Annotated in this window: 49 protein-coding genes, 1 tRNA gene and 1 pseudogene (1 of these 51 cut by a window edge); 21 read left to right on the top strand and 30 right to left on the bottom strand. The window is 59.1% G+C overall.

Features of this window, described 5'->3' with window-relative positions; translation table 11 throughout:
* From ACQZ40_RS23155 to ACQZ40_RS23140, 4 genes are all read right to left on the bottom strand, one after another.
* Positions 1-823: the start of an amidohydrolase family protein gene (locus ACQZ40_RS23155; RefSeq protein WP_448748733.1), read on the bottom strand. Its footprint begins 1,160 nt before the window's first position; only the first 823 of its 1,983 coding nucleotides appear in the window; the start codon lies at positions 821-823; its stop codon lies off the left edge, out of view.
* On the bottom strand, positions 823-1,113 hold the full coding sequence (locus ACQZ40_RS23150; RefSeq protein WP_065657451.1) for a XapX domain-containing protein: 291 nt from the start codon (positions 1,111-1,113) through the stop codon (positions 823-825). The genes ACQZ40_RS23155 and ACQZ40_RS23150 overlap by 1 nt, the downstream gene beginning before the upstream one ends.
* A gap of 71 nt (positions 1,114-1,184) precedes the next feature.
* On the bottom strand, positions 1,185-1,877 hold the full coding sequence (locus tag ACQZ40_RS23145) for a hydrolase (RefSeq protein WP_078053714.1): 693 nt from the start codon (positions 1,875-1,877) through the stop codon (positions 1,185-1,187).
* A 143-nt stretch (positions 1,878-2,020) separates the two neighbouring features.
* Positions 2,021-2,953 (bottom strand): VOC family protein, encoded by a 933-nt coding sequence (locus tag ACQZ40_RS23140; RefSeq protein ID WP_080857624.1) that lies wholly within the window; start codon positions 2,951-2,953, stop codon positions 2,021-2,023.
* Between the two features lie 119 nt (positions 2,954-3,072).
* On the opposite strand from ACQZ40_RS23140, the gene ACQZ40_RS23135 reads away from it, so the two are divergent.
* Positions 3,073-3,972, top strand: a complete 900-nt coding sequence (locus ACQZ40_RS23135; RefSeq protein WP_125146127.1) for a LysR family transcriptional regulator — start codon at positions 3,073-3,075, stop codon at positions 3,970-3,972.
* Positions 3,973-4,074: 102 nt separating this feature from the next.
* Here the strand turns inward: ACQZ40_RS23135 and ACQZ40_RS23130 are convergent, their stop codons facing one another.
* From ACQZ40_RS23130 to ACQZ40_RS23120, 3 genes are read right to left on the bottom strand one after another with little or no spacing between them, the layout of a single operon-like run.
* Positions 4,075-5,154 (bottom strand): alpha/beta hydrolase, encoded by a 1,080-nt coding sequence (locus ACQZ40_RS23130; RefSeq protein ID WP_448748732.1) that lies wholly within the window; start codon positions 5,152-5,154, stop codon positions 4,075-4,077.
* 23 nt (positions 5,155-5,177) lie between these two features.
* Positions 5,178-5,642 (bottom strand): cyclophilin-like fold protein, encoded by a 465-nt coding sequence (locus tag ACQZ40_RS23125; protein WP_448748731.1) that lies wholly within the window; start codon positions 5,640-5,642, stop codon positions 5,178-5,180.
* The gene (locus ACQZ40_RS23120) at positions 5,639-6,826 is read right to left on the bottom strand and encodes an MFS transporter (protein ID WP_448748730.1); all 1,188 of its coding nucleotides are present in this window, start codon (positions 6,824-6,826) and stop codon (positions 5,639-5,641) included. Before ACQZ40_RS23120 ends, ACQZ40_RS23125 begins: the two co-directional genes overlap by 4 nt.
* A 126-nt stretch (positions 6,827-6,952) precedes the next feature.
* Between ACQZ40_RS23120 and ACQZ40_RS23115 the strand changes: the two genes are divergently transcribed.
* From ACQZ40_RS23115 to ACQZ40_RS23095, 5 genes are all read left to right on the top strand, one after another.
* The gene (locus tag ACQZ40_RS23115; RefSeq protein WP_433823367.1) at positions 6,953-7,846 is read left to right on the top strand and encodes a LysR family transcriptional regulator; all 894 of its coding nucleotides are present in this window, start codon (positions 6,953-6,955) and stop codon (positions 7,844-7,846) included.
* Between the two features lie 757 nt (positions 7,847-8,603).
* A complete protein-coding gene (locus ACQZ40_RS23110) occupies positions 8,604-11,573 on the top strand; it encodes a beta strand repeat-containing protein (RefSeq protein WP_448748729.1) in 2,970 nt (989 codons plus the stop codon).
* 384 nt (positions 11,574-11,957) lie between these two features.
* Complete coding sequence (locus tag ACQZ40_RS23105; protein ID WP_081308043.1) at positions 11,958-14,003, top strand: O-linked N-acetylglucosamine transferase, SPINDLY family protein; 2,046 nt, start codon at positions 11,958-11,960, stop codon at positions 14,001-14,003.
* A gap of 100 nt (positions 14,004-14,103) precedes the next feature.
* Entirely contained in the window at positions 14,104-15,261 is a 1,158-nt protein-coding gene (gene glf / locus ACQZ40_RS23100; RefSeq protein WP_065657459.1) for a UDP-galactopyranose mutase, read from the top strand.
* Between the two features lie 155 nt (positions 15,262-15,416).
* A complete protein-coding gene (locus ACQZ40_RS23095; RefSeq protein WP_448748728.1) occupies positions 15,417-20,603 on the top strand; it encodes a beta strand repeat-containing protein in 5,187 nt (1,728 codons plus the stop codon).
* Between the two features lie 100 nt (positions 20,604-20,703).
* Here ACQZ40_RS23095 and ACQZ40_RS23090 read toward each other — a convergent pair whose 3' ends face one another.
* The 9 genes from ACQZ40_RS23090 to ACQZ40_RS23050 form a co-directional block, all read right to left on the bottom strand.
* A complete protein-coding gene (locus ACQZ40_RS23090) occupies positions 20,704-22,131 on the bottom strand; it encodes an FAD/NAD(P)-binding protein (protein ID WP_448748727.1) in 1,428 nt (475 codons plus the stop codon).
* A gap of 183 nt (positions 22,132-22,314) precedes the next feature.
* Positions 22,315-23,418, bottom strand: coding sequence for a dimethylsulfone monooxygenase SfnG (gene sfnG, locus ACQZ40_RS23085; RefSeq protein WP_174040145.1), 1,104 nt, complete (start codon positions 23,416-23,418; stop codon positions 22,315-22,317).
* Positions 23,419-23,436: 18 nt separating this feature from the next.
* Positions 23,437-24,027: an FMN reductase gene (gene msuE / locus ACQZ40_RS23080; protein WP_174040144.1), complete on the bottom strand. Its 591-nt coding sequence runs from the start codon at positions 24,025-24,027 to the stop codon at positions 23,437-23,439.
* Positions 24,028-24,321: 294 nt separating this feature from the next.
* Positions 24,322-26,265 (bottom strand): methyl-accepting chemotaxis protein, encoded by a 1,944-nt coding sequence (locus tag ACQZ40_RS23075; RefSeq protein WP_174040143.1) that lies wholly within the window; start codon positions 26,263-26,265, stop codon positions 24,322-24,324.
* A gap of 90 nt (positions 26,266-26,355) precedes the next feature.
* Entirely contained in the window at positions 26,356-26,790 is a 435-nt protein-coding gene (locus tag ACQZ40_RS23070; protein WP_236781202.1) for a hypothetical protein, read from the bottom strand.
* A gap of 201 nt (positions 26,791-26,991) precedes the next feature.
* Positions 26,992-27,768, bottom strand: coding sequence for an ABC transporter permease (locus tag ACQZ40_RS23065; RefSeq protein WP_003523941.1), 777 nt, complete (start codon positions 27,766-27,768; stop codon positions 26,992-26,994).
* Positions 27,755-28,522: an ABC transporter ATP-binding protein gene (locus tag ACQZ40_RS23060; RefSeq protein ID WP_003510194.1), complete on the bottom strand. Its 768-nt coding sequence runs from the start codon at positions 28,520-28,522 to the stop codon at positions 27,755-27,757. Before ACQZ40_RS23060 ends, ACQZ40_RS23065 begins: the two co-directional genes overlap by 14 nt.
* A 63-nt stretch (positions 28,523-28,585) precedes the next feature.
* Entirely contained in the window at positions 28,586-29,587 is a 1,002-nt protein-coding gene (locus tag ACQZ40_RS23055) for an ABC transporter substrate-binding protein (protein ID WP_003523942.1), read from the bottom strand.
* A 48-nt stretch (positions 29,588-29,635) separates the two neighbouring features.
* Entirely contained in the window at positions 29,636-30,718 is a 1,083-nt protein-coding gene (locus ACQZ40_RS23050; protein WP_448748739.1) for a 4-oxalomesaconate tautomerase, read from the bottom strand.
* Positions 30,719-30,823: 105 nt separating this feature from the next.
* Here ACQZ40_RS23050 and ACQZ40_RS23045 point away from each other — a divergent pair, with 105 nt between their 5' ends.
* Positions 30,824-31,720 (top strand): LysR family transcriptional regulator, encoded by an 897-nt coding sequence (locus tag ACQZ40_RS23045; protein ID WP_174037182.1) that lies wholly within the window; start codon positions 30,824-30,826, stop codon positions 31,718-31,720.
* Positions 31,721-31,835: 115 nt separating this feature from the next.
* On the opposite strand, the gene ACQZ40_RS23040 is transcribed toward ACQZ40_RS23045, so the two are convergent.
* The gene (locus tag ACQZ40_RS23040; RefSeq protein ID WP_448748726.1) at positions 31,836-32,381 is read right to left on the bottom strand and encodes a MarR family winged helix-turn-helix transcriptional regulator; all 546 of its coding nucleotides are present in this window, start codon (positions 32,379-32,381) and stop codon (positions 31,836-31,838) included.
* Positions 32,382-32,529: 148 nt separating this feature from the next.
* Between ACQZ40_RS23040 and ACQZ40_RS23035 the strand changes: the two genes are divergently transcribed.
* The 3 genes from ACQZ40_RS23035 to ACQZ40_RS23025 are packed head-to-tail and all read left to right on the top strand — an operon-like array spanning position 32,530 to position 34,692.
* A complete protein-coding gene (locus ACQZ40_RS23035) occupies positions 32,530-32,865 on the top strand; it encodes a cupin domain-containing protein (protein ID WP_003523945.1) in 336 nt (111 codons plus the stop codon).
* 27 nt (positions 32,866-32,892) lie between these two features.
* Positions 32,893-33,297, top strand: coding sequence for a VOC family protein (locus ACQZ40_RS23030; RefSeq protein WP_174037179.1), 405 nt, complete (start codon positions 32,893-32,895; stop codon positions 33,295-33,297).
* Between the two features lie 36 nt (positions 33,298-33,333).
* A complete protein-coding gene (locus tag ACQZ40_RS23025) occupies positions 33,334-34,692 on the top strand; it encodes a peptidase S41 (RefSeq protein ID WP_448748725.1) in 1,359 nt (452 codons plus the stop codon).
* Between the two features lie 67 nt (positions 34,693-34,759).
* Here ACQZ40_RS23025 and ACQZ40_RS23020 read toward each other — a convergent pair whose 3' ends face one another.
* Positions 34,760-35,602 carry a LysR family transcriptional regulator gene (locus tag ACQZ40_RS23020; protein WP_448748724.1) on the bottom strand — a complete coding sequence of 281 codons (843 nt, stop codon included), beginning with the start codon at positions 35,600-35,602 and terminating at the stop codon, positions 34,760-34,762.
* A gap of 89 nt (positions 35,603-35,691) precedes the next feature.
* Between ACQZ40_RS23020 and ACQZ40_RS23015 the strand changes: the two genes are divergently transcribed.
* The gene (locus ACQZ40_RS23015) at positions 35,692-36,093 is read left to right on the top strand and encodes a tautomerase family protein (protein ID WP_065657473.1); all 402 of its coding nucleotides are present in this window, start codon (positions 35,692-35,694) and stop codon (positions 36,091-36,093) included.
* A gap of 68 nt (positions 36,094-36,161) precedes the next feature.
* On the opposite strand, the gene ACQZ40_RS23010 is transcribed toward ACQZ40_RS23015, so the two are convergent.
* Positions 36,162-36,935, bottom strand: coding sequence for an SDR family NAD(P)-dependent oxidoreductase (locus ACQZ40_RS23010; RefSeq protein ID WP_174037176.1), 774 nt, complete (start codon positions 36,933-36,935; stop codon positions 36,162-36,164).
* Positions 36,936-37,022: 87 nt separating this feature from the next.
* Between ACQZ40_RS23010 and ACQZ40_RS23005 the strand changes: the two genes are divergently transcribed.
* Positions 37,023-37,652 carry a TetR/AcrR family transcriptional regulator gene (locus ACQZ40_RS23005; RefSeq protein ID WP_448748723.1) on the top strand — a complete coding sequence of 210 codons (630 nt, stop codon included), beginning with the start codon at positions 37,023-37,025 and terminating at the stop codon, positions 37,650-37,652.
* Positions 37,653-37,791: 139 nt separating this feature from the next.
* Here the strand turns inward: ACQZ40_RS23005 and ACQZ40_RS23000 are convergent, their stop codons facing one another.
* From ACQZ40_RS23000 to ACQZ40_RS22985, 4 genes are all read right to left on the bottom strand, one after another.
* Positions 37,792-38,394, bottom strand: coding sequence for a transporter substrate-binding domain-containing protein (locus ACQZ40_RS23000; protein ID WP_448748722.1), 603 nt, complete (start codon positions 38,392-38,394; stop codon positions 37,792-37,794).
* Between the two features lie 75 nt (positions 38,395-38,469).
* A complete protein-coding gene (hpaI, locus tag ACQZ40_RS22995) occupies positions 38,470-39,240 on the bottom strand; it encodes a 4-hydroxy-2-oxoheptanedioate aldolase (RefSeq protein WP_448748721.1) in 771 nt (256 codons plus the stop codon).
* Positions 39,241-39,248: 8 nt separating this feature from the next.
* Entirely contained in the window at positions 39,249-40,031 is a 783-nt protein-coding gene (gene hpaH / locus ACQZ40_RS22990; RefSeq protein ID WP_174037173.1) for a 2-oxo-hept-4-ene-1,7-dioate hydratase, read from the bottom strand.
* Between the two features lie 22 nt (positions 40,032-40,053).
* Entirely contained in the window at positions 40,054-40,947 is an 894-nt protein-coding gene (locus tag ACQZ40_RS22985) for an intradiol ring-cleavage dioxygenase (RefSeq protein ID WP_448748720.1), read from the bottom strand.
* Positions 40,948-41,196: 249 nt separating this feature from the next.
* Between ACQZ40_RS22985 and ACQZ40_RS22980 the strand changes: the two genes are divergently transcribed.
* The 3 genes and pseudogenes from ACQZ40_RS22980 to ACQZ40_RS22970 form a co-directional block, all read left to right on the top strand.
* Positions 41,197-41,928: a GntR family transcriptional regulator gene (locus ACQZ40_RS22980; RefSeq protein ID WP_448748719.1), complete on the top strand. Its 732-nt coding sequence runs from the start codon at positions 41,197-41,199 to the stop codon at positions 41,926-41,928.
* A complete protein-coding gene (locus tag ACQZ40_RS22975) occupies positions 41,925-42,740 on the top strand; it encodes a sugar phosphate isomerase/epimerase family protein (RefSeq protein WP_065657481.1) in 816 nt (271 codons plus the stop codon). Before ACQZ40_RS22980 ends, ACQZ40_RS22975 begins: the two co-directional genes overlap by 4 nt.
* 269 nt (positions 42,741-43,009) lie before the next feature.
* A pseudogene (locus tag ACQZ40_RS22970) lies at positions 43,010-43,291 on the top strand (hypothetical protein); the annotation flags it as partial.
* Positions 43,292-44,018: 727 nt separating this feature from the next.
* Here ACQZ40_RS22970 and ACQZ40_RS22965 read toward each other — a convergent pair.
* Entirely contained in the window at positions 44,019-44,486 is a 468-nt protein-coding gene (locus ACQZ40_RS22965) for a hypothetical protein (RefSeq protein WP_448748718.1), read from the bottom strand.
* 93 nt (positions 44,487-44,579) lie between these two features.
* On the opposite strand from ACQZ40_RS22965, the gene ACQZ40_RS22960 reads away from it, so the two are divergent.
* Positions 44,580-45,020, top strand: a complete 441-nt coding sequence (locus ACQZ40_RS22960) for an Rrf2 family transcriptional regulator (RefSeq protein ID WP_065657484.1) — start codon at positions 44,580-44,582, stop codon at positions 45,018-45,020.
* A gap of 25 nt (positions 45,021-45,045) precedes the next feature.
* On the opposite strand, the gene ACQZ40_RS22955 is transcribed toward ACQZ40_RS22960, so the two are convergent.
* The 5 genes from ACQZ40_RS22955 to ACQZ40_RS22935 form a co-directional block, all read right to left on the bottom strand.
* A complete protein-coding gene (locus ACQZ40_RS22955; RefSeq protein WP_065657485.1) occupies positions 45,046-45,561 on the bottom strand; it encodes an Rrf2 family transcriptional regulator in 516 nt (171 codons plus the stop codon).
* Positions 45,562-45,650: 89 nt separating this feature from the next.
* Positions 45,651-46,463: an oxidoreductase gene (locus ACQZ40_RS22950; RefSeq protein ID WP_065656234.1), complete on the bottom strand. Its 813-nt coding sequence runs from the start codon at positions 46,461-46,463 to the stop codon at positions 45,651-45,653.
* 231 nt (positions 46,464-46,694) lie between these two features.
* Complete coding sequence (locus ACQZ40_RS22945) at positions 46,695-47,282, bottom strand: glutathione S-transferase family protein (RefSeq protein WP_448748717.1); 588 nt, start codon at positions 47,280-47,282, stop codon at positions 46,695-46,697.
* Positions 47,283-47,425: 143 nt separating this feature from the next.
* Positions 47,426-50,539, bottom strand: a complete 3,114-nt coding sequence (locus tag ACQZ40_RS22940; RefSeq protein ID WP_448748716.1) for an efflux RND transporter permease subunit — start codon at positions 50,537-50,539, stop codon at positions 47,426-47,428.
* Complete coding sequence (locus tag ACQZ40_RS22935) at positions 50,539-51,648, bottom strand: efflux RND transporter periplasmic adaptor subunit (RefSeq protein ID WP_065656231.1); 1,110 nt, start codon at positions 51,646-51,648, stop codon at positions 50,539-50,541. The genes ACQZ40_RS22940 and ACQZ40_RS22935 overlap by 1 nt, the downstream gene beginning before the upstream one ends.
* A gap of 98 nt (positions 51,649-51,746) precedes the next feature.
* Here ACQZ40_RS22935 and ACQZ40_RS22930 point away from each other — a divergent pair, with 98 nt between their 5' ends.
* From ACQZ40_RS22930 to ACQZ40_RS22910, 5 genes are all read left to right on the top strand, one after another.
* Positions 51,747-52,334, top strand: a complete 588-nt coding sequence (locus ACQZ40_RS22930) for a TetR/AcrR family transcriptional regulator (protein ID WP_302735570.1) — start codon at positions 51,747-51,749, stop codon at positions 52,332-52,334.
* Between the two features lie 156 nt (positions 52,335-52,490).
* Positions 52,491-53,786 (top strand): beta-ketoacyl-ACP synthase II, encoded by a 1,296-nt coding sequence (gene fabF / locus ACQZ40_RS22925; RefSeq protein WP_448748715.1) that lies wholly within the window; start codon positions 52,491-52,493, stop codon positions 53,784-53,786.
* A gap of 51 nt (positions 53,787-53,837) precedes the next feature.
* The gene (gene ftsZ / locus ACQZ40_RS22920) at positions 53,838-54,845 is read left to right on the top strand and encodes a cell division protein FtsZ (RefSeq protein WP_448748714.1); all 1,008 of its coding nucleotides are present in this window, start codon (positions 53,838-53,840) and stop codon (positions 54,843-54,845) included.
* A 65-nt stretch (positions 54,846-54,910) separates the two neighbouring features.
* Positions 54,911-55,099: a hypothetical protein gene (locus ACQZ40_RS22915; protein ID WP_448748713.1), complete on the top strand. Its 189-nt coding sequence runs from the start codon at positions 54,911-54,913 to the stop codon at positions 55,097-55,099.
* Positions 55,100-55,410: 311 nt separating this feature from the next.
* Entirely contained in the window at positions 55,411-56,802 is a 1,392-nt protein-coding gene (locus ACQZ40_RS22910) for an MATE family efflux transporter (protein ID WP_448748712.1), read from the top strand.
* Positions 56,803-56,966: 164 nt separating this feature from the next.
* Here ACQZ40_RS22910 and ACQZ40_RS22905 read toward each other — a convergent pair.
* Positions 56,967-57,043, bottom strand: a tRNA-Met gene (locus tag ACQZ40_RS22905).
* Between the last annotated feature and the right edge of the window lie 21 nt (positions 57,044-57,064).

Raw genomic sequence — 57,064 nt, 5'->3', positions numbered from 1 at the left:
CAGGATAATTCTGGAAGCCGCCGCCGGCATCGATCACGCCCGTCACGCCCAGCCGGTTCAGCTCACGCATGAAGTGGCGGGTGGAATTGACCTGATAGTCGAGCGGCAGCTTCGGCCCCTTGGCAAGCGTCGAATAGAGGATGCCGGCATTCGGCTTGGCGAGCAGCAGGCCGGTCGGATTGCCGTTGGCGTCGCGGGTGATCTCGCCGCCGGGCGGGTTCGGCGTATCCCTAGTGTAACCGACGGCGCGAAGTGCCGCACCGTTCAGCAGCGCCCGGTCGTAAAGATGCAGCAGGAAGACCGGCGTATCCGGCGCCACCGCATTGATCTCCTCGATGGTCGGCAGGCGCTTTTCAACGAATTGATGCTCGGTGAAACCGCCCACGACCCGCACCCATTGCGGGGCCGGCGTGATCGCCACCTGCCGCTTCAGCATGTCCATGGCATCGGCAAGCGAGCGCACGCCGTCCCAGCGCAGTTCCATGTTGAAGTTCAGGCCACCGCGCACGACGTGGGTGTGGTTGTCGATCAGGCCGGGCAGAACCCGCTTGCCCTTCAGGTCGACGATCTTCGTATCCGACCCGGCAAGGGCCATGACCTCGGCATCGCTTCCGACTTCCAGGAACAGGCCATCCTTGATGGCGACTGCCGTTGCATTGGGATTGCCGCGATCAAGCGTCGTGACGCGGCCGTTGTGAAGGATCGTATCTGGATGCATGGAAGAACCTCCGGTCTTGATGGGATCAGCGGCCTTAGCCGGTGAAAACAGATTCGGAAAGGCAAGGCTCGAGGCCGCGCCAAGAAAGGTGCGTCGTGTCGGCATCAGCTTCTCTCCCGGTTGATCGGCTGTTTAACTTCGGCGAGACCCGTGGTTTCAGCGCCACCCTTCGGCATATGGCCGAACATGTGCGGCTTGATCTGGTTGATCCACGAAACGACGGCCGGTTCCTTGCCGGCAATCGTCTTTGCGAAAGGGATTATCTGCTCTCCGACCAATATGCCGAGCAGACCGACGAGAGCGATCACGGGCGGTGCGGGAGAGCGCACATTGAGCAGGCTGTAAACGATACCGACCAGCAGGCCGGCGCCAAGGGACAGAAGATAGACTTTCATGGGAACCTCCTGATGGGTGAAAGCCGCACCGGGCTGGATGACGATCCTGCCGGCGCGGCGTGGTTGAAAGCTTATTTCTTGGCCGGGTTGGGGCCGATGCGCTTGCCGTGCTTGACGCGTTCTTCACCGCCATGGACATGGGTGACGGCATAATCGATGCCCATGCCGTAGGCGCCGGAATGTTCCTTCACCAGCGAGGTGACGGCGTCATAGGTTTCCTTGCGCGCCCAGTCGCGCTGCCATTCGAGCAGCACCTGCTGCCAGGTGACGGGAATGATGCCGGCCTGCACCATGCGGTCCATGGCATATTTATGCGCATCGAGAGAGGTGCCGCCGGAGGCGTCCGCCACCATGTAGATCTCGTAATCTGCGACATCGTGGAGTGCGGAGAGCGCAAAGGTGGTGTTGCACACTTCCGTCCACAGGCCGGAGACGACGATCTTCTTGCGGCCACCGGCGGCGTTCTTCGCCAGCGCATCGCGGACATTCTGGTCATCCCAGGAATTCATCGAAGTGCGTTCGAGAATGTCGTTTTCAGGGAAGACCGCAAGCAGTTCCGGAAAGGTGTTGCCGGAGAAGCTTTCCGTTTCGACCGTGGTGATGGTCGTCGGAATGTTGAAAATCTTTGCCGCCTTGGCGAGGCCGACGACATTGTTCTTCAGGGTCTGCCGGTCGATGGACTGCACACCGAAAGCCATCTGCGGCTGCTGGTCGATGAAGATGAGCTGGCTGTTGGCGGGGGTAAGGACTTCGAGCTTGGACATTTTCAGTTCTCCGTTTAGGTGGTGGTTGCCGATCTGCGGCGGTGGAAATTGAGAAGGCTTCGCCGGCCGGCTGCCCGGCAGGGGCAGCCGTCTTGAAAAGCGAGGGTCTGTCTTGGTCAGTGGGTGCGGATCAGAGACCCGCTTTATGCCGCAAGCGGAGCGAGGTTCGCCTCGATCTGGTTGCGGAAAGGCTCGTAGCGGCTCGGCAGCTTGAGCGCTTCGCCCAGATGCGCGGTATCCTCGTCACGGTCGAAACCGGGCTCATTGGTGGCGACCTCGAACAGGATGCCGCCCGGCGTGCGGAAATAGATCGCCCAGAAATAATCGCGGTCGATGACCGGCGTGACCTGATAGCCCGTATCCATCAGCGCCTTGCGCACTTCCAGCTGCTTCTCGCGGTTTTCGACTGCGAAGGCGATATGGTGGACCGAGCCCGCTCCCGAACGGGCAAAGGGTGTCTTGGGCAGGGCCACAAGATCGATCGTATCTGCCCCGTTGCCGCCGGGAATGACGAAACGCGTCACATTGCCTTCAACGTCAGTCCGCTCATAACCCATGAAACGCAGCAGTTCTTCGGTTGCGGCAGTGTCATGCAAATTGAACCGTGCGCCGGTGAAACCGCGTATGGCGTTGTCTTCGGAAATTCCCTCGGCCAGCCAGGCAGCACGGGCGTCGTCGCCTGTTTCGATCAGAGCAAGACCATCGCCATCGGGGCCGGTGAAGCGCAGGCGATTAGCGCCGAAGACCGTGTCGGCCTGAACGCCGGCAGCGCCTTTGGCAAGGAGACGCTCTTTCCAGAAACCCAGCGAACCCTTCGGGATGGAAAACTGCGTCTCGCCCACTTCGCCGACGCCGGGACGGCCGGCCATCATGTTGGCGAAGGGAAAATAGGTCATGACCGTGCCGGGCGTTCCCTTTTCGTCGCCGTAATAAAGGTGATAGACGCTGGGTTCGTCGAAGTTGACGGTTTTCTTCACCCGGCGCAGGCCGAGCGTATCGGTGAAGAAACTGTTGTTCTGCCGCGCGTCCGACGCCATGGAGGTGACGTGGTGCAGGCCCTTGATATCCTTGATCATCGTCGGCGCCTTTCATCTTTGGTGTGTCCGTTTCGATGGACAAAGATGTAACCCGCTTGATTGCATCGTGGAATTGCAATATTTTTCTCGAATGAATTGCGATTTTTGAAATAATGGCGATGAACGATCATAAAGCTCTCAAAACCTTTCTGATGGCGGCCGAAAAGCGGAACTTCGCGCAGGTCGCCCGCGAACTGGGCATGACGGCAGCCGCCGTCACCCGTGCTATTGCCGCGCTTGAAGACGATCTCGGTGTGCAATTATTCGTCCGCACCACCCGGCAGGTTTCCTTGACGACGGACGGGGCGATCTTCGCCGCACAGATCCAGCCCGCGGTCGAGGCGCTGGAGAATGCCCGGCGCGATGTCCGCAACGCCCACAAGGCCGATGAGGGGCGTCTGAGGATCAGCGCGCCGACATGGCTCGGCAAAACCGTGCTGCCGCCGATCCTGTCCGGCTTCCGGGAACTCTATCCGAAAATGTGCTTCGAGATTTCGCTCTCGGACGGCCTGATCAATATCGTGGATGACGACTACGATCTGGCGATCCGCATTTCGTCGGCCCCATCGGACAAATTCACCATCTGGCGCAAGATCAGGGCCGTGCCGAGAATATTGGTGGCGGCCCCAGGCAGCCGGTTTACGCAGATGGAACATCCGGGCGAGCTGACCCCTGACGATTGCCTTGCCTATAGCGGTGAAAGCCGGCGGGAAAACTGGGTCCTGTCGGACGGCGGATCGAGCATCACCATATCGGCCGGCCGGGCATTTAGCGCCAATAGCGGCGAGGTTCTGGCCGATATGGCAGCGGAAGGCGCCGGTGTGGCCCTGCTGCCGGGATTTAATATCGCCGAACATATCCATAGCGGCCGGCTCGTTCATGTGCTGCCCGGCTGGGTGCCACCCGAACTCTGGCTGACGCTTTATTATCCGCCCTATCAGGCGCTGCCACCCCGTATTGCGACTTTCTCGAAATTTTTTGAAGAGCAGTTGCCGGCACATATGGTGATGCTGGACTAGAGCCGGCAGCACTGACAGTGCCGACGCGCACGAGCGCGCCGCCTGAGGCGAAAAATAATGTGACGGCAGCCACGGCTGCCGTCACATCTTTATGATCGCCTTCTACGCCAGATGCTGATTGAAGAAAGCGGCGATCCGGTCGAACGGGATCTTGTCGGCGCGGTCATAAAGGTCCGTGTGGTTGGCGTCCGGAATGATCACCAGCTCCTTCGGTTCGGCAGCCGCGGCGAAAGCGGTCTCGCTGAAATAGAGGGAATGCGCCTTTTCCCCATGGATGAACATCACCGGCCGCGGCGATATTTCGGCGATATAAGTCAAGATTGGCATGTTCATGAATGACAGCGGTGTCGTCTGCGTCCAGGCATTGCCGGAGTTGACGGCGCGCGCATGGTAACCGCGCGGTGTCCGGTAATAGTCGTGATAATCAATCAGGAACTGCGCTTCGCCACCCTTGAGATCGTTATAAGGGGGTTGATAGGCGGGGCTTCCCTTTTCCGCATCCTGCCAGCGCTGCCGGCTCATCTGCTCCAGCGCCTGCGTGCGTTGTTCGAGGGTAACGCTGTCGTTGTAGCCTTTGGACATCACCCGCGTCATGTCATACATGGTGCTGGCCACGACTGCCTTCACGCGCTTGTCCACCGCCACGGCATTCAGCGCCATGCCGCCCCAGCCGCAGATGCCGATGACACCGATGCGCTCGCGATCCACGTAGGATTGCAGCTCGATATAGTCGACCGCGGCACTGAAATCCTCTGTATTGATATCCGGCGACGCGACGTTCCGGGGCTCACCACCGCTTTCTCCGGTATAGGACGGATCGAACGCCAGCGCGGCAAATCCGCGCTCCGCCATGGTCTGTGCATAAAGGCCGGACGACTGTTCCTTCACGGCACCAAAGGGGCCGCTGACGACAAGAGCAGCCAAAGGCGCAGCTCCGCGGTTCTTTGGCAGGTAAAGATCGCCTACGAGAGTAATGCCGTATCGGTTCCTGAACGAGACCTTCTGGTGGTCGACATTGTCGCTCTTCGCGAAGACCTTGTCCCACGAAGAGGTTTGGGCGAAGGCCTGCGTCGCACCCGCCACCTGCACCATGCCCATTGCGGCGGCGACGATGCCCGTTGCCTTCATCAGGTTGCGCCTGCCGGTATTGCAGGTTTCACTCGTTTCGATTGGCTTGCTCATGCTGGGAACTCCTAGGGTTCGGTTCATTGGACGCGTTCAATACACAGCGGAAATTCCCCAGGGATATGAAGCGCTTCGTAGCCTTGATCGAAGCGTCCCAGCCGAATGAGGCCGGGATGCCTGTAGTCGGCATAGAACATCGCGAGATTGCCCCAGGGCATGTAATAACAAAGGTCGTAACGCCGCTCGTTGTCGAACGGACCATGGCCTTCGACTGTCAACTTTCGAGGGAGGTAGGCGATCTTCTCATTGGAGCCGAAGTCGGCGATCTTGAGATCGAGCGGAAGCATGGATGCAAAATCGCGCGCCGACGGATTGTCGTAGAGCGTCGCGATCATTGTGTTTTCTCCGAAAGTCAGCTTGATCTTCAAATCGGTCTTCTCCTGATTGTCGGCGCCGCTTTTGCTGAGGGCTCGCCCGGGCAGGATGAACGCGGCGGCCATCGCCAGCAGGATGCGTCGGGCAGGAACCATCGGGCGCACCTTCATGACGGCTTCCGCGCCAGCCGCCAGGCGACAAAAGACGCGAGCGAGGAGCAGCAGAGCAGCAATGCGCTCAATGTGAAGGCGGACCACCAACCGAAACTGTCGAATAAAATTCCACCGACCGAGGCCCCCGCCGTGATCGCCAGTTGAATGACGGCAACCTGAAGCCCGCCGCCGGCCTCGGCATCGTCGGGCAGAATGCGGCTCAGCCAGGTGCCCCAGCCAACCGGTGCGGCGGTTCCAAGAAAACCCCAGCCGACAAGGGCGGCGATGACTGGACGTTCCTCTTCGCCAAAGACGACCATGGAGAGCGCGATACCGGCCATCATCATCGGAATGACCACAAGAATGCTGAAGAGACGGCGTTGCAGCAGTCGACCGATGACCCATGTTCCGACCGCCCCGGCCAGTCCCATGATCAGCAGCAACAGTGACAGCACCGTGATTTCGACCCGCGTGACCTGTTCGAGAAAGGGCCGCAGATAGGTGAAAAGTGCGAACTGGCCCATGAATAACAGCAGGATCGCGATCATGCCCGCTGCGACGGCTGGACGTCCAAGCAGCCTGAAGACATTCGTGGATGCGCGGTCGCGCCGCGGCGGGAGTTCCGGCAGGACGATCCATTGCCATAGGAGTGCAAGCAGGCCGATCGGCACGACAAGGAAGAAAGCGCCGCGCCAGCCGATATAGGCGCCCAGCAGGCTGCCGAGCGGGGCGGAAACCGTTGCCGCGACCGCATTGCCGGCATTCAGCAGGGCAAGCGCCTTCGGCACCTGGGCATGGGAGACAAGACGCATCACGATGGCGGTGGACATCGACCAGAAGCCGCCGATCGAAATGCCGAGCAAGGCGCGGCCAAGCATCAAAACCGGGAAAGACGGTGCAAGGGTGACCACGATTCCGGACAACATCAGCAGCGCCGTCAGGCCGAGCACGACAAGGCGCCGGTCGAGCCGCCGGGTCAGGCCGGCAATGAACAGGCTGGTGATGACCGCAAAGATGCCGGAGACGGAGATCGCCTGCCCCGTATTGCCTTCCGAAACACCGAGATCGGCGGCGATCGGCGTCAGCAGGCTGACGGGCATGAATTCCGAAGCGATCAATACGAAGGCGCAGAGCGTCATGCAAAGCACGGCGCTCCATGCCGCGCGCCTGCTGCCCATCTCTTCGTCATAAGTGAGTGTCATTCGCCCAGATCCCACTAAAATCCCGGTTTCTTTCAATGGCGGCAAGATATTGCCGGGCGACTTTGCGGACAATCCGTGCTAATTCGCATGGACTTATCGAAATTCAATATTAATTGGCGAGGTTTGATGCAGCGAGAGGACATGAAGGATCTCCTCTGGTTCATGGAGGTTGCTAAGGAGCGGAGCTTCACAAAGGCTGCGGCGACGCTTGGAACATCGCAGTCGACATTGAGCTACACAATCAAGCAGCTGGAAGCCCGGCTGGGCGTGCGCCTCCTGACGCGGACGACACGCAGCGTGGCCACCACGGAAGCCGGCGAGCGCCTGTTTTTGTCTATCGCTCCGCGATTTCAGGGGATCGAGACGGATTTGGCGGACCTCGTCGCCTTTCGTGAAAAACCCTCAGGCACCGTGCGCCTCACCTTGTCCGATCACGCCCTGCAAACCACCGTCTGGCCGAAGCTGAGCCGCGTACTCACCAACTATCCTGACATCCATGTCGAACTCTATAGCGACAATGGCATGCGCAATATTGTCGAGGAACGCTTCGATGCCGGCGTGCGATTGGGCGAGAGCGTCGACAGGGACATGATTGCCGTCAGGATCGGTCCGGACTGGCGGCTCCGGGCCGTGGCGTCACCGGACTACTTCGCCAGACACGGCATCCCTGCCACACCCCAGGATCTGGTCGGCCATGTCTGCATCAATACACGTCAGGCCACCTGGGGTGGATTTTACACCTGGGAGTTTGAAAAGGACGGGCGAGAACTGCGGGTCAGAGTTGACGGGCAACTCAGCTTCAACTCATCGATTTCCCAGATCGACGCGGCGATGAAAGGCTACGGGATCGCATATATTCCCGAAGACCTTGTCGAGGAGCACATCGCCGAAGGGAGATTGCAGGCGGTTCTGGACAATTGGAGCGCACCCTTCACCGGCTATCACCTCTATTACGCCAGCAGGCGCCAGATGTCTCCGGCGATGAAGGTAATCATCGACGCCTTGCGCCATCATGCCTGATACCGGGGATTGAAGTCTTGCCAAGGGCAGCTGGTCGCCAAATCAGCCCGTCATTGGTGGCGGGTCGTTGCGCCTTGGACACCAGTTTTCCCCATCGGCACATCGCCGAATCATCGCACGACCCGTGCCCGCCCGGCCGAAGCATTGCCGTGGCCCGGAAACCGGAAATAACAGCTTCCGCTTTAAAAAAACCAACTACACGGCACCCGAAATAAAGGCGACAAAGCAAAGCATTGGCCGATTCTGGCAGCCGTTACATAGGTGGGTCAGCGCCCGGCAAGAATCGCAGGACAGTTTTAGATGAAAATAACGGTCAAATCCTTGCGCTCTCGCCCCTCCAAACAGATACTACTTATCCGTGAGCCATCACGTCTGATTGCCCGCAGTGGAAGCTGATCGAATCGATAGTTGGCTTCGTGATTTTATACTCTACAAGACTCTAAGATACGAAAACATCAAGAATAAAATGCGACGCCTCCAAATATTAACTAGGCTTTAAATGTTGGCCTGATATGACACGCTCGTCGCGAAAATCTTAAGCGGCAGAAATTATTGAGCGGCATTCGCACAAGCTAGCGTGGAAAATCCGGGCCCCCTATCTCCGGCTCGAATTGCATGAAGCGTTTCCAGCGCAGGTTCACATGAGCCATGTTCTCCACAATTTCGCTTTATTTGCGGATGTCGGACCGCTGTCATAACGGGCAGTGTCTGGCAGCAGATAGGCGTGACCATCCGCCATTCGGTAAAGGACACGTTCATGACTTCGATCCTCTCCTCATTGTCTGCTGTGCAGATTTCCAAGCTTTCGACGTCCACCATTGCCAGCCTGACGTCGGAAGACGTGAATGCTCTTGATAGCACCAAAATCAAGGCTCTTTCGTCATCTCAGATCGCGTCTTTGAGCACGGATAACCTTGCTCTTTTCAGCTCTGAGGACCTGCGCGCCATTTCCGTGACGGCAGTCAAGGGTCTGACCCTCACCCAGATGGCGAAACTGAGCTCCGCTCAGGTCAGCAGCCTATCGTCCTCTCAGGTTACCGCCCTTTATGCCAGCCAGATTGACGCCCTTTCGACCGACCAGATCAAGGCACTCAACTCGTCTCAGGTCGCAGGCCTCAGCTCCGCTCAGGTTGCAACACTGAGCAGCGACGAACTGGCCCTCTTCTCCACCGACGAAATCAAGGCGATCAGCGCCACTGCCATCGCTGGTCTTTCCACAGCAGCCATCGCCGCCCTCAGCACCGACAATGCAGCCGCGCTGACAAAGACGCAGATCGCCGCCTTGTCTTCCACGCAGTTCAATGCGCTCAGCTCCGGCAGCCTTGCAACCTTCTCGGCAGACGAAGTCAAGGCGATCAGCACCAAGATCCTTGCCGGTCTCGATGTGACCAAGCTCAGCACCGGCAATATCGCCGCGCTCAGCAAGGCACAGGTTTCGGCCCTCTCCACGGCCCAGTTTGCGGCCATGTCGACTGATCAGATCAAGGCGCTGACCTCCGAGCAGGTCTCTGGCCTCAGCTCCGCTCAGGTCGCGACGCTCAGCAGCGACGAACTGGCTCTCTTCTCGACAGACGAGATCAAGGCGATCGCCGCCAACGCCGTTGCCGGCCTTTCGTCCGCAGCCCTCGCTGCCCTTACGACCGACAATGCATCTGCCCTGACGAAGACCCAGATTGCCGGCCTTTCGTCCACGCAGCTCAACGCATTGACCTCCGCAAACCTTGCCACCTTTACGGCAGACGAGATCAAGGCGATCACCACCAAGGCGCTCTCCGGTCTCGATGTGACCAAGCTCAGCACCGACAACATCGCCGCGCTGACCAAGGCTCAGGTAACGTCGCTTTCCTCGACGCAGTTCGCCGCCATGTCGACTGATCAGATCAAGGCGCTGACCTCCGAGCAGGTCTCTGGCCTCAGCTCCGCCCAGGTCGGCACACTGAGCAGCGACGAACTGGCCCTCTTCTCCACGGCAGAGATCGGCGCCTTGAGCGCCAATGCGGTCGCTGGCCTTTCCACGGCGGCTCTGGCTGCCCTTACGACCGACAATGCCACGGCCCTGACGAAGACGCAGATCGCCGGCCTCTCGTCCACGCAGCTCAACGCCCTGACCTCGGCTAGCCTCGCCACCTTCACGGCGGACGAAGTCAAGGCAATCACAACCAAGGCGCTCGCTGGCCTTGATGTCTCCAAGCTCAGCACCGGCAATATCGCCGCACTCAGCAAGGCACAGGTTTCGGCCCTCTCGACGGCACAGTTTACCGCCATGTCGACCGACCAGATCAAGGCCCTCACCTCCGATCAGGTGTCCGGCCTCAGTTCCGCTCAGGTCGCGACGCTCAGCAGCGACGAACTGGCTCTCTTCTCCACCGATGAGATCAAGGCCATCGGCGCCAACGCCGTTGCCGGCCTTTCGTCCGCAGCCCTCGCTGCCCTTACGACCGACAATGCATCTGCCCTGACGAAGACCCAGATTGCCGGCCTTTCGTCCACGCAGCTCAACGCATTGACCTCCGCAAACCTCGCCACCTTTACGGCAGACGAGATCAAGGCGATCACCACCAAGGCGCTCTCCGGTCTTGATGTGACCAAGCTCAGCACCGGCAACATCGCCGCAATGACCAAGGCTCAGGTAACGTCGCTTTCCTCGACGCAGTTCGCGGCGCTCTCGACCGACCAGATCAAGGCTCTCACCTCCGATCAGGTCGCTGGCCTCAGCTCCGCTCAGGTCGGCACGCTCAGCAGCGACGAGCTGGCTCTCTTCTCCACGGATGAAATCAAGGCTATCGCCGCCAACGCCGTTGCCGGTCTTTCTACCGCGGCCCTGGCCGCCCTCAGCACCGATAATGCAGCAGCCCTGACGAAGACCCAGATTGCGGGCCTCTCGTCCACGCAGCTCAACGCGCTGACCTCGGCTAGCCTCGCCACCTTCGCGGCAGACGAAGTCAAGGCAATCACAACCAAGGCGCTCGCTGGCCTTGATGTCTCCAAGCTCAGCACCGGCAATATCGCCGCACTCAGCAAGGCACAGGTTTCGGCCCTCTCAACGGCACAGTTTACCGCCATGTCGACCGACCAGATCAAGGCCCTCACCTCCGATCAGGTGTCCGGTCTCAGCTCCGCTCAGGTCGCGACGCTCAGCAGCGACGAACTGGCCCTCTTCTCCACCGATGAGATCAAGGCCATCGCCGCCACTGCCGTCTCCGGTCTGACGACTGCGGCTATTACGTCGCTTACCACCGACAACGCCGCAGCACTGACCAAGACCCAGATTGCGGGCCTGTCTTCGACGCAGCTCAACGCCTTCAACTCCGCGAACCTCGCCACCTTCACGGCGGACGAAGTCAAGTCGATCACCGCCAAGGCTCTCGGCGGTCTCGACGCCACCAAGCTTAGCACCGGCAATATCGCCGCACTCAGCAAGGCTCAGGCCGCAGCACTGTCCTCGACGCAGTTCGCAGCCCTCTCGACCGATCAGATCGCGGCACTGACCTCCGAACAGGTGTCTGGTCTGAATTCTGCTCAGGTCGCTACGCTCAACAGCACCGAGCTGGCGCTGTTCTCGACAGACGAGATCAAGGCTATCAGCGCCAATGCTGTCGCCGGTCTTTCCACCGCGGCTATCGGCGGCCTCAGCACCGCCCAGGCTGGAGCTCTTTCGGCCCAGCAGCTGAAAGTCATGAACGACGCACAGGTTGAAGCGGTCATCAAGGCTTACAAGGGTGTGTAAAATTTAAGAAACGAGACAATCCACGACGCGGCCCGAAGCCGCGTCGTGGCCTTTTCGTCGCAGAATACTTCGAAAGATTTCTGAAAAATTCGTCTGCATCGTTTATCGAAACAATGCTTTCATAGCGCGACAGAACAATGAGCTGAGGCATTCTCGCCCGGAGAAAATATCAGCAATTGGTCCCTTGGCCTGACTGATCCGTTGCCTCCCAGGCGACCGTTCGACTGGAAGGACATTTCGCTCCTCAAAGCCCGCGGCTGATCAGCGCAAGCAACCCGGATCTCAATACATCCAGCCACAGGCAAGTTACCTGCGATAGCTAAGGATGGCCCATCAACAGGCTGTTCTTATCTTCGACCCTTTGTCGCCTTGCCGCAGGATGTCATGACCGCCAACCAAGTCTCCCCATCAAATGACGACACCGCTCCGAGTGCACTCGATCTTGCGCGGAACCAGCGGCTGAGCCTCATGGATCTGCTGAGCATATCAGAGGCGCTCAATGCCGCCGGGCAACAGGCGGCGGCGGCGGAACTTTACAAGACCTGGGTCGCATTCAACGACAACAACCCGACGATCCATCTCGCCTATTTCAACTATGCCGTCATGCTCAACCAGCTGGGCGATCGGGCCGGCGCTGTACAGGCGTTTCGCGCCTGCCTGAAGGCCAACCCGGAATTCGCGCCCGGCCACATCAATCTCGGCCGCGCGCTTGAAGATGCCGGGCTGATCGGCCACGCGGTGGAGCAATGGTCGCATTATGCCGAAGCGACGAAAAGCGTCGACGCCGAGACAATCGGCCATCGGCATATGACCCTGCAGAATATGGGCAGGGTTCTAGAAGGCGCCGGAAAGCTCGAAGAGGCCGAGACCGCCTTGCTACAGGCATTCGAACTGCGGCCGGAACTGCCGGAGGCCGGCCAGCACTGGGCATCGTTGCGGCAGCGCCAGTGCAAATGGCCCATACTTGCCCCTTCGAGCCATATTCCCGTGCGCAAGATGCTCGATGCGATGTCGTCGCTGACGCTGAGCTGTTACGCCGACGACCCGATGTTCCAGCTCGCCAAGGCATATCGCCTCAGCAAGATGCTGGTCGGTGCGCGTCCGGACCTCAGCCGGTTCCCGCGCAGATCACCCAAGCAGAAATCCGGCACCGGCCAGCGTCTGCGCGTCGGCTACCTCTCGTCGGATCTTCGCGATCATGCCGTCGGCTTTGCCCTCTGCGAAGTTCTGGAACTTCATGACAAAGATAGCATCGAGGTCTTCGCCTATTATTGCGGCAATGTCCGCGGCACTGACAGCACGCAGGCACGCATCAAGGCCGCGGTTCATTGCTGGCGTGATATTCACGGCATGGATGATGCCACCGCGGCATCTCAGATCATTGCCGACGAGATCGATATATTGATCGACGTGAATGGCTACACCAAGGATGCCCGTACGAAAATCTTCGCCTATCGTCCCGCGCCTGTCATCGTCAGCTTCTGCGGCTATCCCGGATCGATGGGAAGCCCGTTCCATCAATATCTGATCTCCGACGGCTACATGATCCCGCCGGAGAACGAGATCTATTATTCCGAAAAGGTGCTCCGCATCGCCTGCGACCAGCCCCTCGACCGGAAGCGGTCCATCGCCCCCCGGCCGACCCGGGCAGAGGTCGGATTGCCGGAGGATGCATTCGTTTATGCCAGCTTCAACGGCATGCAGAAGATCACGGAAAACTGCTTCGCCCGCTGGATGACGATCCTGTCTGAGACGCCCGGCAGCCTGTTGTGGCTGCTGGCGGGTGATGACGACGTCAATCAACGGCTGCGAGACCTTGCGGAAAAGAGCGGCGTCGCGTCCGACAGGCTCATCTTCGCACCGAAGGCCCAAAACCCGCAGCATATTGCGCGCATCGGTCTTGCCGATCTGTTCCTCGACACGTTCCCCTATGGCGCGCATTCCACGGCGTCGGATGCGATAACCTCAGGCCTGCCGGTTCTCACCATGTCGGGCAAGACCTTTGCCGCACGCTTCTGCGGCAGCATCGTCACCGCGGCGGGCGTGCCGGAGATGATCTGCTCCTCACCGGAAGATTATGTGGCCCGCGCCATCGGTTTCGAACGCGACCGCAAAAGCCTTCTGGAGGTCAGGGAATCGATCGCCCGGCAGCGCGACACCAGCGTGCTGCGCGATATTCCCGCCCTGGCGCGGCGTCTCGAAGAACTCTTCTGGCAAATGCAGGGTGAATGCGAGCGTGGCGAGACCCCGGTGCCCGACCTCAGCAATCTCGATATTTATTACGAAGCAGGTGCAGAAGCGCTGCAGGAAAACATCGAGTTCGAGGACGAACAGAGTTACCGCGAGCGCTACCTGAAGAAGCTGAGGCAATGGCACGATTATGCGCCGATCCCCTATGACCGCCGCCTCTGGCAGAAACCGGACAATTGAGCGGGGATCGAACGACACCGGCAAGGACAAGCGCCGTGCGGCGCCTCCCGACAAATATTGACCGCCCGCAAGGCGATGGATGAACAGGACTGACTTAGCAATGTTCGCGGACGAAAGAATTGTCATTGTGGGCGCCGGGCTTTCCGGCGCGGTCATTGGCCGGGAGCTGGCACTGGCAGGCCACAGGGTCGATATCGTCGATGCCCGCGATCACATTGCCGGCAATTGCCACACCGAACGCGACGGTGAGACCGGAGTTATGGTGCATGTTTACGGTCCGCATATTTTCCACACCGACGACAAGGAAGTCTGGGACTATGTGAACGGCTTTCAGACATTCATGCCTTACAAGAACCGGGTCAAAACGACGAGCGGTGAGCGCGTCTATTCGCTGCCGGTCAATCTGCACACGATCAACCAGTTCTTCGGCAAGAATTTCCGGCCCGATGAAGCCAGAGCCTTTATCGAGGAAAAGGCCGACAAGTCGATTACCGATCCACAGACCTTCGAGGAGCAGGCGCTGCGCTTCGTCGGCCGCGATCTCTATGAAGCCTTCTTCAAGGGATACACCGAGAAACAATGGGGTTGCTCGCCGACGGAACTGCCGGCCTCGATCCTGAAACGCCTGCCCGTGCGCTTCAACTATGACGACAACTACTTCTTCCACAAATATCAGGGCATGCCGGAAACCGGCTATACGGACATGATCGAACGCATCCTCGATCATCCGAATATCAGCGTCAAACTTGGCACCCATTTCCAGCGCGCCGAAGCGCCGGCCTCCGCACACGTCTTCTATTCCGGTCCGCTCGACGGCTATTTCGACTTCGAATTCGGCCGTCTGGCGTACCGGACGCTCAATTTCGAACGTTTCACCTATGACGGCGATTATCAGGGCTGTGCGGTGATGAATTATGGCGACGTTTCGGTGCCCTTTACCCGCATCACCGAACACAAGCACTTTTCTCCGTGGGAAGATCATGCCGGCTCCGTCTGCTACAGGGAATTCTCCCATGAATGCGGCCCGCAGGACATTCCCTATTATCCCATCCGGCTGGTCGAGGACAAAGAACAGCTCGCCGAATATGTGGCGCGCGCCGAGCGGGAAGCGTCGGTAACCTTTGTCGGGCGGCTCGGGACCTACCGTTATCTCGACATGGATGCGACCATTCGAGAGGCGCTCGACACCGCCCGGCTCTATCTCGCCCGGCGAGCGGAGGGCGCTCCCATGCCGGCATTTCTGCATTCACCCCTTTGAGGTGACGGCGGCTGAAGCGTAGCAACTTAAGGTTCAGGCAAGCCCGATTGCGTACTCAACATCTGAAAAATGGTGGACCTGCGTAACCGATGCCCCTCTGGTGGGCTCGGGCGGAAAATCCACCTGTTGGGCCTGGACTTTAGGATTTTTCAGACATGACGTCGATCATTTCTTCCCTGAACGTCAATCAGATCAGATATCTCTCGACAGAGGCGGTCGCGGCCTGGACAACCGAGGACGTCGCGTCGCTCTCTACAACGCAGATCAAGGCGCTCTCCTCGGATCAGATCGCGGCACTGGATGTGGAGGATGTGAAAGTCCTCAACTCACAACAGTTGAGCGCCATTTCGCAGGGCGCCATCGCTGGCCTGACACTGGATCAGCTCAACATTCTCGATCAATACGCCATCAAAAGCCTGAATTCGAGCCAGATTTCTGCGCTCACCACCACCCAGCTCCATGCCCTGACGACGGAACAGGCGGAGGCTTTGACCTCATCTCAGGTGCGCGCCCTCAATGCGACGCAAATTGCCGCCCTGAGCGCTGAAGATATAGCGACGTTCTCAACCGCCGATATCGCAGCGCTCACGAGCAAAGCCATGCCGGGCCTGAGCACGGAGGTGATCGCAGGGCTTACCCCCGAGCAGATCGCGGCCCTGAGCACGAGCGCCGTTGCGAGCCTGACGACCGACCAGATCGCGGTCCTGAGCCCGGAACAGGCCGAAGCCCTGTCGCCGGCGCAGGTCAAAGTGCTGAGCTCGATGCAACTCGCTGCCCTCGGCACAGACGACATAGCGACATTCTCGACCGCCGACATCGCCGCGATCACCGTCAAGGCCATGCCGGGCCTCAGCACCGAGGCAATCGCAGCGTTTAGCCCGGATCGGATCGCCGCCCTCAGCGCAAGCACGATTGCCGGCCTGACGATCGACCAGATCGAAACCCTGAGCACCGCTCAGATCGCCGCATTGACGACGGCCCAGATTGCCGCACTCAAGACGACGCACATCGCCGCCTTAAGCACCAGCCAGGTCGAAGCCCTGTCGCCGGAACAGGTGAGGTCGCTGAGCGCGGCGCAATTCGTGGCGCTGAGCGCGGAAGACATCGCGACATTCTCTACCGCCGATATAGCGGAGATCACCGGCAAAGCCATGCCCCGTCTGGGCACGGAGACGATCAGCACGCTGACCAGAGAGCAGATCGCCGCATTGACGACGGCCCAGATGAACGCCCTCGGCGTAGCGCAGTTCCAGGCCTTGAGCGCGGCTCAGATCGAGGCCCTGTCAACCGCTCAGATTGCCGCCCTCAGCACCGGCGTGGTCGCAAACCTGATAGCCGACCAGATCGAAGCCTTCAGCACCCAGCAGGTCGAGGCGCTGTCCTCGGCACAGGTGAAGTTGCTGAGCTCGATCCAGCTTGCGGCCCTGAGCGCCGAGGACATAGCAACATTCTCGACCGCCGATATCGCGGCAATCACCGGCAAAGCCATGTCCGGCCTGAGCGCGGACGCAATCGCGGCGCTGTCCACCGCCCAGATCGCCGCCCTGACCACCAGCGCCATTGCCGGCCTGACGGCCGATCAGATCGAAGTTCTGAGCACCGAGCAGGTTGAGGCGCTGTCTCCGACGCAGGTGAAGTCCCTGAGTTCAGCGCAGCTTGCAGCCCTGAGCATCGAGGATCTGGCGACATTCTCGACCGCCGATATCGCAGCGATCACGAATAAAGCCATGTCGGGCTTGAACACCGATGTTATCGCGGCCTTCACCACGGCTCAGATCGGCGCCCTCACCACCAGCGCCATCACCGGCCTCACCTCCGATCAGATCGAAGCCCTGAGCGGCAATCAGGTCAGCCTTCTATCCACCGCGCAGATCAAGGCCTTGAGTTCGGTTCAGGTCGCCGCCCTAGGCAACGATGTGGCCGCCCTGTCCACCAGCCAAACCGCCGTGTTGAGCACATCGGGCATCAAGGGTCTGACCAGCGATCAGGTTGCGGCCCTCAGCATCGATCAGATCGCGGCCCTGACCACAGCCCAGATCGCGGCTTTCGGCTCGGGGCAGATTGCGGCCTTGAGCACGGACAATATAGCATCGCTTTCCGTGGCCCAGCTTGCGGCAATGAGCACCTCCGGCATCCTCGGACTTTCGACCGGCCAGATCGCCGCCCTCAGCACCGATCAGGTTTCCAGGCTGTCGACCAAGCAGATGGCGCGGTTGAGCGCGGCACAAATTGCCACCCTCGGCACAGACGACATCGCCGCTCTTTCAACGGCCCAGATCGCCTCCCTGAGCGCTGCGGGCGTTACGGGACTAAGCGCGCAACAGCTGGCGACCCTCACCACCAGCCAGGCCGAAGCCTTGACGAGCGCGCAGATCGTCAATCTCGGCTCCACACAGATTTCGCAGCTGGGGACGGACGATCTGGCGAAATTCACGACCAAGGACATCGCCGCGATCACGTCCAGCGCAATCGCAGGACTGTCGGCAGAGACCCTCGCCTCCCTGACGACAGCCCAGATTGCCGCCCTGAATGTACAAAGCATCGGTGCGTTGAGCACCGCGCAGATCGCCGCCTTGAGTATCGCCCAGGTCGAGGCCTTGACCACCGCCCAGGTCGGCGCTCTCAGCTCGAAACAGATCGCCGCCTTGAGCGCGGATAACATTGCGACATTCTCGACCAAGGATATCGCCGCGATCAGTTCCAGTGCGATCTCCGGATTGTCGGCAGAGACCATCGCCTCCCTGACGACAGCCCAGATTGCCGCCCTGAACGTGCAAAGCATCGGTGCGTTGAACACCGCGCAGATCGCCGCCCTCAGCACCGCGCAGGTCGAGGCCTTGACCAGCGCTCAGGTAAGCGCTCTCAGCTCGACGCAGATAGCGGCCCTGAGCGCGGAGGATATGGCGACGTTCTCGACCAAGGACATTGCCGCCCTCAGCTCGAATGCAATCCCGGGCCTGTCCACCCAAACCATAGCGTCGCTGACGACAGCACAGATCGCAGCGCTGAGTACGGCTGGCATTGGCGGGTTGAGCACCGGACAGGTTGCAGCGCTTACTGGCGATCAGGTGGACGCCCTGACCAGTACCCAAATCGCGGCACTCACCTCCAAACAGGTTGCGGCCTTGAGCGTGGCTGACATCGCCTCGCTGTCAGCAGCCCAGATAGCCGCCCTCAGCACGGCGGGCATAACGGGCCTGACCACTGATCAGATCGCGGCCCTCGATACCGCGCAGGTCGAGGCTTTGACCGATACACAGGTTGGTGCTCTCAGCTCGAAACAGATTGCGGTCTTGGGTACGGACGACATGGCAACGTTCTCGACCAAGGACATTGCCGCGATCAGTTCAAACGCCATCCCGGGCTTGTCAACGGAGACCATAGCGTCGCTGACCACGGCCCAGGTCGCAGCCTTGAGTGCGGCTGGCGTTGAAGGGTTGAACACCGGGCAGGTCGCCGTCCTGACGAGCGATCAAGTCGACGCCCTGATCAGTATTCAGGTCGGCGCCCTCACCTCCAGACAGGTTGCCGCCCTCAGCGTGGCCAGCATCGCCTCGCTTTCGGCAACCCAGATAGCCGCTCTCAGCACGGCGGGCATAGCGGGCCTGACCACCGATCAGATCGCCGCTCTCAACACCGCTCAGGTCGAGGCCCTCACCAGTGCTCAGATCGGCGTCCTCAGCGCAAAACAGATTGCGGCCCTCAGCGCCGGTGGCCTTGATACATTCACCGCCGCCGAACTGGCTGTCATCAGCTCGAGTGCGATCTCGGGCCTGTCGACAGCGGCAATCGCTTCGCTGACGACGGCGCAGATCGCAGCCCTCGGCGCGGCGGCAGTACCCGGCCTGACCACCGCCCAGATCGCGGCCTTCGGCACCGGTCAGGTGGATGCCCTCACCAGCGCCCAGATCGCCGCCCTCACCTCCAGACAGGTTGCGGCTCTGAGCGTGGCCAGTATCGCCTCGCTCTCGGCAGCCCAGATCGCCGCCCTCAGCACTGCGGGCACGGCGGGCCTGACCACCGATCAGATCACGGCCCTCGACACCCTTCAGGTCGAGGCCCTGACCAGTGGTCAGATCGGCACTCTGAGTTCGAAACAGATCGCGGCCCTCAGCGCCGGCGATCTCGATACATTCACTGCCGCCGAGCTGGCTGCCATCAGTTCGAATGCGGTCGCGGGCCTGTCGACAGCCACGATCGCCTCGTTGACGACCGCTCAGATCGCCGCACTCGGCGCGGCGGCAATACCGGGCCTCACCACGGATCAGATCGCGGCTCTCGGCACCGGTCAGGTGAGCGCGCTGACCAATGCGCAGATCGGCGCCCTCACCTCCAAACAGGTTGCGGCCCTGAATACGGCCGACATCGCCTCCCTTTCCGTCAGCCAGATAGCGGCTCTGGACGCCAAGGCGATTGCGGGCCTTGGCAGCGCGCAGACCGGCGCGTTGAGCATTGAACAGGTCCAGACATTATCCACCCGGCAGATAGCATCGCTGAATTCGGACGCGCTCAAAGGCCTGTCTGCCGAGATGCTGGAAACCTTCTCGACGGAGGAACTCGCGGCTATCGGCTCAAGCGCGATAAAGGGACTGTCCACGGACTTTATCGCCGCTCTTTCCACCGCCGAGGTTGCGGCCCTGAGCACGGCTGGCGTCGCCGGATTGACCAGCGATCAGATCAATGCCCTCGGCAAGGACCAGATCGAAGCTCTCTCCACCAGCCAGATCGCCGCATTGAGTTCGGCCGGACTTGCGGGATTGACGGCGGACGATCTGGATACATTCTCGACCGGCGAACTTGCCGCCATCAGTTCGACGGCGATAAAGGGACTGTCCGCCACCGTCGTGGCCTCCCTGTCTTCTCAGGAGATCGCCGCTTTGACGACGGGCCAGGTGGCTGCGCTGAGCTACGGTCAGGTCGCGGCGATGGGGTCTGCGCAAATCGGAGCGCTGTCACTGTCACAGGTCAGCGTCCTCAACGCGCTGCAGGCAGCCGCGCTTGGCGGCGACGACCTGACGGCATTTTCCGCCGAACAGATCATCAGCCTGAGTTCGAGCGCGATCTCGGGATTGGGCACGGGTACGCTCGCTGCCCTGACGGCATCCCAGGCGGCAGCCTTCACGCCAGGCCAGGTCGCCGCCATGACATCGGCGCAGGTTACGGCCTTGAACAGCGCCAAGACCACCAACAGCTCTGTCCAGGATATCGCCTCCCTGATCTCAACCACCAACGAGACGACTTCGACCCAGGGCAGCGCGACCAGCACATCAGTGGCGGCTTCGAGTGAAACGCAGGAGACGTCTGACGTCGCTGCAACCATTTTGTCTTATCTGGACGTCTGATTTTAGCCTGCGAACAGGGAAATAACCGGGCCGGGATAACTGCCATCGCCTGATGGCAGCCGCCATCTCGCCGGCTCACCAACCCCGCGTCAGGTTGCGATCAGACCGGGGCCGGGCTGCTCGCCGCTGGCGCAAGGTTCCGTGCGATCTCTCCGGCAACGAAGATCGCGTGCTCGGTAACCTGGGGCAGGCCCATCAGTTCACCGAAGGTTCCGCGCGCCAGCGGACCGCCGATCAGCAGCGTTTCAATGGCCTGGCCGCGGCTGTCGATGGCGCGGGATCGCTCGTCGCAGCGGATGCCCAGCCCCGTCGGGCAAAAGGTCAGAAGACCCGCCTGCTCCAGACCGGAAAGAAAAGCCTGCGATTTCAGAATTCCACCATGGGCGGGACCGGTTGTCACGACAATCGCATCGACGTCGAGCCGCGCGATTTCCCTTTTACCGCGAAACCGCAGATCGACATGCAACGAACCGTCTTCGCCAGCCTTTGCGGACACAAGCGACCCGGCGACGATCTGTAGCTGGCCCGAAATTATGGCCGCATCCAGAAGTTTCTCCACCTGCGGCGCGATCCTGAACCGGTGCGCGTCCCAGAAGGGCCGCAGCCACCGCACCACCCTGCGCTTTTCGATCAGCGGAAGGTTCCGCCATATGTCGCGTCCCTGCAGGCGAACGGCGTCCAGAACGCCATGCCAGCTCGCACCGCCCGCTTGCGACACTCGCACAGCCTCTCGAATCCGCCGCAATAGTTCCGACCCGCTTTTGGACGGCGGATCGACGAAATCGCCGTAGGGTTCCTGCGGCAAGGCCGGATGGCCACGCGACCGCAAACCGCGGCGCGACAGCGAAACGACCCGCGCGTGATGGCCGCGCCGGTGGAGCGCGGCAAAGGCATCAGCCGCGGTCAAGCCATTGCCGACGATCAGAATGCGGTCACCCGCGGCGATATTTTCCAGCGCGGCGTCCGCATTCAAGTCCGCCACCAGTTTCGGATGGCCGGCAAGCGGTTTCAACACCTGCGGAAGCGCCGGCGGCGGATGGCTCGTCGCAACCACCACGATGTCCGCGAAGTGGTTGTCGCCCTCTGCGGTTTGCAGCTCCCAGCCATCCGCATGGCGAGCCACATGCTTCACCGTGCTGCGCCTGTGCTCAACAATGCCCGCATCCAGCAAAGGCGCGATCTCGGCCGCGACATAGGCGCCGAAGACCCTGCGTTGCGGATAGGCCTGCCCATCGGGCAAAACCGCTGCTGCATCGCCCGCAAGCGCGTTCGACCTGTCGAGATAGTGGAGGAAATTATCCGGATCATCAGGATAAAGCGTCATGCGCCCGGCCGGCACGTTGATCCGGTTGGCCGGCTCCGGCGTGGAATAGGCAAGCCCCGCGCCCAATGCCGCTCTCGGTTCGAACACCACGATCCGCACATTTTCGAACGCCCCAGCGGCTCGATGGAGATGGAGGGCAATCGCTGCCCCGCTAAATCCACCGCCTATGATGGCGACAATGGCATTCTTCCGGCTCACTGACATTCCAACTCACGCGACCTCGACGGCTCGCCCCGAATAACGTCCAATTTTAGCAGCCCGGACGAAAAATTCACAGCGATGCGTGTCAGGCCGCGCAAGTTCGAACGCATGCGTCCCGTCCGGTCCGGCTGCGGCACTTTCGGCGGATGAGCGGCAAAGGCCGCCGCTCCACCTTTTCTGCCTGCGTTATTCGGCTGCAATCGCCGCGCTCTCCTCGGCCTCTTCGAGTGCGCGCACCAGCGGAATGACGTGCTTGCCGAAATACTCGACCTCCTCCTGGAAATGCAGGAAACCGAGCAGGATGAGGTCCGCGCCGGCGCGCTTCAGGCGCACGATGCGCTCCGCCACCTGTTGGGGGGTGCCGATGAGGTTAGAGCGGAAACCGTCATTGTACTGAACGAGATCCTCGAAGCTGGATTTCGCCCAGTTGCCCTCTCCTTCCGGGGAGGCCTTGCCGGCATTCTTCACTTCATGGCCAAAAGCGTTGACCGCTTCCGGATTGGCCTTCTCGATGATTTCGGCAAGCACGGCCTTTGCCTCTTCCTCCGTCTCACGCACGATGGCGAAGGCATTTACGCCGACCTTGACCGAATGATTGTTCTCAGTCGCCTTGGCACGGATGTCATCGACCTGCCTTGCAATTTCTTCCGGGGTGTTACCGTTGGTGAAGTACCAGTCGGAAACGCGGGCCGCCATATCGCGGGCTGCGCGCGAAGAACCGCCCTGAAAGATTTCAGGCTGCGGATCGATCGGTTTCGGCTTCAGGGAATAATTGTTGAAGCGATAGAAATCGCCGCGGAAGGTGAAGCTGTCTTCCGTCCAGATGCCGCGCAATGCACGGATGAACTCCTCCGAGCGGCGATAGCGCTCGTCGTGGTCGAGCCACGGTTCGCCGATGGCATGGAACTCGCCGCGAAACCAGCCGCTGACAATGTTGACCGCAACGCGGCCATTGGTGAGGTGGTTAATCGTGGCGATCTGTTTTGCAGCGAGCGCCGGGTTCCACGGCCCCGGCAGAATGGCGGCTATGACCTTCAGCGTCTTTGTCGACTCCAGCAGGGAATGGCTGAAAGACACGGATTCATGCTGGAACTCGGCGCCGTAACCGGCCGTGAATCGAATCTGGCTCAGCGCATAGTCAAAACCGCTCGCTTCCGCGATCTGCGCGAGCTTGCGGTTATAGTCGATTGTCCAGCTGGTGCGTTGCTCGATATTCGAGATGACAAGGCCACCGGAAACATTCGGAACCCAATAGGCGAATTTAACGGGCTCGGCTGTGCGTGCGGTCATGATAAATTCCTCTCAATCTCAGTTGGCAGCCGCTTCGCGTGAAACGACGGAAAGGGTCGGATGGTGATCGCCGCCGCCAAGCGCTTTGGCGGGTAAAAGCTCGAACAGATCGGCGACGGCGCGCTCAATGCGCGCTTCGACAGCCGGGTTTGAAAGCGTGTATCCGGTAAAATCCGCCTCGATGGCATAAACCGTCGTCGGCACGGTGACAGCGCCGAAGAAGCCGAACAGCGGACGGAACTGGTGTTCCAGCATCAGGCCATGCAGCGGCGAGCCGCCGGTCGCGGCAAGGATCACGCGTCGACCCTGCAGGGCACGAAAATCGACGAGATCGAATAAATGCTTGAGCGCGCCCGTATAGGACGCGCGATAGACCGGCGAACCGACGACGAGCACATCGGCAGCCTCCACGGCATCAACAATCGCACGCCCGGCCTCGTCGAGCTCATCTGCGCGCAATGCCCGAAATAGAACCGGGGCGGCATCGGCAAGATCGATGAGGTCGGTTTCAACCTTCGCCGTCCGCCCGATCGCGGCAACAATTCGTTCAACGACGTGCGCCGTGCGGGACGGCCGCTTCACACTACCGGAAATGCCAAGGATCTTCATATCCGTTCGCCCTTCTTTTGTGTGTATTTTCTATGTTTTTAATAGGCTATCAAAGGCGCTCATTCCAAAAGCCGCATATTTTGAGAAATGCTTTCGCGTATTTGGGCCGAAGCACGACTGGTTCACACAGGGCAAGGCGGTCGCTGCAAGCGCCGGAGCGGAAAGCCGCTCATGCCCTCAACGGGCGGATATTGCCCAAAAGCAGGACACCGGGGATCTCCGATCCCCGGTGTCAATATCTAGGGCGATGCTTTCAGCGCCTCAACCGAGCGCGACGTAAAGGCAGGGCAAGGATCAAAACTCCTCCCAGTTGTCGGGGGCGGTATTCAACGCGGCATTGCCTGAAAACGCCGCCCTTATCCTGCCGCCAAGCGCACGCGCGGGAGAGGCTGCGGGCCTGTCGGCGACCGATGCCGTGCGCACGGGCGCGGAGGCCTCGCCATAACCGCCTTCGGACAGTTTGAACTGTGCGATCAGCCCGTTCAGCGAAGACGCCTCGCGTGCAAGCCCGTGGCTGGCGGCCGTGCTTTCCTCCACCATGGCGGCGTTCTTCTGGGTGTCCTGATCCATCTGGTTCACGGCCGTATTGATCTGCTGAAGGCCGGAGGATTGCTCCTGTGCTGATTCCGCGATGGCGGCAACGTGCCGGTTGATTTCCTGCACCTCCGTCACGATCAGTTCCAGCGCCTTGCCGGTTTCACCAACCAGCTGCACGCCCTGCTGAACCTGACCGTTGGAAGTCGTGATCAGGTTCTTGATCTCCTTGGCCGCACCGGCAGAGCGTTGCGCCAGTTCGCGAACTTCCTGCGCGACAACGGCAAAGCCCTTGCCCGCCTCACCCGCACGGGCAGCTTCCACGCCGGCATTCAGCGCCAGAAGGTTTGTCTGGAACGCGATCTCGTCGATCACGCCGATGATGTTGGAAATCTCATTGGCGGATGTCGCGATCTGCTCCATTGCAGCGACGGCCTGCTGCACCACCTCTCCGGATTTTTCAGCGCCGACTTTTGCACGGCCGACGAGGTGACCCGCTTCCTGCGCCCGTTTCGTGGCGTCCTTCACCGTCGTGGTGATCTCTTCCAACGCAGCCGCAGTCTCTTCAACGGCGGCAGCCTGCTGCTCCGTACGCCTCGCCAGATCGTCCGCCGCAGACCTTATCTCGTTGGCGCCGGCGTCGATGCCGCGCGCGTTCTGCGCCACCTGGCTCAAGGTCGACTGCAACTGTTCCGCAGCCCGGTTGAAATCGCCGCGGATTCCGTCAAGACCGGAGACGAACGGCTGACCGATCCGGTAAGTAACGTCGCCCTGGGCGATCTTCGAAAGGGCCGTAGCAAGATTGTCGACGGCAAACTGCACGTCGGCAGCTTCCCTGGCCTTCTGTTTCTCGCGCTCGATCCGGTCCTTTTCAGAATTCGACCGGTTGGCCTCCGTTTCATTCTCAAGCCGGAGGCGTTCGATTGCGCTTTCGCGAAACGCCTGAACCGCAGCGGCCATCTGGCCGACTTCATCCCTGCGATCCATTCCGGAAATTTCGCTTACCGTATCACCGGCCGCGAGCGATTCCATACGCGCGCGAAGCCGCGCAATCGGGGTGGTGATGCCCCGGGAGGAAATGAGCAGGCCAAGTGCGATAACGGCCAGCGAAACGAGCGCGAGCGTAATCAGGCCCGTCCAGATCGTCGTATTGGTGCTGGCTGTAAGGCGTTCTCTCCCCTCATTCATCACCTGGATGAGCTGCTCATTGCCGGCGCTGATCTTTGGCGAGACTTCGGCAATTTTCCGAAGCACGTTGAGCGCCATCTGCTGCGCTTCGGCGCGTTGCCCTGCCTGCATGAGGGCGATGACCTGATTGCCGGTCTCCTCGACTTCGACAACACCCTTGAGGATATCGCGGGCGGCATCCGTGCGCGCCGGCACCAGTTCCATGATCTTGTTCTGGCGTTCCTCGAGCTGCTTACGGTCGGCTCGGAAGGTTTTGACGGCAGCTTCGAAATCAGCGCTGGCCGGGTCGTTAAGGCTGGCGCGAAGCATCTGCATGCCAAGTGCATTGAGGTTCCCGCTGGTTCTGGCGTTCAGAACCGCAGCAAGGGCCTCATGGCCGATGAAATCGCTATAGACGCTGTCGGTGCCTTTATATTGCAGGCTGACGTAGCTTATTCCGGAAAGCGACATCAGGCTCATCAACGAGATGACAAAAACGACCTTCGTTTTTATCTTGGTATTGTTCAGGAAAGACATGAATGGCCTCAAGGCAAGCACTCCTCCAGCCGCCCTCTCAGGAGGCCGGGGAATATATAATGAAACATCGCGGGTAGCTGTTGCCCCTCCTCATAGGGCGACAAGCGGATGCCTTTTTCGAGCCGCCGCCGGGCGGGTCGTCATGGGTCCGCTTGTTCTACCGGCTCCGCCGATGAAACCTTGGAACCTGCGTATTTTAGATTTCACAAAATCACTAAATGAAGTGTTACCCGGGATAGGCAAGTGCTGACAATTCGCCACGCCGCAGACCGGTTCGAGCTCGTCGGCAAGGGCGGGAACCTTGTCGGCCTCAAACAATATTCCATCCGAAACCGGTGGGGGCGGTACTGCCGCATAGGCTCGCAAGATCATCAGCCCGTAAAAGACCCATGACAGCGCCGGCAAGGCAAGAAGCACCAGCAACACAAGCAAAAGAGGCGACAGGATATCCACGCCGCCTTCCATCGACGCCTGCCCGCCGGGCCTTGTCGAACAGGGCTGGAAGCGAACGGTGCGCATCGACATCGATGGAGCCGGCGAATTCCAGGCAGCCCGGGTCCGAGGGTATGACGGTGGTGTCGAAATCAGCGTAGTAGATGTCCAGCATGTGCAATTTGTCCAGCGGATGGAAGTATTTGGACGTCCCCATTTCGCTTGCAAGGCTCAGCTATTTAAAAAGGGGCGATCACGGACCGCCCCAACGGAAATGATCTTATTTCAGTCCGCTTATGCGGGACGCTCCTCGCCTGCATTGGGTCGCCAGGTAATCAACCTCTTCTCCGCAAAATCCAGAATGAGGTCAATAACAAGAACGAACACCGCCAGAATGATGATGCCTGCGAAGACGCCGACCGCATCGAAGTTGCCTTCCGAGCGGGCGATCAGGTAGCCGAGACCGGCGGAAGCTCCCAGATATTCACCGATGATTGCGCCGACCACTGCAAATCCGACGGAGGTGCGCAGCGACGATAGAATCCAGCTCGCCGCCGCCGGGAAATAGACGTGACGCAGCAGATCCGAACGCTTGGCGCCCAGAATGCGGGTATTGGAAAGCACGACCGGGTTCACTTCGCGCACGCCCTGCATGGCGTTGAAGAAGGTGACGAAGAAGACGAGCGTAACCGCAAGCGCAACCTTGGACCACAGGCCAAGACCGAGCCAGAGCACGAAGATCGGAGCCAGAACGACACGCGGAATGGCGTTCACGGCCTTGATGAACGGATCGAGCACCCGCGCGACGAAGGGGCTGAGGCCCAGCCAGACGCCGGCGCCGACACCGAGACCTGTACCGATGAGATAGCCCAGCACGGTTTCGCTCAGCGTGATGCCGACATGTTTGTAAAAACCGGCATCGGCAACCCAGTCAATCACCTGTTTGACGATGTCATAGGGTGCCGGAAAGAAGAAGCGGTCGATGGCGCCCGAGGTCACACCGAGCTGCCACCCGCCCAAAAGCACGACCAGAAGAGCGATCTGGATGATACGAACATTAACGGCTTGCATAGCTTTTCTCCACTTCGCCACGCAGGGACGCCCATATATCGCGATAGAGCGTCATGAATTTTGGATCGAGTTTGATTTCCGCGACGTTGCGGGGCCGCTCGAGATCGACAGGGAAGCTCTCGATGACGCGGCTCTTCGGGCCGGCAGCGAGAACGACAACCCGGTCTCCGAGCGCAATCGCTTCTTCCAGATCATGGGTGATCATGACCACCGCACGGCGGTCCTCCTGCCACAGGCGCAGTAACTCGTTCTGCATGAGGTGGCGGGTGTGGATATCCAATGCGGAGAAGGGTTCATCCATCAGGATGACCTTCGGCTCGGTGATGAGCGCCTGCGCCATCTGCACGCGTTTGCGCTGTCCGCCGGAGAGCTGGTGCGGAAAGCGGTCTCCGAAGCCCTTGAGGCCGACCTTTTCAAGCCAGGCCTGGACCTTGGCGCGCCGCTCATTTTCGGGAACGCCCCGGAACATCAACCCAAGCTCGACATTCTGAAACGCGGTCTTCCAGGGAAGAAGCGCGTCCTGCTGGAACAGATATCCGATGTTGTTCTGTACACCCTTAACGAGCGAACCGTCGATGGAAACCTTGCCCTGCGCTGGCTTCAACAGGCCTGCGATGGCGTTGAGAATGGTGGACTTTCCGCATCCCGTCGGCCCAACGATGGAGAGAAACTCGCCATCGCCGACCTTGAGATTGACGTTTTGAACCGCAACAAACGAACCGAACGCCATGGTCACGTCGTCGATTGCCACCATCGGCTGGGGTTCGAGTTGCGTCACGGGTTCTAGCTTTCTGGCTGGCAAAGACATGGCGGCCTCTCAGTTTGCGGCCTTCGAGGCCGCAGCCTCGACGAACTTGTTGGTGTAGGTGGTGTTGAGATCGATCGTCGCCTTGGCGACCGCATCATTGAAGCTTTTCAGAACGGCCAGCGGTGTTTCGAGATCCGCAGGCTCAAACTTGCCATCTTCGGAGAAGATCGCCTTGGCCGCTTCAACGGCCTTGATGTAGGTCTGCTTGTCGCCGGACACGAAATCATCGGGCAGCTTTGCGACGATTTCCTCCGCAGAATGCTGCTTCATCCAGTGCAGCGCCCGAACCGTCGCATTGGTGACCTTCTGGATCACTTCCGGATTGGCGTTGATATAGTCCTGCGTGGCGTAAAGGACCGAGGTGGGATAGATGCCACCATAGACATCCCTTGCGCCCTGATCGCTACGGGCATCGATGAGGATCTTGCCCAGCCCGCGCTCCACGACGATGGTTGCGGCAGGGTCGTAATTGACGAGCAGATCGATCTTGCCCTGCTGCAGGGCTGCAACGGCCGCAGCGCCCGAACCGACCCCGATGATGGAGATGTCGTTGTCGCTGAGATTATGCTGCTTCATGTAATAGCGAATGAAGAAGTCCGAAGAGGAGCCGGGCGACGTGATGCCGACCTTCTTGCCCTTGATCGTCTCGGGCTTGGCCGGATCGAAATCCGTGTCGTTCTTGCCGGCGAGAACCAAGCCCGAGTTGCGGGCAAGCTGCACAAAGCCTACCACGTGCTTGTTCTGCGACTGCATCTGGATCGTATGATCGTAGAAGCCCACGGCAACGTCCGTGGAACCCGCGACAAGCGCCTGCAGAACCTTCGATCCGCCCTGGGCAAAGTTCTCGGTCGTTACATCAAGGCCCTCCTCCTTGTAGAAACCAAGGCTCGCCGCCACGGGGAAAGGCAGGTTGTTGAGGTTGTACGAGCCAACGCTCATCCTGACGGATTCGGCATTGGCAGATGCCGCCAGCGCACAGAGCGCCGCGGTTGCAAGCAGATATTTACGCATAAGGGTCTCCTCCCGGTTTGACGATATTTTGCGCCACTATGGCCGCGTCTAGGCTGCGTCTTCAATCGCAGCGGTTGGTTTGGCGAAGGCAAAGCCTTCAAAAAGCCTGCGCGCCGTTCTTACGAGTCCGGCCGTTATTGCACCGTTTCGCATCTCCAGCTGCACGTCGAGGCGGCCGTCGGGATGTTCGATGCGGATCTGGATCGGCACCGAAAGGCCTCCGGCCGCATCATAAGCGATGGAGCCTTTGGTGACAGCCGCGGTTGCGATGCCAACGGCACCGGTCGTCGCCAATGCAGGATGACACTCGTTGGGCATGAAATACCGTACCGAAAGAGTGCCGCCTCTGCGGGCAGGTGCAATGAGCACCGGTTTCGGAATGACCATGTCTTTCACATCACCCATTCCCATCAACTTTCCGGCCTCGATGCGGATGCGGGTCATCCGTGCGATGAGATCCTTGTTAGCGCTCAGGGTTTGCGGATCCTCGTACCCCGTCACGCCGAGATCGGCTGCGCGGATGAGAACCATCGGAATGGCGCAGTCTATGGCAGTCACGTTGACGCCATCGATCAGATCGACCGGCTTTCCGGTCGGCAGAAGCTTGCCGGTTTTCGCACCGGCCGCGTCCATGAATGTCAATGCGATGGGCGCCGCCAGACCCGGAACTCCGTCGATCGAGGCGTCGCCGAGATAAATAACCTCGCGGCCGCGTGTCGGAACCTTCGCCTCGATCAGCTTGCCGGTATTCACGTTATGGATTCGCACAAGAGTATCCCTGCCCTGCGCTTCGACAAGCCCCGCTTCGATGGCAAAGGGCCCGACGGCGGCCAGCATGTTTCCGCAGTTTGGCGAATAGTCGACATACTGCCTGTCGGTCCGAACCTGCGCAAACAGATAGTCGATGTCAGCGCCCCTGACCGTGGAAGGGCCGATAATCGCAACTTTGGACGTGACCGGATTGCCCCCGCCAATGCCGTCGATCTGCAACGGATGGCCAGATCCCATGATGGAAAGAAGGGCCGCGTCCCGGTCTGCCCGATCACGGGGAAGATCGGATGCGAGAAAGAACGGTCCACGCGACGTTCCACCGCGCATCAGCACACAGGGTATCTTCAGCAGATCGTTCATGGGTTGCCTCAATATTGCATTTGGCGGATCAATGCGCCGTGTTGTTGCAATATGAGCAAAAGAGTCTAATCTGTTAAATGCAATGTTTTGGAGATTTATTGCGTTATGAGCATCAATTGTGAAATTCTGGATTTGCGGGCGTTTCAAGCGGTGGTTGAACTGGCCAGTTTCCACAGGGCCGCCGAGGCGCTGCATATCTCGCAACCGGCGCTTACCCGCCGTATCCAGAAGCTGGAGCAGGCCATCGGCGCGCCACTTCTGGAAAGAACGACGCGCCACGTTGCCCCCACCGCCATGGGACAGGAAGTCATGCCGCTCGTTCGGCGCATGCTCGAGGAGTTTGACGGATCGCTTTTTGCCATGAAGGACGGCGCGCAACGGCGCGGGCTTATCACCATGGCCTGCGTTCCCACCGCCGCCTTTTACTTTCTTCCCACCGTCATCAAGACCTTCAGCCAGCAGTATCCCCATATAAGGCTACGGATCAGGGATCTGACAGCCAATGAGGGTCTGCAGGCGGTCGCCAGAGGCGAGGTGGAATTCGGCATCAACCTGATGGGCAATTCCGATCCCGAGCTTTCATTCGAGCCGCTCATCGATGACCCCTTCGTGCTGGCGATGAGGAAAGACCACCCTCTGGCAGCCTTCGAGACAATCGAGTGGAACCAGCTGGAGGCCTATCCGCTGGTCGTCGTGGACCGTTCGAGCGGCAACAGGACGCTTCTCGACAGCGCGCTTGCGCGACACAATCTAAAATTGAACTGGTTTTATGAGGTGACGCACCTCAACACGTCGCTCGGTCTCGTCGAAGCCGGACTTGGCATTTCTGTCCTGCCACGGCTGGCAACGCCGCAGGACGATCACCCATTCCTTATCACCCGGCCAATCGTCAACCCCGTGGTCTCCCGTACGATAGGCATCGTGCAAAGGCGAAGCAGCGCTCTTTCCCCAGCCGCCGAAAAATTTGTGAGGATGCTGCTCGAGACCTGGAAAACACAGTGATCGCTTGAGAAAGATGCTTCTAGGGCATGGTTCGGCCAGTGGTGGCGCGAACCGCTGGTGCCGGCAAACAGCCTTTGATTTGCAGATCGCTCGAATAAAAGAACTGCGTCAGAAGCTAAAGACGGGCCTCGATATCCAGCACCAGCTTTTTCAGCAGCGCCGCGAGGTTGTCGCGCTCGTCCGGAGTGAGCCCTTGCAGGAAACTCAGTTCGCTTTTCATGTCCTTACGAAACGCCTTTTCCGCCAGCTCTATGCCCGCCGGCATGAGGCAGACAACGACACTGCGCCCATCGAGCTTCGATTTTCTGCGCTCGATAAGCCCGGCCTTTTCCAGTCGATCAAGCCGGTGCGTCAGGCCGCCCGAGGACAGCATCAGCGTCGTATACATTTCCGTCGGCGTCAGCTGGTAGGGCGGTCCTGACCGGCGCAATGTTGCGATGACATCGAACTCGCCGCGGTCGAGACCGAAACCGGCAAATGTCTCCCCGATTGATGGCGCCAGAAGGTTGCTGAGCCGCTTGGCGCGCCCGAAGATGGCCATCGGTTCCGTGTCGATATCAGGCAGTTCCCGCGCCCACTGGCCACGGAGACGGTCGACATGATCTTCCCTGTCAGCTTCCATCGTCCGATCCATCGTTGTCTCCGGCATCGCCTGCTTCATCTCATCACCCCATCGCCACGTCGAAAACCATATACGGCTTTGCCTGCTTCGTGAATATATCTTTGCGAGAAGACAGATATCTTGACAGGAAGATAAATTGCACATATATCTTCTCGCGAAGATAGTTTTGTCTCAGGGAGGAGACCAGATGTTTTCCATACGCCGTCATCAGGAACCGAACCCCGGCCAGAGCCGGACGGTGCGTTATGAAGGATGCGAATACGGAAGCGCCGTATCCATCTTTCTCGTCAATGCCGATCCGGGTCGCGGCCCTGATCTGCATGTTCATCCCTATGCCGAAACCTGGGTGGTGCGCAAAGGCGAGGCCGAGTTCACAATCGGCGATCAGCGGGCGCGCGGCTCGTCGGGAGACATCGTCGTTGGGCCTGCAAATATCCCCCATCGCTTCGAAAATATCGGCACTGACCGGCTGGAGATCATCTGCATCCATCCGAGCGAGACCTTTCAGCAGACTTTTCTGTAACCCCGTTCCAACATGAGGAGAAAGACAATGGCCAAAATGATTTTCCTGAACCTGCCGGTGAAAGACCTGACCGTTTCGACCGCCTTCTATGAGGCAATCGGCTGCGTGAAGAACGAAGAGTTTTCCAACGAAGACGCAAGCTCGATGGTGTGGTCGGAGACCATCACCTTCCAGCTTCTGCGGCACGATTATTACAAGACCTTCACCGCCAAACCGCTCGCCGATGCCCATACAACAAGCGGCATGCTGATCGCTCTTTCGCGCGACAGCCGCGAAGAGGTCGACGCCATGGTTGACGCCGCGGCAAAAGCGGGCGGGCAAGCGGATGTCCGCGAACCCCAGGATCTGGGTTTCATGTATCTCCGCACCTTCGCCGATCCCGATGGCCACGAATTTGAACCCGCTTACATGGATTTAAGCAATGCGGGCTGACGTCATCATTCACGCACGTGGCGAGGGGTTGTTCCCATGAGAACGGCCTCCCGTCACAAGCTTGTCCTTGGCTTTCTCGCGATCCTGCCGCTTACGGGATATGCAAACGAGAATTCACTGACGGCCCGGCAGATGCGGGAGGATCTGTCGGCGCTTAAACAGCGATGGGCGCCTCTCGATAAAAGCTTTAGCCCGGATCAACGGCAGGCATTCGAGCGCCATGTCAGCTCTATCGAAAGTGAAGTTGATCGCTTGAGCCCGGAAGCTTTCGCGATGGAGATCATGCGATCTGTTGCGATTGCCCGGAACGGCCATACGAACGCCAATATCGGCGCTTTTCTGGGCGGCGACCTGCCCATTCGCCTGTGGTGGTTTGCCGAAGGCCTCTATGTCGTAAAGGCCCATCCGGACTATGCGCATCTGCTCGGTGCGCGCATAGAAAAGATCGGCTCACTCACGACAGCGGAGGCGGAAAACCAGCTCAAGCCCTATCTTGCGGGCACAGATCAGAGAATCCACTTTCTCAGTCCCGGTTATCTGGTGACGCCGAGGGTGCTGCGGCATATAGGCGCCATTGACGACACCGCGAAAACACCGCTGACGCTGAATCTGGGCTCCGGAACGCTGGAGACGGTGGATTTGCCTGTTGTAGCGAAAGACCCGGGCGATGAGCGCAGCGCCGGGCTAAACAGAGGCTATGCGGTTCTCATCCCGGATGCGGAAGGGACCGCACGGCGCTGGCCGCATGTGCTCGATCAACTAAAAGAAAGGCCTCGCTTATACAGCAAACGAAGCGATGTAACCGCGTCTTTTCTCGATGACGGAAAAACCACGCTCTACATTCGAAACGATACGGCGCGAAGTGTCGACGATAAGCCGCTCGTCGAAAAATTCGGCGGCATCATTCACAAAGACATCCTGCCTTTCCAGCCGAGGCACATCGTTGTCGATCTCCGTTTCAACAACGGCGGCGATTTCTTCAACAGCATTCTCTTTGCACAGGCACTGCCACGACTTCTCCCTGATAAAGGGCGGATTTCTGTCCTTGTGGGACGCGCGACGTTCTCCGCAGGCATCGTCACCGCAGCCTTGATAAAGGGAAGCGGAGGCGAGCGGGTATCTCTTATCGGCGAAAAAATGGGGGATGGCGGCAGGTTCTGGGCGGAAGGCGATAAAATAACGCTGCCAAACTCAGGGATAAGCGTCCGATATAGCTCCGAATTCGAAGACTACGAGCAAGGCTGCAGCGATGTCCGAACCTGCTACTGGGCGACCGTCGCATTTGGGCCCCGCAATATCTCCCTTTCACCCGACATCTCTGTTGATCTCAGCTTCGACGATTATATGCGCGGTCGGGATCCGGTGCTGGAAAAGGCATTGGAGCCATCGCGATAGGTAGCCGGCGAACTTAATGACGGGCTGGAGCGGAAATACCTAAAAGCGGCGGGAACCGCTCCTCAACCTAGTCGCCGGTGCCCGATACCGCTGCGGCCAGGGCTCTGATCGCCGATGCATGTGCGGGCGTTCTTGCGCGGGAAAGAAGAACGATATCGGAAGGCGGCAACGAAGGCAGCCCAAGTTCCAAACCCCTGTCGGGCAGGCCACGGGCGCTAATATCGCCCATCGGCGCGACACCCGCACCTGCAAGAATTCCTTCATGGAGTACCGAACAGCTTCCAGCGGTGAAAGCATCGCGCCACTCGACGCTGGCTCTTCTAAGCTCCGACACCGCAATTTCCCGCACACCGCACCCAGGCCCCAGCGACACCAGCGGAATGGCGCCCTTGGAGCGTGGCCGCCAGCCCGGGGCGGCCCGCCATCCCAGCCTGTCGGTACGCAGGATTTCGCCGTCTGAGCCACCGCCGTTACGCCGGATAATGGCCGCGTCAGCCTGTCCGGACGCGAAACTTTCCTTCACGTGAAGGGAAAAGCCAATATTCACGTCAATCACCGCATTGGCGGGGAGTGCCGCCCGCATCGCGCGTATGGCCGCCGAAAGGCGGCCCCCGATCGCGTGGTCACTGGCGGCCAGGCTAAAGTGCAGCGGCGATTCATGACCGAAGGTCAGTGCTTCCTCGTGTTTGGCGAGCAGCTCGCGAGCCTTCGGCAGGAACACCTGGCCATCCTCCGTGAGCCGCAGATGCCGCGGCGAACGATCGATCAGCCGCCGGCCGACACGCTGCTCCAGCATCTTCAATTTTTGGCTGACGACCGGTTGCACGGTTCCTGCCGCCTCCGCCGCCTTTGTCAGGCTGCCGAGCTCTACGGAGAAAATGAACAGGCGAACGCTTTCGAGATCAATCATATAAAATCGCTATGTATGGAATATCCAACACCATATTCTCATTATGAAGAAATTTGCGCAAGGTGTCTCGGCAACAAGGAGACAAGACCATGCCCATGATCAAAGCGCGCTACACCAAACCCCGGAACGGACGCGACCCAAAGCTGGAAGTCGCGGCTCTTCTTTCTCGCCTCACGGCGGAAATCCTGCACAAGGACCCGGCTGTCACCGCGGTTCTCGTCGAGAGCGCCGATCCCGATGACTGGATCATCGCCGGATCGAGCGTCGCCGACCAGAAGGTCGGAAGCTTCTATGTCGAGGTTTCGATTACGGAACACACCAACATAAAGGACGAGACGACCGAATGGGTCCGGCGGGTCTATAGCGAGATGAACGCCCTGCTGGGCCCCGTGCACGAGGCGAGTTATGTGCTGGTTCACGCCGTCGATGGCGATGCCTATGGTTATGGCGGGCAAACCCAGAATCTGCGGTGGGCAGGCAAGCGCGGCTAGTATCTATCGGCAGGCGTCAGGCGAAACCGCCCGACGCCGCTCGCCCAGGGATATTTGCTATGCCTGGATCAAATCCGCGCACCGCCTGTCGCATCAATCATCTGTCCAGTCGTCCAGCGGGCATCGTTCGACGCAAGGAATGTGATGACGTCCGCAATATCGTCGGCGCGTCCGACACGTGAGAAGACAGAGAGGGCTTCAGCACCGGCACGGGCCTCCGGCGCTGCCAGCCATTCGGCGTTCATGTCGGTTTCAGTGACACCCGGCAGCACCGAATTGACCGTAATTCCGCGTCGGCCGAATTCTGGGGCGAGCGCCAGCGTCAATGTCTCAAGCGCACCCTTGGACGCCGCATAGGCGGGGTGCGTCGGCGCCGCGATGCGCGTGAAACCGGTCGAGACATTGATGATGCGGCCATTGTCGCGGAGATGATCGGCAACGGCTTGAATGAGAAAGAATGGCGCCTTGAAGTTGATCGTCATCAACGCGTCGAACGCGGCTTCCGTTGTTTCTTTCAACGATGTCGCCGGGGCAATGCCCGCATTATTGACGAGAATATCAAGCGATGGCGAGCCGGTGAAAGCGACCGCGGCTTCCCTGAACTGCTCCCACAAGCTGTCCGTCGCCGCTTTCCCGGCCCGCAGATCGGCATTGAGAGCGACCGCCTTCGAACCGAGAGCCTCGATCTCGCGGATCGTTGCCTGCGCCGCATCGGGGTTCGCACCATAATGGACGCCGATAAGACCGGCGCCCTCTTTCGCAAACGCCAGGGCCACCGCACGGCCGATACCGCGGGAACTGCCTGTTATGAGGGCGACTTTGTTCGATAGTTTCTGAGACATGGATCACTCCGTTGCGATTTAACTAGCGATCGTTATAATAAAATCCGACCATGATCTGTCAATATTTTTATAGTGATCGATACAAAAATGTCTGAAACGACGCGAAAACAACGCGGTAGACCGCGCCTGCTTGATCGGAATGCCGGGCTCGATGTCGCAGCCCGGCTGTTCTGGGAACACGGCTATGAGGGAACCTCGATAGCGGACCTCACCCAGGCGATGGGCATCACCCCGCCGTCCCTCTACGCGACCTTCGGTTCAAAGGAAGAATTATTCCGGCTGGCGCTCGATCATAGCATTGCACAGCAAAGCGAACGCCGCGCCGAGGTGCTGCAGGCGCAAATACCCGCCTACGAGGCGCTCGCCTCTTACCTTTACGATATTGCTGAAGGACATACCCAGCCCGACAAACCGCGCGGATGCATCGTGTCCACCGCCGTTCTCCAGCATTCGGAAGCAAACGCCTCCGTCGCCCGCACAACGGCAGGACTGCGCGAGGCGGCAATACAGATTCTCAAGACGCGGTTCGACCGCGCCGTCAGCGAGGGCGAACTACCCACGCAAACCGACACGGATACGCTCGCCCGCTTTTACGGCGCCATCATTCAGGGCATGTCTGCGCAGGCTTGCGACGGCGCATGTACGGCCAGGTTAAAGGCTTTGGTCGACGTCGCGCTGGCAGCCTGGCCCGGAAAGCGTGGGGCCGCCGGCCCTTAAGGTTAAATCGGAATCTCTTGAACAGGGCCGTCCGAGGACCGCCTGCCCGGCAAGCTTCAAGGAACGAAGGGCCGGGCGCGTAAAACTCTTGACCTGAGCTGGCGACCGCCAACTGCCGTCACAATCTGTCTCATGGTGGTTATGGGACGAAAGAATTCTTGACGTACGTGCCCACAAAATCCGACACGAACGGCGCTGCTTTCGTCCCTTTCCGGATAGCAACAGTTTGCGGAATCTCAAGAAACGTGTCCTCTAATGTGCGCAATCGCTCACCTTGCGCTGCAGCGTCCTGGAGGAAATCTCTTAATCCCGCGGCCGCATCGCATCCTCCAGTCTTCAGCATTTCAATCGCAGCTGTTGGGCTTTCAGTATAAACGATTGCGGCATGCCTAAGCAGCCTTTCAAGCTGCTTGGTATACGCCGCCTCCCCTGCCGCCGAGATTCGGCAGCCGGGAACGTCGACTTCAGCGACCGAGTCAATATGAGAATCTCGTAGGACAAGATAGGTTGCGGCGACGAACGCGTACGGCGGCGAGAAATCAAAGCGGTCTGCGCGCGATGGATCAGCCGCAATGAATGCTATATCCCAGTCGTTCCGTTCGTATGCCGCCATGATCGCCGCGGCAGACGGGTACGCTTTGACCAAAAGCTGGCAGCCGATTTCGGCCGCCAACGATTTCGCAAGATCGACGCTTGGTCCTGTCAGTTCGCCGGTTCGCTCCGAAACGAACCAGAGCGGCATTTGCGATGTTCACAGCCGCGCGTATCGACCCCGTCGGCGCGATCTCACCGATATCGAAGGCGAGAGCGGGCATATTTACGTTGTCTCCACAAACCGGCCCGCGAGCTTCTCCGCACCGCGAGCAAGGAGGGCGACGTCGACCCCGACTGCGGTGAACAGCGTTCCCAACTTGATGCAGCGGGCTGCAAAGGTCTCATCAGGCGTGAGAATACCGGCCGGGACCCCGAGGCGCTTCAGCTTGGTGATCGTCGCTTCGATCGCAGCGACCACTTCCGGGTGACCGGGTTGGCCCGGGTACCCAAAGCTCGCCGCGAGATCGGCCGGGCCGATGAATACGCCATCGACGCCGTCAACCGAGGCTATGGCCTCGACATGCGCCAAGGCTTCCCGTGTTTCAACCTGCACAAGAACACACAGCTCCTGGACGGCATTCTGCGCGTAATTCTTGACCCGCCCAAAACGCGTTGCTCGCGTTAGAGCCGAGACGCCACGAATACCCGCAGGCGGATAGCGCGTGCTATCCACGGCGGCCCTAGCTTCCTCCGCGTTCTGAATATAAGGGATCAGGAGCGTCTGGACGCCGATATCGAGGAAGCGCTTGATCAGCACCGGATCGTTGACCGCGGGCCGCACCACCGGCGACACCTGATAGGGTGCCACCGCCTGCAACTGGGGAAGCACCGTCAGTACGTCGCTGGGGGAGTGCTCGGTATCGAAGAGGAGCCAGTCGAAGCCGGCCGGTGCGACGATCTCTGCCGCGTAGCTTCCTGGGAGCCCGCACCACAGTCCGATTTGACTTTTGCCTGCGCGCAGCTTCGCTTTAAACTGATTGACAGGAAGTTCCATTTTCAACCTCACACGAAAGAAACACCGATTGAGCCAACAGGACCATAGTCGGCCTGGATGACATCACCCTTGAGGATATCGACCGGCCGGGTAAACGAACCCGCAAGGACGATTTGCCCCTTTTTCAAGCCGCCGCCAACGGCGTGCAATTTGTTGACCAGCCAAGCGACACCCGCGGCAGGGTGACCCATGATCGCCGCCGACACTCCGGACTCTTCAATGATCCCGTTTTTTGAAAGCGTTGCCCCGACCCAACGGATATCGATATCCATGGGGCGTATCACGCGCCCGCCGACGACAATTGCTCCAAAGGCGGCATTGTCGGCGATCGTATCGGTGATGGCGCGCGGCACGTCAGTCCGGTAGTCGATAATCTCAAGCGCCGGCACGATGAACTCCGTTGCCCGCATGACGTCGTAGATACGGGTGCCCGTGCCTTCAAGGTCTTCACCCATGATGAACGCCAGCTCGACCTCCAGACGCGGCTTGATGAACAGGTCGGTCCTGATTTGAGATCCGTCGTTGTAAAGCGCGTCGTCTAGAATGACACCATAATCGGGTTCGGTCATCTTCGACGCCATCTGCATGGCGCGCGAAGTCAGACCTATCTTATGACCAATAATGCGTGCGCCGCGAGAGACACGCGACTGCGCCCAGAGCGCCTGGATGCGGTAAGCATCTTCCAGATCGAGGTCAGGATAGGTCTTGCTTGGCTGGACGATCGGCTTGCGATCGGTCTCTGCCTTCAATATGGCATCTGCCGCCGCCTGGCGCAGGTCTTCGCTGATCATGATGAGACTCCAGAAACAATATCTATTTGATCGGTGGGCGCGGCAAGACAGCTTCACCGGGCTCCATCACATAGGTGTAGTCGAGCGAGAACCACGGCCTCTCAATGTCTTCATCCGTGGGATGCGGTTCGTCATGGCGGACGAAATCACCTGTCAGCGCCGAGGTGACCCCGAACTGAACGTCGGACTCGATGTTGGGGTCGCTCGGATCGAAGACCTGCGAGATCAGCGTTTTGTAACCGTGCTTGAAAATCAGTGCATGCAGATGCGCCGGTCGATAAGGATGGCGACCCTGAGCCTTGAGAAGACGCCCGACGACGCCGTCCACCGGGATCGGATAACCGACCATCTTCACGGTTCTGAACCAGAACCGTCCTCGTTCGTCGGTCATAAACTTTCCGCGAAGATTCATCTCCGCCTGGTCGGGATCCTGGTTTTCATAGAGGCCGACTGGAGACGCATGCCACACATCGACCTCCGCTCCCGGAATCGGCCTGCCTTCGCGATCAATCACGTTCGCTCTGACAAACAGCGGTGCGCCGGGCGTGTCGGAGCGAATAATGGTCCCGCCATTTTCGACCCGAGGAGAATTAAGGCGCCAGAACGGGCCGAGAAGCGATTGCGAGGTTTCGGTCTGCCCCCTGTCGCCGTTGTTAAGAAGGCAAACAAGAGAAGACACGCCAAGAGAGCCGGACATCAAAACGAATTCGTTATGGCTGTCGGTCTGCAGCTGGCCGATCTCGTTCAGGATGGCGGTTGCCTCCCGGAATTCAACTTCGGTCAGCCGCACTTCCCGCACAAACGCATGGATATGTTTCACCAGCGCCGTCAGGATTTCCCGGGCCCGCGGATCGGATGTCTGTTCCATTACTGCCAGCACGGCAGGAGTCACGTCGCTCTCAGTCTTGATTACCATTGGCGCACCTCCACGACGGCATCGATACTTTGATAATCGATTATCCGTCAAGACACTTTTGTCTTTGGTGAGAGATCTCCACCAATCTGAATGAGATGAGTATATGTAACTATATGGTATAGCAGATAAAAAATTTCGACACCGCCTCACTTCCGAGGCGTAGGCAGAAATACAGCTCGCTATCGTTGACATAAATAATCGTTTATCGTAACGATCGTCGATGACGCGCGAATGTGTCTGGGAGGTTTTATGACGCAGGCTGAGGCCCCAAATTCGCTAAACGAGCAGTCCGGAAACGGTGGCTTCTCCGATGACGGGAAGAACACGATCGGCAGCCAGCTGGCATTTCGATTGCGGGAAGCGATCATCTCGGGTGAACTTGAAGCCGGCAGCAAGATCCATCTCGACAAGGCTCGACAGTCGTTCAATGTCAGTCTCAGCCCTCTGCGCGAAGGTCTTGCCCGGTTGATTTCCGACGGCCTTGTCGAGTTCGAGGACAATCGCGGTTATCGCGTGTCGCCGATTTCGCTGGCCAATCTCGAGGAGATCACCAGCCTGCGCGAAGAGCTGGAGGTGTTCGCCCTGAGGGAATCTATCCGGGTCGGCGACGTGGAGTGGGAAAGCAATGTCATGCGTGTGCTCCACAAGCTCAACCGCACGGAACGAGATGCCAGCAGACCGGAGACGCTGGAGCATTGGGAGGCGGCCCATCGCGAATTCCACCTCGCCCTTATTTCAGGGTGCGGGAAGCCTCTTCTGCTGCACTTCTGCAAAACGCTCCTCAACCTTAACGACCGCTATCGCCGAATATTCCTGACGCAGACGTCGGGCGACCGAAACGTCGGCCAGGAACACAGCGAAATCGCCCAGGGCGCGGTCGCGAGGGACCTCGATTATGCCACGGACAAGCTCCGCCAGCACATCCATCGCACCGGTAAAAACCTGCTTGAGCATCTCGCGCGGACGGGGGTCGTGCGATGAACAATCTTTCCGACATGGAAAGAGCTCCAATCGGGGTCGCGCACTTTTCCGCGATTCAGCTGCCTCCGGTGCAATTCGTGGAGCAGGCTGCAGCAGCAGGTTTCAACGCGGTCGGGCTTCGGCTTCACCCCGCCTTTCCCGGGGCACCTTTTTATGAATTGCCGCAAGGCAGTAGGGCCGCATCAGAATTTCGGGCCGTACTCGACGGCGAAGGCATGAAAGTCTTCGATATCGAATTCTTCATTCTCGGAGCGGATTTTAACGCGGCCTCGGTCGAACACATCGTTGCGGCTGCGGCCGATATCGGAGCCAAGCGCTTGAGTGCTTGTGGCGACGATGATGACCACGAACGTTTGATCAGCAACCTCGTCGCGTTGTGCCAACTGGCCGCCCGTTACGGCATGGGGGTCGATATCGAAAACATGGGCTGGCGCACGATCAATACATATGCTCGCAGCGCTGCACTGGTCGACGGTTGCAAGCAAGCAAACGCAGGTGCTTTGGTTGATGCCATCCACTTTTTCCGGAACGGTGGGAACGTCAACGAAATCAATGCTGACATCGTGAACCACCTGCAGCTCTGCGACGTGACGGGTCCAGTCCCCTCGCGGCCCGAAGACATGGTGAATGAAGCACGGACGGGTCGGCTGGCTCCAGGCGACGGCATTCTTGCGCTCAAAGACCTGCTCGCCAAACTTGCCGGCAAGGCTGCGATATCAGTGGAGGTTCCGCTCGTCGGCGACGTCACTCCGCTGGCACATCTGAGAGATCTGAACTTGAAGACGCGGAGAGTTCTGCAGTCGGCAGACTAGAACATTCGTGATCTGGCGTGGTGGAGGCTGCGCCAGGAGGGAGTTTCGCATGAATTATAAGTTAGACTTCGGCGCGGTCTTCGATCGCGCCCCTGAGTTGCTATGGGCAAGTTAGGAACGTTCGGCCTCGCGTTTGCCGGCATGGCGCTCGCCTCGGCATCCTGGGTGTCATCGCCCGGACCTCGAACAGGCGGATCGTGCGCGCCGGTCATCGCCTTCGTAGAAGTCGTCCGCAACAACGGCGATCATCGCGCTTGGCATCAATGGTGACCACATTTTACGAGGCTTGGCGGACTGTCATCCAACGTTACGGCACCTATATTCCCTATACCGGACGGGACGCGATCAAGGGCCTGCTACCGCATGGACCCCATAACCTGCGCGACATTCTTGCGACGCATATTCTGAAGCAGACCGGATCCTACGAGCAGGCAAGCTATGCCATGCAAGATACGCCCGATGTCGTGCGACAGCACTACGGTTGCTTCTTACCTCAAGACAAGGCGGCCTTAGCTGCCAAAATCCTCAATCAGGTTTGGGAAGCTGCGTAAGATGGGATGAGATATTCGGCTCGGACAGTGATGACAGTCTCCGTCCCAGCCGACCTCTTCGTTTTGCCTTGAAAGGAATCGAACCATCGGGGCCAAACTGCAGAACCTAAGTCAATGATACTTCAATGCTTATTTTCACAGAACAGATTACTCGATTTTCAGTTTTTCCGAGCAATGCCCCACGTCTCCCAGTTTCAAGTTCCCACGATTGGCGTTGAAAATCGACCCACGTCGAAACCAAGAAGGGCGAGCTGAGCAATATCTTCGAGGTCGGAACAGCTTGTGTCTGGCTATAGAGTTTCTATTTTTGCAGGTCTCCATTCCACGGAGACAAAATGTATATTGCGAGCGCTTTAACAGATGAAATTGAAACACTACGCCTTAGAGCTGCGCAAGCGCCGACAAGAACGACACCTATTTCACCGCGGAACCAGAGGAACTCGCGAATTTCATAAGAGCGCTCAGCGCTTCCTATACTTCGGTTATCGCCATCGGTGGCAGCAAAGGCGGCCATGGCGCGATCGATCACGGCACGCTTCTGGCGCACGCGAGTGACAAGCCGGTCCGCGTTGTGGCTTTCAGCCCGGTCGTTGCGCTTTTGGACAATGACAACGAGGTTCCATACGTCTCTTACCAGAAGCTGATGGAACGGGCGCTGGAATCGAAGGAACTAGCCGGAAACCTCCGCCGATCGACCGAGGTAACGACGGCAAAGCCGCCGCAGAACCTAACTGTCTTCTGTATTGTCGGCGCCGACAACGCCTGCGATTGCAGAAAGGCCAACCGGCTTATCGGAGCTCATCTCCTGCCCCTGCCGATGCATCATCATGAATCTGTCATCCCGTTTCTCTGCGATATGAACGACCCGAAATCCATAACGAAAACCGTACTGGTCTTGTACGACAGAGCTGCGGAAGAAGCAGACGTCGCGCATCTTCTCCAAGAGGGCGGCGTCAACAAAATGGTCGCGGACCTTGCCCGAGTTCCCAAACAGCCCAGCCTCAGGGAACTCACGGATCTCGTCATAAATGGTGACGTTGCAAGCGTGAAGCACCGCGTGCAAACGGTGACAACCGGGAACGCACCGGCAGCTTCTCACTAGCCCGTTGCCTTCACGTTGCGCCGCCGCGCCGGGATGCAGGCGGCGCGAAACATACCGCAGGCTGGCGAAAAAATCCTCATCCTGCAGTCCCAAACCCGCGTCCCCAAACGTCTTTCCGGTAGCAATCAGACGTAAGCCGCGCCAGTGGCGTCCTCCCGTTTAGCGGGAGGTGTCGGGAGAGGGACGATGTATTTTACGCGGAAGACCGAGACTGTGCTTACCGTTCTTGCCACGTGCGCTGGCAGAGCCGGTTGTTCGCTTGCCCTTTGGGAAATCTCCCAGGCGGGCAGCGTCGGCGCGGAGGAGATCAAAAGAAGCGTTTCGCTGCTGCTGCGGCATGGGCTGCTGGAACGGGGGCTGGATGGGCGCGTCACGCTCACCATCGATCCCGGCGCGGTAACGCTCGGCACTATTTTGCACCTTACTCAGCCCAATCTTGCGCGGCCGAGACGTCGTGGCATCCGCCCTATGAATAACGGCGTCTTCGCACTCGTCGTGGACGCAGCCTCATCTAATTTTCTAAGGATTGCCGAGCAGTTCACCGTTGCCGATTTCCTGGCAGATAGGAGGTCTGCCGAACACTACGCAGGCGATTGTTACAGCACGGCGCACAACGCACGTCCGTAATGGCAATGCGGTCGGGTGCGGTAGATCAGCTGCCTGTTTCGAAACCGTCGTCCACGATCAGCGGCGGCGGCGGTGACTGCATCAAACGTTCACGAGCAGGAAGAGCCTTCATCAGGTGGCAATCGAGACAGGCTATGCCAGAACCATCTGGTGAGGCAACGAGGTCTGCAACGGTGAACCGGTCGAGCAGGCGAACGAAGAACGACGAGGCCGCAGCGACGATGTTGTCCAGCAGCGGCTGGCCGGTGAATTTGCCGGGTCCCGTTTCTTCGGCGCTGGCGTCAAGCTCCGGCTGGGTGACGAGCAGCACGTCAACGAGCCTGATGTCGGACGGGTCGCGGGCGAGGCGAACGCCGCCACCCGGGCCGCGATCACTGCTGAGGAAGCCGTTGCGCACCAAAAGGGCGAGAACCTGATAGGCGTTATCTCTGGTTGCACCGACCTCCTGGGCCAGTTGCTGGGCGGAAAACTTCGTTGATGGACTTCTGGCGAAGACTGTCAATATGCCGATCGCAATCTCGGATTGCCGTTTTAAGCGCATGAATGACCCGATCAGGGGTGTTGAGGTTTTTGTCGGCCTATCATCGCACGCCCTGCTTTCTGCTTGTGGTGCGCGAATTCCGCGAATGCTTACAGCCTGGAGAGCCCAAACGTCTTCCTGATGCCGCTATCCAATGCCTTGGCTGGAACAAACCGCTTCAGGCGACTGAGAAGCGTAGCCTGTTTTCCAACCGGCCTGCGCATTTTGTGAGGGCCTTTGATCGCTGCCATGATTTCGGCAGCGACAGTCTGAGGACTGCTTGCTGTCCTAATGGCGGAAAGAACGGCCTCATTGGATTTGGCTAATTGATGAGCGTAGTCGTCAATGCGCGTCTCCGTCTGCTTCGCATTGACATCGAGACTTGTCCTCGTGAACGTTGGCTCGACCAAGACGGAGCGAATGTTGAATTGCCGAACTTCGTGGTCAAGCGTTTCAGATAGTCCCTCCAGGGCATGCTTGCTGCTGGCATAAAGGCCCATATAAGGTGCGGGGAGGAAGCCGAGGACCGAGCTGACATTGACAATCAGGCCGGAATTCTGCTGACGCATCGCAGGCAATACCGCTCGTATCATGCGCAGTGGGCCAAAGAGATTGGTTTCAAAAAGAGCCTTCGCCTCATCGTCCGACGTGCCTTCGACCGGCCCGACAAGAGAGACGCCTGCATTGTTCACCACGACATCAATCCGACCTGAACGGGACAGAACCCAATCGACGAATTGCTTCACCGACTCGCCATTGTCCACATCGAGACGTCCGTACTCGACACCAGGAACCGGTCCACTTTTGTCCGGATTGCGCGATCCTGCAAACACCTTGAACCCATTCTGCGATAGCAGCCTTACGGTCGCCTGCCCTATCCCGGAGGATGCACCGGTTACTACTACAATCTTGCCTGACGACATTAAAGCTCTCCAATTGTGGGTGGTTCAGAAATCAATTTAGATTTCGCTTGTAATCTATAATTACGTTAGATTGCAAGCGAAATAAAACGTATTTGCAGAAACTGAGGAGGCAGATAGTCAGCCAACACGACACTTGGGGTGAGTCGTCTCGACGCAGGAAACATCGGTCGAATTAATGCGGCGGTTCTTGCCTGAGGAGTGACAGGAGTGACGGATGCTTATGCCATCAAGTCACGCCGTTCGCCTGTCCGCTGGTGGATTGCCTAGCGCACGCTGGAACGCGGATCGTTGCTCGCCTCTTTCGACGTAGTCCTGCAAGCCCGGACTATCCAGCAGAATATCAGAGTGCTTGAGCGGCCGCAGTACGCTCACCATCATGAGATCACCGGCGCTGAACTGAGCCCCCTCAAGCCACTCTTTCCCTCCAAGCGTATCGCCCAGTTGCTGGAGCCGCTGACTGAGATGACCAACGCTGCCGGAGGCGATACAGGGTTCGATCGTATTAACCGCTGCAAACATCCACATGATGGAACGCGAGCGCGCATTCGCTTCATCGGGAAGGAGGCCGGCGAAACGCTGTGCTATGTGAAGCACGATCGCACCGGATTCGAAAAGAATGAGATCGCCCTCCTGGTAGATCGGCATCTGGCCGAACGGCTGCATTTCCCGATATTCGGGTCGGCGCATCTCGGAAAAAGTCAGGTGCCGTAGAGTGTAAGGCTGGCCGACTTCCTCGAGAGCCCACCTGACGCGCATATCCCGGTGATATCCTCTACCCCCGTCCGGAGGATATTTGAAAATGGATACGACGGGGTTCATGTAAAGACTCCTCATTGGCAGGATTGAAGCGGGACGAAGACATGGCTTCCGAAACGGCCCTGTGGGCACACAAAACACACGCCACTCTCGCCAAAGCAGCATGACCCCTCCGCAGCATCCTCTGCTGCGGAGGGACGGGTTGGCTATTCCGCAGCAAGCGAATGTTGAGCTGTTTCCGTATTCCCGTGCTCCGTTGGATGCATTTCTGCCTTGGGCGGCTTGATGCGGAACCATGCAGCATAGAGTGCCGGCAGGAAGAGCAGGATGATGAGCGTGCCCACCGCCGTTCCGCCGATAAGCGTGTAGGCCATCGAACCCCAGAAAACGGAATGCGTCAGAGGAATGAAGGCGAGGACCGCGGCAAGCGCTGTCAGGATGACGGGCCTCGTTCGCTGCACCGTAGCCTCAATCACGGCATGATAGTCGTCCAGACCCGCAGCCTTGTTCTCCTTGATCTGCTCGGTGAGGATCAACGTGTTGCGCATGAGGATGCCCGCCAGGCCGATAAGACCCAGGATCGCGTTAAACCCGAAAGGCTGGTTGAACAGGATCAGGGTCGGCACGACGCCTGCAAGACCGAGCGGTGCTGTCAGCATCACCATCGTCATCGTCGACAGGCTGCGGACCTGAAGGATGATGACGATCAGGGTCGCTGCGATCATCAGTGGGAACACCTTCACCAGAGCCGTATTCGCCTTGAGTGATTCCTCGATATTGCCACCCATCTCGATTGTGTAGCCAGCAGGCATAGATGCAATGAGCGGCTGAAGAGCGGTCATCACCTGTTGCGAAACCTCCGGCGGTTGGGTCGCCTCGTTAATGTCGGATCGGACCGTCACCACAGGCGTTCTGTCACGACGCTTGAGGATCGGCTCTTCGAAGCGCACCTCCGTGTGGCCGATCTGATAGAGCGGGATCGCACGGCCGTCTCTTGTCACGAGCGAGAAGTCGGCTAGCCTTGCAGGATCGAGGCGGATTTCACCGGCACTTCTCGCCACGACAGGAACGTTTCGGATGTTCTCACGAACTTGCGTGACGGGAACACCACTCAGCAGGAGCTGTATCTGCTGGGCAGCCTCGGCGGACGACATGCCGATGAGGTTCAGGCGATCCTGATCAGGAACGAAACGGACGACGGGTGTGCGGTTACCCCAATCGCGGTTGGCATTTCTGACGTCAGGTACAGAGCTCATGAGAGCAAGCGCCTGCTCGGAGATTTTGTACAGCTCTTCCGCGTCCGGTCCTTTGATCCGAAACTCGACGGGAAATGGCGTGTAGGGGCCAAAGACGAGTTGCGTGACGCGCACGAATGCCTCGGGCGCCAGCCCTTGCGCAACGGCTTCCCGCAGACGAAGTTTCAGCACCTCACGCTCATGGGCGTCGGATGTCAGCACAACGATCTTTGCAAAGGCAGGATCGGGCAGTTCGGGCGCCATAGCGAAGAAGAAGCGGGGCGCACCCTGGCCGATGTAACTGGTCGCGATCCTCGCTTCGGGCTGCTGCTTCAACCAGGCCTCGAGCTTTTTGACCGTGGCGGTCGTCGTTTCGATGCTCGTGCCTTCTGGCATGCGGACTTCAACGAGAACCTCAGGGCGGTCCGATGTGGGGAAGAACTGCTGTTTCACCGCACCCATCCCGACGACCGAGAGAGCCATGACGACGCCGACAATGGCGCAGGTCAGGAACTTGTGCTTGACAGTGAATTCGATCGCGCCGCGCAGGCGTCTGTAGTTCGGCGTATCGTAAATCGCATGATGGCCACCTGCTACCGGCTTGATATCGGGCAACAGCTTTACGCCGAGATAGGGCGTAAAGATCACCGCCACGAACCAGGAAACGATCAGCGCGAAACCGACGATCCAGAAGATATTGCCCGCATATTCACCGGCTGCAGAGGCGGCAAAACCGACCGGCATCAGGCCGATAATGGTCACAAGCGTGCCCGATAGCATCGGTGCCGCAGTGTGGCTCCAGGCATAGGCAGCCGCCTTGATGCGGTCCATGCCCTCTTCCATCTTCACGACCATCACCTCGATGGCGATGATGGCGTCATCGACAAGCAGGCCAAGTGCCAGGATCAATGCACCGAGCGTGATGCGGTCGAAGAAGCGCCCCGTCTCGAGCATGATGATGAAGACGACAGCCAGCGTCAGCGGAACGGCCAGAGCCACAACGATGCCCACCCGCCAGCCGAGCGCAATGAGGCTGACGAAGAGCACCACGCCGAGGGCCATGGCGAACTTCACCATGAATTCACCCACCGCCGCATCAATGTTGACAGCCTGATCGCTGACCTTCGTCAGCGTTATGCCAAGGGGTAACGACTGTGCGATCCGGCTGGAGCGCTCCTCGAGAGCCTTGCCAAGCTCCAGACCATTCCAGCCCTGTTGCATGACAACACCGAGCATAATGGCCGGCTCGCCGTCATGACGGATGACATAGCTTGCCGGCTCCTGATAACCCCGGCGTACCTCAGCAATGTCGGAAAGCTTCAACGCGCGGCCGGAAGCGACGATGGGCGTATCAGCGATAGACTGAACACTGTCATAGGCACCATCGAGACGAATGAACACCTGCGGACCCTGCGTATCTATTGAGCCAGCGGGCGTAACGGTATTGCGCCGTTGAAGGGCTGCGGCAATGTCCTGAGAAGATATGCCGAGCGTGGCGAGCTTCTCATAGGAGAACTCTACGAATATCTGCTCGGGCTGTTCGCCGAGAATATTGATTTTCTTGACGCCGGGAACATGCAGCATGTCCTGCCTGATCTTTTCGGCCTCCCGGACGAGATCGCGCATCGGCATGCCCTGCGCCTTGAGAGAGTAAAGGCCGAAGCTGACGTCGGAATATTCGTCGTTCACGAACGGTCCCAGAACACCCTGCGGCAGGTTTCTGGCTTCATCGCCGAGCTTCTTGCGCGCCTGATAAAATTCTTCGGCGACGGCGCTTGGCGGCGTATTGTCCTTGAGCGTGACGGTAAGATAGGCGAAGCCGGGGCGCGTCGTTGTCTCGACCCGGTCGTACCAGGCCAATTCCTGAATGCGCTTCTCCAGCGGCTCGGCAACGAGATCCTGCATCTCCCGCGCGGTTGCGCCCGGCCAGACAGTCGTGACCGTCAACGTCTTGATGGTAAAGGAGGGGTCTTCAGCGCGTCCCAGCTTGACGAAGGCATAGACGCCGGCAAGCGACAGAAGGACGATGAAGAACAGCGTCACGGCGCGTTCGCGAACCGCAAGGGCGGACAGATTGAGGTTCATCAGTTTGCCGCCTCTTTTGTACCAACGCTGGTGCGAACTTGCGCTCCATCCTTCAGAAGATGTGCGCCAAGCGCAACGACCGCCTCTCCCGGCTTGACATTAGTGACGACCACATTCTCTTCGCTCACCCGCTCCACGTTCACATCACGAAACTTCACGACGGACGATTGCTGATCGATCACCCAGACGCCCGTCCGCGTCCCGTCATCCAACAGAGCGCCTATCGGCAGTTCGGCATGATTCTGCACATCCCTGTTCTCGATTTCGATGGTGACGGTCGCTCCCAGGGGCGCATTTGCAGCCCCCCCTTCAAGCACCCAGCGCGTTTCATAAGTGCGGGTCTGCTGATCGGCAGAATCGGAGATCTGGCGCAGCTTGGCCTGTTCCGCATTGTTTCTGCCGTACACCGATGCGGAAGCCTGAACCCCGATTTCAGGGCGCATGGTTTCGGGAAGCCAGACAATGGCTTCACGCGGACCTGACTTCGCGAGCCGGACAACCGGCTGCCCGGCGGTTACCACCTGGCCCGGTTCACCGAGCGTCTCGACAATGGTTCCATCTGCATCGGCAACAAGAACCGTATATTGGGCCTCGTTTTCGGCAACATTCGCCTCAGCCTGAGCGGCGGCCAACTGTGCCGTCGCCGTATCCAGCAGGGCCTTCGATCGTTCATATTGCTGCGTCGAGGCAGCAGAGGTCTTCACCAGCACGGCAAAGCGTTTCTCATCGGCTTTCGCTTGAACAAACGTCGCCTGTGCTGCGATGACAGCGTTTCGCTTGGCGGTCAGAGCAAGGCGAAGATCGGTCTCGTCAAGCCTCATCAATGGCTGGCCAGCGCTCACCTGCTCCCCGACGTCGACGAAACGTTCAACGATCTTTCCGGGAACGCGAAAGCCGAGATTGCTCTGGACCCGGGCGCCAACGGTTCCGGTAAAGCTGCTGCTCGAATTGCCAGGGAGCCTGGCCGTCGCGAGGTTGACCAGTGGCGCCAAGGTCCGGGGATCGGCAGCCTTTGCCTCTGGTGCCTGCGCCGGAAGCAGCAGTGCTGCGGCTCCGCCTGCGGCCAGCGCCAGCACTGCTGCTGCAGTGACAACAAGTTTCCGTTTCATTTCATCGTCCCTTCTTGACGGCCCGTTCAAAACTATTAGATTGCACTCTAACTCTAAAAGACATATAGATGTCAAATTAAATCTAATTGGAGGTCCACATGAGAGTGAGCCGCGTACAGGCAGAGGAAAACCGCGAGCGGGTGATAAACGTCGCCAGCCGGTTGTTTCGAGAGCATGGGTTCGACGGGATCGGCCTGAAAGACCTGATGAAGGGTGCAGGCCTCACCCAGGGTGGATTCTACAAACAGTTCGCATCGAAAGACGATCTTGCGGCGCTCGCATCACGGCGTGCCCTCGAGAGCGCCACGAGAAGGTGGTCTGATGCCGCAGCAGACACGTCAGATCCCCTGGAATCGATCATCAGCTTCTATCTCTCCAAAGATCATAGCGGCGAGAAGGCAGAAGGATGCCCGCTTGTTGCTCTCGGCTCCGACGCGGCGCGTCAAACCGCCGAAGTTCGCCGCCCGTTTGAAGATGGTATCCGGGCGCATTTCGAGGTGCTCGAAGAACTCATCGGAGAGGGTGACGATAGAGCTCGAAGCGGAAAAGCCATGGCAATATTGTCCATGATGGTCGGTGCGGTGACGCTGTCGCGGATCATCGAGGATGAACTGCTGTCGACGAGCGTACTCAACGCGGCAGCGAGCGAGGTCCGGCGCATTGCTGGCCGCGATCGCAGCGACTAACAGACAGTTTTTGGATATTCGTCGCCGATAGCTGTCACGGCTCAGCCGAGTATCAGGCGAGTATAGCGCAAACCGCATGTCCCAAGTTCACGACCGGTCATTCGGTCGGACGCCGAAGGCATGCCAAATTTTTGATCATAGACAGGTGGAATGCAAATGCGTCGTGTCGTTGTCACGGGAATGGGAGCCGTCAGCCCCCTTGGTGCAAATGTCGATATCTCCTGGTCCCGGCTCCTTGCTGGCAAAAGCGGGATCCGTCGGCTGGGTGATGACATCGTCGGGGATTTGCCGTCAAAAATCGGAGGCGTGGTCCCTTCTCTGGCAGACGATCCTGAAGGAGGATTTGATCCTGACAGGACCCTGTCCTCGAAGGATCAACGCAAGGTCGACCGTTTCATCATCTTTGCGCTGGCAGCGGCGGAAGAGGCTCTCGCGCAGGCGAACTGGAAGCCAGCTTCCGAAGAAGAAAAACTGAGAACGGCGACAATCATCGCATCGGGCATCGGCGGCTTTCCCGCGATAACGGAGGCGGTGCGTACCGTCGACCAACGCGGTGTCCGCCGCCTTTCGCCATTCACCATTCCATCCTTTCTTGTGAATCTCGCCGCCGGACAAGTCTCTATCCGGCATGGCTTTAGAGGCCCGCTGGGAGCCCCGGTGACGGCATGTGCCGCCGGCGTTCAGGCGATTGGCGATGCAGCACGGCTGATCAGATCCAATGAAGCCGACATTGCGGTTTGCGGTGGCACCGAGTCCTGTATGAACATTGTCAGCCTTGGTGGTTTCGCAGCAGCAAGATCACTATCGACAGGCTTTAACGAGACCCCGGCCAAGGCGTCACGTCCTTTCGACACCGCGCGCGACGGCTTCGTGATGGGTGAAGGCGCAGGCATCCTCGTCATTGAAGCTTTAAGCCACGCCCTCGCCCGCGGTGCGACGCCGATAGCAGAACTCGTTGGATATGGAACGACCGCCGACGCCCATCATATTACCTCCGGGCCGGAAGATGGAAGCGGCGCCCGCAGGGCAATGCAAATCGCCATCGCGCAGGCGGGTATCGCGCCGCACGACATCGGCCATCTGAACGCACATGCGACTTCGACCCCGGTTGGAGATCTCGGAGAGCTCAGAGCGATCAAGAGCCTGTTCGGCCAAAGGAAGTCGATCGCGGTCAGCGGCACGAAGTCGGCGACGGGGCACCTGCTGGGGGCCGCCGGCGGCCTTGAGGCTATTTTTACGATCCTGGCGCTCCAGCACCAGATCGCGCCCCCGACCTTGAATCTCAGTTCACCGGACCTTGAGGCCAATGGCATCGACTTTGTCGCAAACGATGCCCGACCCCTCGATGTTGAATATGCGATATCCAATGGCTTCGGCTTCGGTGGCGTCAATGCCAGCGCAGTGTTTCGACGCTGGCCGAGGAGAGGCAATCGTACGCCATTAGCTGATTAACCCCCGCGCGTGATCCCCTTTGAACAAAGTCTCCACCAGGACGCTCCCACCATGCAACCAACGACTGTCGTTTCACCGCCCGGCATAACGCTCCTCAAGCCAAGGATTGCCGTCATCGGCGTCGGCGGTGGCGGCGGCAATGCTGTCAACAACATGATCGTGCACGATCTCGAGGGCGCGGAGTTTATCGTTGCGAACACCGATGCACAGGCTTTGTCCATGTCAAAAGCGCCACGGCTTATCCAGCTTGGCCCGACCGTCACGGAGGGACTTGGCGCCGGATCATTGGCCGATATTGGACAGGCGGCCGCCGAAGAGTCGATTGACGAGATTATGGATCACCTCCACGGAACCCATATGTGTTTCGTGACGGCGGGCATGGGGGGCGGAACGGGAACAGGTGCCGCACCCGTTATCGCCCATGCTGCGCGCAAGGCAGGCATACTGACCGTCGGCGTCGTCACCATGCCCTTCACATTCGAAGGTACCCAGCGAATGCGAACAGCGCGGCAGGGAATCGAGCGTCTTAGTGAATGCGCAGACACGGTGATCGTCATCCCCAATCAGAACCTGTTCCGGATTACCGATGCGAAGACGACCTTCGCGGATGCATTCGAAATGGCAGATCATGTGCTGCATGCCGGGGTCAGTTCCGTCATCGATCTGATCGTCAAGGAAGGATTGATCAATCTCGACTTCGCCGATGTAAGGTCAGTCATGCGTGACATGGGCCGTGCTGTCATGGGCACGGGCGAGGCAACGGGAGACGCCCGCGCCCGACATGCCGCCGAGGCAGCGATTGCCAATCCGCTGTTCGATGAAGCGTCCGTCAGGGGAGCGAAAGGCCTTCTCGTCTCGATCTCCGGCGGACCGGACATGACCCTTTTTGATGTCGATGAAGCGGCAACACGTGTTCGCGAGGAAGTCGATGACGACGCCAATATCGTGGTCGGCGCGACATTCAATGACGCGCTTGAAGGGCGGCTGAGAGTTTCAGTCGTCGCCACAGGTTTGAGGCAACCGGCAGAGGTGATCCGCCTTTCGGAGCGAATGGCGTGATGTTCGCTCATACTTTGGGGCCCGCAAGCCCCGATTTGTAAAATTGATGGCCATGGAGATTTGAAATGTTAAAGCGTTTTCGAGAAAAATGGCGATCATGGGAAGATACCGTCCTGGGTATCGACGATCCGCAGGGAGACTACCTCATCGCGCTGGAAAAACGGTTGGATCGGCTGGAAACCGAAATGGCTGGATTAAAGGCGCAGCCCCACGAGGAGGTAGTGCGGGAAGACGGCGCGGAAAATAAGGGGTAATGGCTGTATCCTTGCACTCATCTACCGGTCGCCCGCGCGGCCTATGTCAAGCGCACGCTGTTGATAGCTCGCTAAGCATCCGGCACAGGCCAAGAGTATTCTGCGTGCCGCCAACCTTTTTCATCAGCGCGTCTCCAAGTTCCTGAAGACGCTCAAATGCCATTGCAAGCCGAGCGCTCCCGCTTAGATTGCGAATGAACTCTATATAATTTAGATTTCAAAAACAATCTATTTTCAAATTCTGAGAACCGGTTGCGAGCCCATGGCCTTGGGAGCGGAGCAGAGCCTCGGAGAACTTTTTAGGATCAGCCATGGCCGATATGCCTGACAGCACAAATTCTCATGTCTCAACAATTTCACAGAAGACACCAAGTGGAATTCTTCATGGACCAATCACGCCCACACTGTTCCGGCTGGCATTGCCCACGGTCGTCGTTCTCGTGGTCCAGACCTTTGTTGGGGTCGCGGAAACATACTTCGTCAGTTTCCTTGGGACCGAGGCTTTAGCGGGCGTGACCCTCGTCTTTCCGGTCCTCATGCTGATGCAAATGATGTCGAATGGCGGGATTGGAGGGGGAGTTTCCTCGGCTGTGGCCCGAGCGCTGGGTGCCAACCGCTACGCTGATGCCGATGGGCTTGTCTGGCATTCGATTGTTCTGGCCACAGTATTCGGAGCTATTTTCTCAGTCGCTGCAATCTTTCTTGGACCTGTGCTCTACCGCTCAATGGGAGGGACTGGAGAAACCCTTAATGCCGCCCTCCTCTATTCAGGAATTGTGTTCGCAGGCTCTATTCCCATCTGGATCACGGCTTTGCTTTCGGCAGTCCTGCGGGGCGCTGGTAACGTGAACGTGCCTGCCCTCGTCATCATCTCCGGCGCGTTCCTTCTCCTCGTCTTGTCGCCGCCGTTGATTTTCGGCTGGGGCCCCTTCCCGCAGCTCGGCGTGGCAGGCGGAGGCGCTGCGGTCTTCATTTATTATCTCACCGCGGCACTGGTGCTTGCCCTATACCTGCGCTCATCAAGCAGCCCGCTAAAGTTCAAAATCGTTCCGCTGCAAGGTCGACTGTTCAAGGACATTCTGGGTGTCGGCCTGCCTTCCGCAGTCGGCACGATCCAGGTCAATCTGACGGTTACGTTCGTAACGGCAGCCGTCGGCCACTTCGGCGCAGACGCGATTGCGGGGTTCGGCATCGCATCGCGGCTAGATTATCTGCAAATCCCCATCATCTTCGGTCTTGGAACCGCTATCGTCACCATGGTTGGGATTAATATCGGAGCGGGTCAGATCGAACGCGCCCGGCGGGTCGCCTGGGTTGGCGCAGGTATCGCATTCGGCCTCACGCAGACAATCGGCATTCTCGCCACTCTGTTCCCCATGACCTGGATGAGATTATTCACGGCGGACCCGGATGTGCAGCAGCTAGGCTCCCAGTATCTGCAAATTGTCGCACCGGCTTATGGTGCAATTGGATTGGGACTGGCGCTTTATTTTGCAAGCCAGGGACTGAAGCGTGTTTTACTCCCGGTTCTTGCCGGAACAGTCAGGATGATCCTGGCAGCTTTCGTCGGATGGGCTTCGGTGATCTGGTTTCAGGCAAGTCTCAATTACCTTTTCCAAATCGTGGCGGCCGCGGCGATCGCATACGGGGGACTGACGGCCCTCGCCGTGCTGCCGCGCCGGATGTTCAATCTTGGCAGGTAACAGAACGCTTAAACTGCCGGGTAGAGACTTCGAGTGTCCAAAAAATCGCCGCCGCACAGGCATCAGGGCAGCCGTAGCTGCCAACATCGTCAATGTGCTAGGGGTAAAAACGACTTCGGCCTCCCGAAGGAGACCGATAAAGTCTTGATAGTCTTGAAGATATTTGGTTGCGGGGGCAGGATTTGAACCTGCGGCCTTCAGGTTATGAGCCTGACGAGCTACCGGGCTGCTCCACCCCGCGTTGACTTGTTTTATTATAGCA

The sequence above is a fragment of the Agrobacterium sp. 16-172Ci genome, from assembly GCF_053522725.1.
This window is presented reverse-complemented; position numbering and strand designations above follow the sequence as displayed.

What these genes read in the sequence shown, in the direction of transcription:
- ACQZ40_RS23150 (WP_065657451.1), bottom strand. Translation starts at nt 1,113, where the DNA reads ATGAAAGTCTATCTTCTGTCCCTTGGCGCCGGCCTGCTGGTCGGTATC.
- ACQZ40_RS23145 (WP_078053714.1), bottom strand. Translation starts at nt 1,877, where the DNA reads ATGTCCAAGCTCGAAGTCCTTACCCCCGCCAACAGCCAGCTCATCTTC.
- ACQZ40_RS23140 (WP_080857624.1), bottom strand. Translation starts at nt 2,953, where the DNA reads ATGATCAAGGATATCAAGGGCCTGCACCACGTCACCTCCATGGCGTCG.
- ACQZ40_RS23135 (WP_125146127.1), top strand. Translation starts at nt 3,073, where the DNA reads ATGAACGATCATAAAGCTCTCAAAACCTTTCTGATGGCGGCCGAAAAG.
- ACQZ40_RS23130 (WP_448748732.1), bottom strand. Translation starts at nt 5,154, where the DNA reads ATGAGCAAGCCAATCGAAACGAGTGAAACCTGCAATACCGGCAGGCGC.
- ACQZ40_RS23125 (WP_448748731.1), bottom strand. Translation starts at nt 5,642, where the DNA reads ATGAAGGTGCGCCCGATGGTTCCTGCCCGACGCATCCTGCTGGCGATG.
- ACQZ40_RS23120 (WP_448748730.1), bottom strand. Translation starts at nt 6,826, where the DNA reads ATGACACTCACTTATGACGAAGAGATGGGCAGCAGGCGCGCGGCATGG.
- ACQZ40_RS23115 (WP_433823367.1), top strand. Translation starts at nt 6,953, where the DNA reads ATGCAGCGAGAGGACATGAAGGATCTCCTCTGGTTCATGGAGGTTGCT.
- ACQZ40_RS23110 (WP_448748729.1), top strand. Translation starts at nt 8,604, where the DNA reads ATGACTTCGATCCTCTCCTCATTGTCTGCTGTGCAGATTTCCAAGCTT.
- ACQZ40_RS23105 (WP_081308043.1), top strand. Translation starts at nt 11,958, where the DNA reads ATGACCGCCAACCAAGTCTCCCCATCAAATGACGACACCGCTCCGAGT.
- glf (WP_065657459.1), top strand. Translation starts at nt 14,104, where the DNA reads ATGTTCGCGGACGAAAGAATTGTCATTGTGGGCGCCGGGCTTTCCGGC.
- ACQZ40_RS23095 (WP_448748728.1), top strand. Translation starts at nt 15,417, where the DNA reads ATGACGTCGATCATTTCTTCCCTGAACGTCAATCAGATCAGATATCTC.
- ACQZ40_RS23090 (WP_448748727.1), bottom strand. Translation starts at nt 22,131, where the DNA reads ATGTCAGTGAGCCGGAAGAATGCCATTGTCGCCATCATAGGCGGTGGA.
- sfnG (WP_174040145.1), bottom strand. Translation starts at nt 23,418, where the DNA reads ATGACCGCACGCACAGCCGAGCCCGTTAAATTCGCCTATTGGGTTCCG.
- msuE (WP_174040144.1), bottom strand. Translation starts at nt 24,027, where the DNA reads ATGAAGATCCTTGGCATTTCCGGTAGTGTGAAGCGGCCGTCCCGCACG.
- ACQZ40_RS23075 (WP_174040143.1), bottom strand. Translation starts at nt 26,265, where the DNA reads ATGTCTTTCCTGAACAATACCAAGATAAAAACGAAGGTCGTTTTTGTC.
- ACQZ40_RS23070 (WP_236781202.1), bottom strand. Translation starts at nt 26,790, where the DNA reads ATGTCGATGCGCACCGTTCGCTTCCAGCCCTGTTCGACAAGGCCCGGC.
- ACQZ40_RS23065 (WP_003523941.1), bottom strand. Translation starts at nt 27,768, where the DNA reads ATGCAAGCCGTTAATGTTCGTATCATCCAGATCGCTCTTCTGGTCGTG.
- ACQZ40_RS23060 (WP_003510194.1), bottom strand. Translation starts at nt 28,522, where the DNA reads ATGGTGGCAATCGACGACGTGACCATGGCGTTCGGTTCGTTTGTTGCG.
- ACQZ40_RS23055 (WP_003523942.1), bottom strand. Translation starts at nt 29,587, where the DNA reads ATGCGTAAATATCTGCTTGCAACCGCGGCGCTCTGTGCGCTGGCGGCA.
- ACQZ40_RS23050 (WP_448748739.1), bottom strand. Translation starts at nt 30,718, where the DNA reads ATGAACGATCTGCTGAAGATACCCTGTGTGCTGATGCGCGGTGGAACG.
- ACQZ40_RS23045 (WP_174037182.1), top strand. Translation starts at nt 30,824, where the DNA reads ATGAGCATCAATTGTGAAATTCTGGATTTGCGGGCGTTTCAAGCGGTG.
- ACQZ40_RS23040 (WP_448748726.1), bottom strand. Translation starts at nt 32,381, where the DNA reads ATGAAGCAGGCGATGCCGGAGACAACGATGGATCGGACGATGGAAGCT.
- ACQZ40_RS23035 (WP_003523945.1), top strand. Translation starts at nt 32,530, where the DNA reads ATGTTTTCCATACGCCGTCATCAGGAACCGAACCCCGGCCAGAGCCGG.
- ACQZ40_RS23030 (WP_174037179.1), top strand. Translation starts at nt 32,893, where the DNA reads ATGGCCAAAATGATTTTCCTGAACCTGCCGGTGAAAGACCTGACCGTT.
- ACQZ40_RS23025 (WP_448748725.1), top strand. Translation starts at nt 33,334, where the DNA reads ATGAGAACGGCCTCCCGTCACAAGCTTGTCCTTGGCTTTCTCGCGATC.
- ACQZ40_RS23020 (WP_448748724.1), bottom strand. Translation starts at nt 35,602, where the DNA reads ATGATTGATCTCGAAAGCGTTCGCCTGTTCATTTTCTCCGTAGAGCTC.
- ACQZ40_RS23015 (WP_065657473.1), top strand. Translation starts at nt 35,692, where the DNA reads ATGCCCATGATCAAAGCGCGCTACACCAAACCCCGGAACGGACGCGAC.
- ACQZ40_RS23010 (WP_174037176.1), bottom strand. Translation starts at nt 36,935, where the DNA reads ATGTCTCAGAAACTATCGAACAAAGTCGCCCTCATAACAGGCAGTTCC.
- ACQZ40_RS23005 (WP_448748723.1), top strand. Translation starts at nt 37,023, where the DNA reads ATGTCTGAAACGACGCGAAAACAACGCGGTAGACCGCGCCTGCTTGAT.
- ACQZ40_RS23000 (WP_448748722.1), bottom strand. Translation starts at nt 38,394, where the DNA reads ATGCCGCTCTGGTTCGTTTCGGAGCGAACCGGCGAACTGACAGGACCA.
- hpaI (WP_448748721.1), bottom strand. Translation starts at nt 39,240, where the DNA reads ATGGAACTTCCTGTCAATCAGTTTAAAGCGAAGCTGCGCGCAGGCAAA.
- hpaH (WP_174037173.1), bottom strand. Translation starts at nt 40,031, where the DNA reads ATGATCAGCGAAGACCTGCGCCAGGCGGCGGCAGATGCCATATTGAAG.
- ACQZ40_RS22985 (WP_448748720.1), bottom strand. Translation starts at nt 40,947, where the DNA reads ATGGTAATCAAGACTGAGAGCGACGTGACTCCTGCCGTGCTGGCAGTA.
- ACQZ40_RS22980 (WP_448748719.1), top strand. Translation starts at nt 41,197, where the DNA reads ATGACGCAGGCTGAGGCCCCAAATTCGCTAAACGAGCAGTCCGGAAAC.
- ACQZ40_RS22975 (WP_065657481.1), top strand. Translation starts at nt 41,925, where the DNA reads ATGAACAATCTTTCCGACATGGAAAGAGCTCCAATCGGGGTCGCGCAC.
- ACQZ40_RS22960 (WP_065657484.1), top strand. Translation starts at nt 44,580, where the DNA reads ATGTATTTTACGCGGAAGACCGAGACTGTGCTTACCGTTCTTGCCACG.
- ACQZ40_RS22955 (WP_065657485.1), bottom strand. Translation starts at nt 45,561, where the DNA reads ATGCGCTTAAAACGGCAATCCGAGATTGCGATCGGCATATTGACAGTC.
- ACQZ40_RS22950 (WP_065656234.1), bottom strand. Translation starts at nt 46,463, where the DNA reads ATGTCGTCAGGCAAGATTGTAGTAGTAACCGGTGCATCCTCCGGGATA.
- ACQZ40_RS22945 (WP_448748717.1), bottom strand. Translation starts at nt 47,282, where the DNA reads ATGAACCCCGTCGTATCCATTTTCAAATATCCTCCGGACGGGGGTAGA.
- ACQZ40_RS22940 (WP_448748716.1), bottom strand. Translation starts at nt 50,539, where the DNA reads ATGAACCTCAATCTGTCCGCCCTTGCGGTTCGCGAACGCGCCGTGACG.
- ACQZ40_RS22935 (WP_065656231.1), bottom strand. Translation starts at nt 51,648, where the DNA reads ATGAAACGGAAACTTGTTGTCACTGCAGCAGCAGTGCTGGCGCTGGCC.
- ACQZ40_RS22930 (WP_302735570.1), top strand. Translation starts at nt 51,747, where the DNA reads ATGAGAGTGAGCCGCGTACAGGCAGAGGAAAACCGCGAGCGGGTGATA.
- fabF (WP_448748715.1), top strand. Translation starts at nt 52,491, where the DNA reads ATGCGTCGTGTCGTTGTCACGGGAATGGGAGCCGTCAGCCCCCTTGGT.
- ftsZ (WP_448748714.1), top strand. Translation starts at nt 53,838, where the DNA reads ATGCAACCAACGACTGTCGTTTCACCGCCCGGCATAACGCTCCTCAAG.
- ACQZ40_RS22915 (WP_448748713.1), top strand. Translation starts at nt 54,911, where the DNA reads ATGTTAAAGCGTTTTCGAGAAAAATGGCGATCATGGGAAGATACCGTC.
- ACQZ40_RS22910 (WP_448748712.1), top strand. Translation starts at nt 55,411, where the DNA reads ATGGCCGATATGCCTGACAGCACAAATTCTCATGTCTCAACAATTTCA.